Below are 41,480 nucleotides of genomic sequence, written 5' to 3'. Positions count from 1 at the left end.
TAGATGCTGCCGTTGTGACTTTGCAATGTAAGGAATTGAAGAATGAAAGTGATGAATGGGCTGTGCGATTGCGTTATGCATATGCCGATGCGCTAGCAGCGGCCGGAAGGTTGGATGAGGCCACCGAGTGGTTTGTAAAGTGTGCCGCGATTGATCATGAAGAATCTACTGATGCACAAGAGCGGGCCGAGAAATAATTATCCACACTCATTAGTAATCAGTACCCAATTGTTATAGCCCTCAACCATCATCGCGACCGCATGAGAATCAACTCACATGCACGACCGCGCATGAAGGGCTCACCATGTCACCAGTTTCTAAGAGTGTCAGTAAGAAGAAGTCGCGGAAAATTGCAGCTACCGAGGAGATGGAAATTGATTACTCGCTGAACGATCTCTTGCTTCGAGGCCGCGTTTCGGCGCCAGCCACCAGTAAGGAATTGCCGAGTGGCGATAAAGTTGTTGAATTCAGGCTCATCATTACTCGAACAGAGCGAGAGGGAGTAGATACTCTCGATATTGCCGCATGGAGTGCCAAGAGTCGAAAGATTGCCCTGACTCTGGAAGGCGACGAGTGGGTCGAAATCTCCGGCTCTATCCACCGACGGTTTTGGCAGAGTCCAACGGGAGTTGCTAGCCGTTGGCAGATTGAGGCCGATGAAATTCTTCGCCTTTAGCTTCACCGCGTCGCAGAGGTAAAATCGCTACGCTAAGCCCATGGGTAAAAACCAACCGTCGGAAATCTTTTCAACGCTAAAGAGTTACGCCCAGAAGCTCTCAGATGGTGAGCGCACACCTGCCGAGGTCGCGACTGCGCTAAATGACTGGGCCAAGGAGAGCGCCGATTCAGTCAAGGGGCGAATCCAGGACGAGGTTGAGGCTGCGGTTTCAAAGATGGGCTTTGTCAAGCGGGAAGAGTTCGATGCACTTGCCGCCGAAGTTAAACGTTTAAAGAAGGCTCACTCAAAAAAATCTGGCGGCAAGAAGACCACGACAAAGAAGAAGGAAAGCAAAAAATGAGGGAAGAAGAGTTGGATTTGGTGCAAAAGGTACGAGAAGAACTGGAAGAGATCGAAGTCAGTGACATCTCTGAGCACTCTGCTCGCTTTGAATCACTCCATGAAAAATTGCAAGAGTCACTTAAGTCAATCGATAATCTCTAGCGAGCTGCCATGAAAACCCGTTTGGATGCTGAACTAGTTCGCCGTGAATTAGCACGCTCGCGTGAGCATGCGGCAGATCTGATTGAATCTCGTTCGGTACTTGTTAGCGGTATTCCAGCGACGAAGCCAGCATCCCAGGTCGATGCCGAGACCTCGATAGTTCTGCAAGGTGACAGAGATGATTTTGTCTCACGTGGTGGCCACAAATTGGCAGGCGCCCTCGATGTCTTTACCGGGGTAGAGATAGCCGGACGTACATGTTTAGATGCAGGAGCCTCAACCGGTGGTTTCACCGATGTCCTATTACGCCGTGGAGCAAAGTTGGTCGTTGCTGTTGATGTTGGATACGGGCAGCTGGCGTGGGAGTTGCGACAAGACGCTCGAGTAAAGATTCTTGATCGAACAAATATCCGCCACTTAACTGGTGATCAAATCTCGGAAGATATTGATTTAGTCGTGGCAGATCTTTCCTTTATCTCGCTATCACTTGTCTTACCGGCGCTGGCGGCGGTTTCAAGGCCTGATGCTGATTTTGTCTTAATGGTCAAACCGCAATTTGAAGTTGGTCGTGAAAAATTAGGAGCCGGTGGCGTTGTCAGAGATCCTGCCTTGCGCAGAGCAGCCGTGCTAGATATTGCAGAGTCGGCCTACGATGTTGGACTCGGAACGCTAGGAATTGCCGCAAGTCCGCTACCTGGGCCGGCTGGCAATGTTGAATATTTCTTATGGTTACGACGTGGTGCCCCTGAAATTAATGAGCAAGCACTCGATGACGCGATTGCTGCAGGGCCAGAATAATGAGTATTCGCAGCGTCGCCTTTCTGGTTAACCCAACGCGCCCAGAAGCCATTAGCGCTGCAGCGCAGTTAGCGCCACTTCTCTTCTCAGCCGGATTCTCGCTCTACACAATTTCTGATATTGCTATCGAAGGAATCAAGAAAGTTGCCGCAGCGGATCTGCCAGAGATTGAGTTAGCAGTAGTACTTGGTGGTGACGGCACCATTCTTCGAGCGGCAGAGGTCACCCTGACCCGCAAGATTGCGCTACTAGGAATTAATTTAGGACATGTTGGTTTCCTTGCTGAAGTAGATCGGCCAACAATAAAAGCGATTGCGCAGAGCATTATTGAGAAGAGCTATGTAGTTGAGAACCGAATGGTGCTGCAATTTGAAATTGAGCGCGGCGGAAAAGTTGTCTCGACCGGTTGGGCATTGAATGAGGTCACTGTTGAACGCGATGCCACGACCATGGTTGAACTCTTTGTCGAAATTGATCGTCGCCCCTTATCGCACTGGGGTTGCGATGGAGTTATTTGCTCAACTCCAACTGGCTCAACTGCCTACGCATTTAGCGCTGGCGGTCCAGTTTTATGGCCCGAGATTGAGGCGTTAGTGCTCTTGCCGATTTCAGCGCACGCACTCTTCTCCAGACCAATGGTGGTTTCACCTAAATCAGAGATCATCATTACGGTGGAATCAGCTGCTGCATTGTTATCAGCCGATGCTCTTCGCAAGATTCCGTTGCAGCTAGGTGACAGAGTAATTATTACCCGCGATGAGCGCACCATTAAGTTAGCTCACGTCTCAGCTACTCTCTTTACCGATCGTCTTGTGGCTAAGTTCAAGCTTCCCATTGAAGGTTGGCGCGGTGAGTGAACGCTCCTTCCTAGAAGAGATATCAATCCGAAACCTCGGAGTCATTGAGCAATCAGAACTTGAGTTAGGTCCAGGGCTCAATGTTCTCACCGGTGAAACCGGCGCCGGCAAGACCATGATTCTTACCGCGCTCTCATTAGTCCTTGGTGGCAAGAGTGACAGCGCATTAGTTAGACATGGCGCAGATCGACTCAGCGCCTCGGCAACGTTCGCTATCGCCGCATCACAAGTTCAAGGGCTAGAAGAGTTAGGCGCACAACTCGATGCCAACTCACTAATTATTTCTCGTACTATTAACGCGGATGGAAAAAGTAAGGCGCTCTGCGGGGGAGTCACAGTTCCAGCAGCAACACTGGCTACCATTTCTCAGAATTTGATTGAGATTCATGGCCAATCCGCGAACGCACAGATTACTAAAACTTCAACGCAGCGAGAACTACTGGATCGCTTCGGGGGCGCTGCGATTGCTGCCGCTCTGACTGCCTATCAACTCAGCTACGGCAACTATCTAGAGCTCAAAGCGCGGTTAGCTGAGTTAAAGAGTTCGTCAAGTAAGCGCGATTCTGATATCGCACAGCTTCGAGAATTCATTACTGCCTGGGCATCATTAAAAGCTGTTCGCGATGAGTGCGCTGCAACAGATAATGAAATAAATCGACTCTCCAGTGTTGAAGACCTTCGCCTGGCAAGTCAGAGCGCCCAAGACGCTTTGGAGACCGAAGAAGCGGGAGCACTTACGCTTTTGCATACGGCAAGACGAGCGCTGGATTCGGTTAAATCCAAAGATTCGCGGCTGGAATCTATCGCCGACCGCGTTAGTGAAGCGGTATTTATTTTAGATGATGCCGCAACTGATCTCGCCTCCTACTCAACTGGGCTCGAGGCAGACCCACGAAGACTTGATGCGCTTAATGAACGCAAATCACAATTGAACGCTTTTATTAAGCAGTGGGGCGAGGGCGCCAGTGGCGATGAAGAACTTGTCTCACTCGCTGCAAAAGCCAAGAATGGTAAGGAAGTCATCGCTGACCTTGAAGGCGGAGATGATCGAATTGCTGAACTTGAATCCTCGCTGACACATGCAAAGAAAGACTTACTGAAGCAGGCGAAGACGCTGACGGAAGTGCGATCAAAGAGCGCTAGAACTCTCTCTGACTTGGTGACGATTGAGATACATGCACTTGCCATGCCACATACTCAATTTTTTGTGGAGGTGACTTCACCTGATTATTCATCGAACTTGAAGGAGTCAGATTTCACCCAGCTTGGATGTGACGAGATTTCGATGTTGATTCGCGCTCATCTTGATGGGCCAAAAGTAGCCTTAGGTAAAGGTGCCAGTGGTGGTGAAATGTCGCGCATCATGTTGGCTCTGGAAGTAGTTATTGCCCAAACACATCCGGTAGGAACATATATTTTCGACGAGGTAGACGCTGGTGTTGGCGGTAAAGCGGCAATTGAAGTGGGAAAACGGCTGCATCAACTTTCTAAGCAAGCCCAAGTAATTGTGGTAACTCACTTGCCGCAAGTTGCGGCCTGGGCTGATACCCATTTTGTGGTAAAGAAAAGTAGTGACGGCGCTGTTGTCGCAGCAGGTGTGGCTAAAGTCGAAGATGCTGATCGCGTGGAAGAGATTGCTCGAATGCTCGCCGGGCTAGAAGAGTCCACCAGCGCCCGTGAACACGCGAGTGAACTTTTGGCGCTGCGCGGATAGGGCTCAATTTAGTGATAGGTTGGTCTTCCATGAGCCAGCCGCATGTGACTAAACATATTTTCGTAACTGGCGGAGTCGTCTCAAGTCTCGGTAAAGGCCTCACCGCATCATCTTTAGGCCGCCTTCTAGTAGCTCGTGGCATCCGCGTAACTATGCAAAAGCTGGACCCGTATCTGAATGTGGACCCAGGCACCATGAATCCCTTCCAACACGGAGAGGTATTTGTCACCGATGATGGCGCCGAGACAGATTTAGATATTGGCCACTATGAACGCTTCCTGGATCGCGACCTGGAAGGTTCGGCAAATGTCACCACAGGTCAGATTTATTCACGAGTAATTGCACGCGAACGACGCGGTGAGTATCTAGGTGAAACCGTACAAGTGATTCCCCATATCACCAATGAAATTAAAGAGCGCATGCTGGCGAATGATTCAGCTGATGTCGATGTTGTTATTACCGAAATCGGCGGAACGGTCGGAGATATCGAATCTCAGCCATTTCTTGAAGCAGCCCGTCAACTTCGTCAAGATGTTGGTCGTGACAATGTTTTTTATCTACATATCTCGTTGGTTCCATATATTGGTCCAGCAGGTGAACTAAAGACGAAGCCAACGCAGCACAGCATCGCTGCCCTTCGTAGCATCGGTATTGCACCGGACGCTGTTGTCTTGCGTTGTGATCGCCCGATACCGGCAGGGATAAAGAAGAAGATTTCACTGATGTGCGACGTTGATGTCGAAGCTGTTGTTGCAGCAGTCGATGCTCCATCAATTTACGATATTCCAAAAGTGCTTTTCAGTGAAGGTCTTGATTCATACATAGTCCGGCGATTATCTCTTGGTGGCCACGAAGTTCAGTGGGGAGAGTGGGATGAGCTGTTGCAGAAAGTCCATCACCCGGCGCTTTCGGTCAGAGTCGCACTCGTTGGCAAGTATATTGATTTGCCAGATGCGTATTTATCGGTCTCGGAAGCACTTCGCGCTGGGGGATTTGCAAATGATGCAAAAGTTGAACTTGTGTGGATTCCTAGTGATGATTGTGAAAGCGAAGCGGGTGCAAAGAAAGCCCTTACTGGCATCGATGCAATCTGCGTTCCCGGTGGTTTCGGTATTCGTGGAATTGAGGGAAAACTCGGTGCGCTAAAGTTTGCGCGCGAGCAGAGGATTCCAACGCTGGGACTCTGTTTAGGTCTGCAGTGCATGGTCATTGAAGCAGCTCGAAACTTAGCGGGAATAGCCGATGCTAACTCAGCCGAGTTCACTCCTGAAAGTGGAACGCATGTGATTGCAACGATGGATGATCAAAAGAACATTGTCGCGGGCCAGGCTGATATGGGCGGTTCCATGAGACTAGGTCTATATAAGGCAGCCCTGGCACCAGGTTCCATCGTTGCGGGCGTCTATGCAAGTAATGAAATTTCGGAACGTCACCGCCACAGATATGAAGTTAATAATAAGTACCGTGATCAAATCGCATCAGCTGGCTTAGTCTTCTCCGGATTCTTTAAGGAGCGCGATTTAGTTGAGTTTGTTGAATTACCTCGCGCTGTTCATCCATACTATGTTGGAACGCAGGCGCATCCGGAGCTACGATCACGGCCAACAAGACCGCATCCACTCTTTGTCGGGCTTATTGCTGCAGCACTTGCGCAGAAGAAGTAGGTAAAGCGCGGGGGATGGATGAACTTTCAGACCGCCAGTACGAACTACCTCAATCATTTAAGGATCGAGCGTGCCTTAGCAACGAACACCATTGAGTCATACCAACGCGATTTGGGAAAGTTTGCAGATTTTCTCTCCGTGGAAGGTAGGAACTTTATCGAGTTACAACCATCGGATGTCACCGCCTTTGCAGTATTTCTAAAAGCATCCCAAATCAGCGCCTCCAGCACCAACCGATGTATCTCAGCGCTTAAAGGTTTCTACAAGTACTGCGCCCTTGAATACGAGATTTTCAATCCAACGACTGAATCAACGGCCCTCAAAACCCCACGACGTTTACCTAAGGCACTTTCTATCTCTGAGATAACCTCCCTCATTGAATCAGCGAAGCGGGAAGGTGATCCCGTCTCCCTTCGAGATTGCGCAATATTGGAGATTTTATACTCCACCGGCGCCCGGGTAAGTGAGGTAATCGGAATCAATTTTGCGGATATCTCTACTCAGGATTTGGAAGGCGAGAGAATTTCAGTTGTTAAATTACGAGGCAAAGGTTCTAAAGAACGAATAGTTCCGCTCGGTAGGTTTGCATATTTTGCGCTAGATGAATACTTAGTGCGCACCAGGCCACTTCTTGCAGCTAAGAATGCAAAGAGTGAGAGCGCGCTCTTTCTCAACTTTCGTGGCAAGCGGCTTTCGCGGCAGAGCGCATGGCAGATAGTGCTGGATGCCGCTCAAGCTACCGGCCTTGCTGGCAAAGTTTCGCCGCACGTTTTCCGGCATTCATACGCCACACATTTACTAGATGGTGGAGCAAATATCCGAGTTGTCCAGGAACTACTAGGACATTCTTCGGTGACAACAACCCAGATTTACACCCTGATTACAATCGATAAAGTGCGTGAAAGTTATAGCTCTGCCCACCCAAGAGCTAAGTAATTAGATTCCGCGAAGTCGACGAGCAAGAATGCTCTGATCACCTTTCGCTTCGAGATCAGCGATGATGACCGCGATTGATTCGCGAACGATGCGACCACGATCGACGGCAAGACCTAAATCTCCACGGAGCATCAGGCGTGCTTGGTCTAAATCAAAGAGTTCATCAGTGGATAAATAAACAGTGATCTTCTCTTCGTGAAGTTCGCGACCAGATGGAGATTTCTCGGCAGCAGTAACTCGTCTGCGTGAAATTGTTCGAACACCCTTTTTCGTTTTAGGTTGCGATGTTCCAACTGGCTTCGCGGCAGCAGGAGCTGCAGGTGCGCCTTCGACAACCTGTCGAACCGCACTTAGGGCTGGGGTATTTGCGCGGAATAATTCATCTGCTCCAGGCAAGCTTGCTCTGCGTGTCATCGGGCGCCTCCTCGGGCTATGAGTTCTCGGGCAAGGCGGCGGTAAGACTGGGCACCGCCGGAAGATGATGCGTATGCGGTGATTGGTTCTCCCGCAACGGTTGTTTCTGAGAAACGAATAGTTTTGGCAATGATTGTTTCAAAGACATCCTCAGGATACTTCTCAAGGATTGCCGTAAGCACTTCACGATTATGAACGGTCTTTCGGTCATACATAGTTGCCAGAATTCCAACGAGTTTCAGATCAGGATTGAGGAAACTTCTCACCTTATCGATATTTCCTTTGAGTTCAATAAATCCATGCAGTGCGAAGTACTCACATTGCAAGGGCACGATGACCTCATCGGAAGCTACGAGTGCGTTGATCGTGAGCTGACCCATCGTTGGTTGACAATCTATTAATATGACGTCATATTCAGAACTCAGGCGAGCCAGTGCGCGCTTAAGATATTGCTGTCCACCGATTTCAGCACCGAGTGTGGTTTCAGCTGTTCCTAGATCGCGGTTAGCTGGCAAGAAATCCAAATTGGCAACGGATGATTTAAGGACGATCTCATCAATATTTGCATCAGGTGTCATGAGTGCGTAGTAAACAGTGTTCTCAAGTGCAAGGCTGTGTGCGTTGACACCAAGACCAAGGGAGAGACCGCCTTGTGGGTCAAAGTCAACCAGCAGAACTCTGCGACCTAGCTCAGCTAGGGCTGCACCTAAGTTAATTGTTGAGGTAGTTTTTCCAACACCGCCCTTCTGATTAAAGATTGAAATGACCTTCGCATTCCCATGCTCGGTGAGGGGTGCGGGAATCTTAAAATTCTTGGGTTCACGTCCAAGTAGGCTGGCGGTAGTTGCCACATGATCGTCAAATGTCGACTTAGCGTTCAAGCGAGAAACCTCTTTTCATTTGTCACGACTCTACGCGTAATGCGCAGCGATATGCAAGTAACGAAGTACTGTTCGCACGTGGAAAATACCCTTATTTCGGCGCCTTCACCGGAGGCGGATTCGGCTGATACGGGCTTTAACGTCCACCTATCCAATTTCGATGGCCCATTTGACCTTCTCCTTCAACTCATTTCTCGCCATAAATTAGATATCACTGAGGTCTCACTCAGCCTGGTCACCGATGAATTCATCTCTTTTATTCGCAAATTGGAAGAATCGGGTGCGGGCTGGCGCCTAGATCAAGCGACAGAGTTTCTGGTGATCGCAGCAACCCTCTTAGATCTGAAGGCGGCGCGTCTGCTGCCCAGTGGTGAGATTGAGGACGAGGAAGACCTCGCCATTCTTGAGGCTAGAGACATCCTTTTTGCCAGATTGCTCCAGTACAGAGCCTTTAAGGAGATTGCGGCATCCTTCCAGGAAGCTATTTTGGCTGCCGACAAATCTTTTCCACGCGTGGTTGCGTTGGACCCAGCGCTTGCCGCACTTCTACCTGAAGTTTTGATTGGGGTAGGAGCCCAGCGCTTTGCCGCGATAGCTGAGCGAGTGCTTACGCCCAAGGCGCCCCCTGTAGTTGCGGTGGACCACCTATATAGCGCTCTCGTGAGTGTGGCCGAGGAGTCTCGCGCCGTTGTTGAATCCTTGCGAAAATCTCGAACCCTCTCCTTTAGAAATCTCATTCAAGGGGCGGACTCCACCCTCGTCGTGGTGGCGAGATTTCTGGCACTGCTAGACCTCTACCGCCAGGGCGCCTTGCGATTTGAGCAAGTTATGGCGCTAGGAGAGCTCCAGATAACCTGGGTAGGCTCCGATGAGGGAGAAGTTCTAGCGACTAATGAGTTCGATCTTCCGCCCGAGGCGCAAAATGAAACAGAAGAGGGTGAAAATGTCTAATCCCGAGCTTTATAGCCAAGAGCTGGCACGTTCCATTGAGGCGATTCTCATGGTCGTAGATGAGCCGGTAACTGAATTAACTCTTGCCACAGTCCTTGAGGTGCCGGTAGAGCAGGTCGTCGCCGCTTTGGGGGCCCTTGTTCCTAGTTATCTAGATCGAGGATTCTCCCTTAAGGCGATCAATGGGGGATGGCGCTTTTATAGCCACCCGGATTTTAGCCAGGCTGTAGAGAAGTTTGTGCTAGATGGCCAGCAGAACCGACTTACCCAAGCCGCACTTGAGACCCTGGCAGTCATCGCCTACCGCCAGCCAGTCTCGCGCGCTCGGGTCTCGGCCATCCGCGGGGTAAATGTGGAAGCGGTGATGAAGACCCTAATCACTCGAGGTCTAGTTGAGGAGTATGGGGTCGAGAATGAAACTGGTGCGATTCTCTATAAGACCACCAGCTACTTCTTAGAACGATTAGGCCTAAACTCCCTAACTGACTTGCCACCCCTGGCGCCTCATCTGCCGGATATCGATAGCTTGGATGAGATCCTCGATTCGCTTACTGACTAGTTAACGCTCTACACTTCTCGCTCCACCCCTTAGCCGGCGCCTCGATATTCGAGGGTCAAGCGGGGAGTTGACTGTCGAGAATGGATAGCCACATGGCCGAAATGCGCCTAAATAAGATTATTGCCGATGCCGGGATCACTAGCCGTCGAGGAGCCGATGAGCTCATTATGGATGGTCGAGTCACCGTTGATGGACACCAGGTAAGAGAGCTCGGGGCGAAGTTTGACCCAGATAAGGTAGAAGTAGCGGTAGATGGTGAGACAATTATACGTTCTTTGTCTAAGACTTATTTAGCACTTCATAAACCTACAGGTGTTTTGTCTACCATGTTCGACCCTGAAGGTCGCCCTTCACTATCTGACTTTATAAACCTTCGAACCGAGCGTCTTTTCCATGTGGGTCGCCTAGATAAGGATTCCGAAGGTTTGATCTTGCTCACAAATGACGGGGATTTGACCTTTAGGGCAACCCATCCCTCCTTTGGCCTTGAGAAGACCTACATCATTGAATTCGACGGAAAGCTGCCAGTTGGAGTCGAAAAGACCCTTCTGAAAGGGGTCGAGCTCGAAGATGGAATGGGAAGAGTCCTGAGCTTTAGCCACCTATCTCCGCAGTGGATTGAGGTGGTAATCCACGAGGGTCGTTATCACATCATTCGCCGACTTATGGAGGCAGTGGGTGTTGAAGTTCTGCGACTCATCCGAACCAAATTTGGACCAATCTCACTGGGGGAGACGCTCGAGGGGCGATGGCGAGATCTCAATAGCGGTGAATTGGTAAGCCTACAAACGGCCTTAAATATAAAACCTTAAATCTATATAGAATCTGTAAACCGCTAAATTAATAAATAGATTAATAAAAGTGGAAGCGAATTAATATTGGTTTATCGATAATCATAGACTTAAATAAGACCTTTTATTATCGATAAAGAGATAGTAGATGGATCTTACTTATCTAGATGATTTTCCTCGTGTGATTTTACAGCAATCGGATTGCACATAAATTGATAAAACCTTTAAATAGCAAAACCATTCGCAATCAATCTCTTAGAAAACGACTTACCGGTACACTTGTCCAATGTCAGTGCGCGCAATCAGGGGAGCAATCCAGGTGGAGGCCAATACGGCTGAAAGTATTTACTCCGGTGTGGTTGAGCTGCTCTCTGAGATTCTTAGCGCGAACGGGCTCACCCCACATGATGTCATCTCGGTTCTTTTTACCTCGAGTCCAGATCTCAATGCAGCCTTTCCCGCAGCCGGAGCTCGCGAGGTTGGTTTCGCATCCGTTCCGCTGATTTGCGCCGTGGAGATCGATGTTCCGGAAGCCCTGGAGCGGACTATTCGGGTTATGGCCCACGTCGAAAGCTCAGCCAGCGCTGAGGCGATCTCACATATCTACTTGCATGGAGCTAAATCCCTGCGCCGGGATATAGCGCAGTAGCTCATGAGCGCACCTCTTCCCTTCTCCCGCGTCTGCGTTATCGGTTCAGGTTTAATAGGCACCTCCATTGGTCTGGCTCTCTCCCATAAGGGAGTCTCGGTGACAATGCGCGACCTAGACTCGCGAAATCAGGGGATAGCACAGTCACTTATGGGCAATGAAGGGGGCGAGATCTCCGACGCTGAACTTGTTATCTCCGCGGTTCCGCTCTCAGCTTTCGCTATGGTCATTACAGAACTTGAGAAGATAAGCTTCAATGGGATATTTATAGATGTCTCGTCAATTAAGGGTAAACCTGCACTTGAGGTCCTTGAATCTGCCCTCTTAGCCTCACATTTCCTACCAACACACCCCATGGCAGGGCGTGAATTCACAGGGGCTGAATCAGCTCGAGCTGACCTTTTTGAAGGGCGTCCGTGGATGATTGACTCTGCCGGGGTCGATCAGAAGGCGATTCTCTGGGGAAAAGCTCTTATAGAGGCCTTGGGCGCCGCCGCGATAGATATGCCGGTAGCCGATCACGATCAAGCGGTAGCGCTAGTTTCCCATCTGCCGCAACTGCTCTCTTCACTATTGGCCAAGCAATTGGCTGGAAATCCCGCGAGTTGGCTGGAGCTATCGGGGGGAGGGCTGCGCGATATGACTCGAATCGCAGCATCTGATTCAACCCTATGGAGGGAGATCATTGCCGCCAATAGCGCAGCTATCGCACCGCTACTTAAATCTTTGGCGGCCGATCTTAACGCTCTTATTTCAAATATCGAAAGTGAAAGCTTCATTGCGGGTGTCATCAAAGATGGGCAAGTAGGTAGAGCGCTCATTCCTGGAAAACACGGTGGCAAAGCTCGTGAATACACCTATCTTCCTATTGTCATAGCCGATAAGCCTGGTCAACTAGCAGCAATTTTTGATGAATGCGCAAAAGTTTCGGTCAATATCGAAGATCTCTCCATTGAACACTCACCGGGTCAAGAGACAGGATTGATTACTTTGGCCATTTCACATTCCGATGCAATGACTTTAAGGGCGCATCTAGAGAGTGAAGGCTGGGACGTTCACGCTCCACGTTCGTAATTCTCCGTATTGGGCACCTGCGCCTTAGAATGTAATAACTTATAGATGGGCTGTGAAGATGATTGTTGTTGCACTAGATGGCCCTAGCGGCTCTGGTAAATCCAGCACATCTAAGAATATTGCCATCAGAGCTGGTTGGAGTTACCTAGATACTGGGGCTCTGTATCGTGCAATCACATTCATTGCTTTATCGATAAAGAGTGATAACGCAAATGACATTATCGCTGCCGTTATTGATTCACCTATCACCTTCAACTCTAATCCTCGTGACCCACAGGTTTTTGTCGGAACAACCAATGTTAGTGAAGAGATTCGAAGTCAAGAAGTGACGGCAAAGGTTTCAATTATTAGCGCCCTGCCACAGATACGCGCAGAGCTACTGACTTTGCAGAGATCAATCATTGCTAAGGCAGATAGTGGAATTGTGGTTGAAGGCCGCGACATCGGAACAGTGGTCTGCCCGGATGCAGCGCTAAAGATATATCTCACGGCAGAGATTTCAGCTCGAGCAGCTAGGCGTGATGCTGAACAAGATGGAGCGGCAGGAGGTGTTGATGCTGTTGCACAATCACTTTCAACGCGCGATGAGATTGATTCAAATCGAATGATTTCACCGTTATCTATGGCAACTGATGCGGTGCATATTGATTCAACAGAACTGACGCTCGATGAAACCGTAGAACGTATCTGGGAACTTTTATCTCAACGTTCGCTTCTGGGACTTCCGATTGTTGCAATTCTCGGACGTCCGAACGTCGGCAAATCAACACTGATTAATCGTTTTATTGGTCGCCGGGAAGCAATCGTTGAAGACACTCCCGGTGTCACCCGAGATCGCATTCAATACGAATGTGAATGGGGCGGTCGTCGCTTCATCATTATGGATACTGGCGGGTGGGAATCTAAGCCAGATGGCATTTCAGTTCAGGTCAGTGCCAGTGCCGAACTTGCCATGTATGAAGCAGATGTTCTCTGTTTCGTAGTGGATGCACAAGTTGGCGCACTAGATGAAGATGATATTTTGGTACAAGAGTTACGTAAGGCGAAGAAGCCAACAATTCTGGTTGCCAATAAAGTTGATGGTGATAACGATGAATCTGATGCGCATGCGCTCTGGAATATTGGTTTGGGTGAACCGCACTTTGTTTCGGCTCTGCACGGCCGTGGGAGTGGAGATCTTCTTGATTCCATTACTAAGTTGCTTCCTGAAGTAGGCGCGGCGCAAGTTCAAGATGGTTATCGAAGGATTGCCCTGATTGGTCGTCCGAATGTTGGTAAATCCAGTTTGCTAAATGCTTTAGCAGGGGAGAATCGTTCAATTGTTGACGACGTTGCGGGTACCACTCGAGATCCAGTTGATGAACTCATAGAATTTGGTGGCAGCATCTGGAGATTTGTAGATACCGCCGGTTTAAAAAAGCGGGCAAATCAGGCCAGTGGAACGGATTACTACGCGACTTTACGGACCCAAACGGCGTTGGAGCGTTGCGAGTGCGCAGTAGTTATTCTCGATGCTTCAGTTCCTATCTCCGAACAGGACCTGCGAGTTATCACGATGGTTGAAGAAGCTGGTAAGGCGATGGTGATCGTGATGAATAAGTGGGATTTGGTAGATGATGATCGACGTGCTCAACTTGATAAAGAGATTGAACGACATCTAGATCAGGTCGAATGGGCACAGATTGTTAATGTTGCGGCCAAGACCGGTTGGCACCGCGATCGCTTGGCCCCTGCGCTTCGGACCGCAATCGATTCTTGGGAACGCCGTGTTCCGACCTCCAAACTCAACTCATTCTTGGGCGCCCTCATTGGTGCGACCCCGCCACCGGTCCGAGGTGGAAAGCAGCCAAAGGTTTATTACGCAACGCAGGCCGGCATTGCGCCACCTAAATTCGTGGTCTTCTCATCTGGGTGGATTGAAGCTTCTTATCGTAGGTTTATCGAACGTCGCTTACGGGAAGAGTTCAAATTCCCGGGGACTCCAGTTCAGGTAGCTATTCGGGTAAAGGAACGAGAAAAGGAGGCGTAGAAATGTTGACGATTCCTAATGCGCTCACATTCCTGCGATTCCTAGGAATTCCACTCTTTATCTGGCTCGCTTTGGACCAGCGAGCAGATGGCTGGGCAATCCTGGTCTTGATGATCGGTGGAGCTACTGATTATTTTGATGGAAAGTTAGCTCGCGCTCTTAATCAAGAATCGCGTTTCGGAGAGATCGCCGACCCGACAATTGATCGACTTTATATAGCTGCCACCATAATAGTTTTATACATTAGGGGCGCCATTCCGCTTTGGGTCATTCTTGTCTTGGTAGTCCGTGATGTTGCTATGGCGATTCTCGCCCTGGTGATTCAGATGCGGGGACTTCCTACTCTGCAAGTGACATATTTGGGCAAGGCGGCGACATTTAATTTGCTCTATGCCTTCCCATTTCTACTTCTAGCTCTGAACTCAAATTGGTACGGAACCGTTGCCTTCATCTTTGGCTGGGCATTTACCGGTTGGGGAGTGGCGCTCTATTTAGCCACGGCCTTCGGGTATTTCCGGACCGGGATAAATGCCATTAGAGTGCGCCCACCCGTTATTTAGCAGATAGTAGAGGCAGAAGATGTCGTTGATTCCAGCAGAATTGCAGTACACAAAAGAACACGAGTGGGTAGCACCTACCGAAACTGCCCTTCGCTATCGCATGGGTATTACTGACTTTGCACAGGGCGCACTCGGTGACATCGTTTATGTTCAGATGCCCAAGATTGGCGAGAAAGTTGTTGCCGATGCCGTGTGTGGGGAGGTTGAATCTACGAAGAGCGTCTCCGAAATCTTTGCACCCATCTCAGGAACGGTTGTTGCAATTAATGAAACTCTTAGCGCCACACCAGAGCTGATCAACTCTGATCCGTACGGCTCTGGCTGGTTGGTAGAAATAGAAGTGGGTATAGCGCCGGAAGCACTGCTCTCGGCCGCCCAATATGGAGCGATTACCGCTTAAATCTCCGCTTGATTTCTCTGCCGCAACTCTCTAGTGTCACCCTTAAGTTGACATCGAAGGGGGTGAGTTCATGGCAGAGGCAGAGTCAAAGCCTGAGCTAACCAGCACTCTCCACTTAGGACTTCGTCCTGTGATTGGTGATTCCTCTTCAGAGCTCATTAAGGATTATCTGGCTACATCGAGTGCCGAAGAGCGAAGCGTTCTTGAATCCACTTTAGCCGGCGATGGTAGCTCTGCCATGGTTCTGATTCATCGTGGTCCCGGACGAGGTGCCAGGTTTCTGGTGACATCTGACGGAGCAACTATTGGTCGCTCACCTGAGAGTTCGATTTTTCTTGATGATGTGACAGTCTCTAGAAAGCATGCAGTGATTGAGAAATTTGAATCTGGGTTCATCTTTAAAGATACTGGAAGTCTCAATGGTTCATATATCAATAATGAGGCAATTACCGAGAAGCAGGTATCTGTTGGAGATGAGATTCAGATAGGTAAGTTCCACCTTCTATTTATAACAGCACATCAGTAGAAATCCAACGCAGTTAAAGATCTACTAGGGGAGAAGTCAGTTGAGCGTTCCAGCACGGGCCTACTTAAGTATTGGTGAAGTACTCACAAAATTGCGCGGAGACTTCGCCGACATCACGATCTCAAAGATTCGATTCTTAGAGTCTGAAGGTCTGATTGAGCCACAGCGAACACCCTCTGGCTACCGCAAGTTCACGACAGTAGACCTGGAGCGATTGCGTTACGTACTACTCGCCCAACGTGATCAGTACCTGCCACTTAAGGTAATCAAGGAAAATCTAGATGCCCTCGATCGTGGTCTGCAACCAGCACCAGCTGGGGGAGTCCCAGCGCCACGACCAACGCTTGGTCTTGCCACAGTTGATGGGGAGTTTTCGCCTGCGGCCTTTGCCGAGCAATCCGAGATGCGACTATCCCGGGAAGAGCTGCTCAAGGCATCAGCGCTAGATGATGCGCAGTTGGTAGAACTGGAGTCCTATGGACTCATTCAGATCCGTGGCCGCCACTATAACGGGGATGCACTCTCTGTTGCCCGCGCCGTTGCCGAGATGGCTGGCTTTGGAATCGAACCACGTCACCTTCGTTCATTTAAATCAGCTGCTGATCGCGAGATCGGATTAATCGAACAAGTGATTACTCCATTTACCAGACAGAAGAGCACGGAAGCGAAAGCTCGCGCGGAGGAAGTTCAGAAAGAGATCGCCTCCCTATCTGTTCGACTACATGCTGCCTTGGTACGTGGCGGCTTAAATCGTCCTCGTTAAGCGCTTGAGAATTCTCCATGTTCATTCCGGTTGAGGTCGTAGGTGTTCGGATTGAGATGCCCTCAAATCAACCTATCGTTTTACTCAAAGAGGTCGAAGGTTCAAGATTTCTCCCCATCTGGGTGGGAGCCGTTGAAGCAACGGCGATTGCCTTTGCCCAGCAAGGGCTCGAGGCGACTCGCCCTTTAACACATGACCTTATTCGTGATTTATTGGAGCGAGTAGACATCTCACTTGCCTCTGTCCACATCACAGCTATAGTCGAAGGCGTATTCTTCGCAGAGTTAAATTTGCGTAACGACCAAGGTGCGCTGCCGGCGCTCTCCGCCCGCCCATCAGATGCCATTGCAATCGCACTGCGTACCAAGTCCAACATCTTGGTTGATAATAATTTGCTAGATCAGATGGGAATCGACATTCCGGAGCAGGTGGCGTTGGACGTTACGGCTGCTGGGGATCAGGAGCTCGAGGCCTTTCGTGAGTTCCTCGATCAGATTAATCCGGAGGATTTTGCTGGATAGTCTCAAAGTCTCAACCTCAAGTTGAGGTCTTGTTCGTGTCGGTACTGCCTTTCTACCATCCTCGCGCGTACCCTTTAGCCAATCCCCTATAGGAAAGCGAGCCCCCTCTCGTGACAGAGCAAGAATTTGAAATCGGTTACCGCGGTGCTACGGCATGTTCGGCTGCTGGAATTTCATATCGCCAATTAGATTATTGGGCACGTACCGGTCTTGTTGAGCCCTCAATTCGCACCGCAACTGGTTCAGGTAGCGCTCGTCTCTATGGTTTTCGCGACATCTTGGTTCTAAAAATTGTGAAGCGCCTACTCGATGCTGGAGTTTCGTTGCAGAACATTCGTACCGCGGTTAATCATCTACGCGATCGTGGCGTGACAGAGCTAGAACGAATAACTCTGATGAGCGATGGTGCCTCTATTTATGAGTGCGCGAGTCCTGATGAAATTATCGATCTACTTGCTGGTGGGCAAGGAGTTTTTGGAATCGCCGTGGGCAAAGTCTGGTCTGAAGTTGAGGGGTCACTTGCCACCCTTGCGGGTGAAGTAAACGGTGAGACTATCGTCTCCGAAAATAGTGATGAACTTTCACTGCGTCGAAAGGCGAAAGGTGCCTAATACTCATATATTTCGGTCATCTATTTAAGGCGCTAGGGCTGTAGATGAGTTGATTGGGTGGTTTCAGGTGGGCGGTAGTGAAGGTTTTCAAGATCGACATATTGGTCCTTCTAGCGCACAAGAAGAAGAGATGCTCTCTGTCCTGGGCTATTCATCACTTAAAGATTTTATCGCTGATGTAGTTCCAAAAAACATCGTGATTGAGAAGAAACTCGCTGAGGTATTAGATACTGCTAAGAGTGAAGTTGAAGTAATTGATGAATTACGAGCTTTAGCGTCAGAGAATCAAATTTTCACATCTCTTATCGGCTCTGGTTATTATGGCACCATCACACCACCGGTTATCAAACGAAATGTTCTAGAAAATCCAGCTTGGTATACCGCCTACACACCTTATCAACCAGAAATTTCGCAAGGTCGACTAGAAGCGCTCTTCGCATTTCAAACCGTCATTACCGATATGACTGGCCTTGCTATCTCTAATGCATCGATGCTAGATGAATCAACGGCTGCAGCAGAGGCCATGACTCTTGCCAGGCGCACCTCCAAGGCCAGTGATGATGCGGTATTTCTTATTGATCGCCATGTACATTCTCAAACTAAAGCGGTGGTAAATACCCGAGCTAAACCACTTGGAATCAAGGTGTTAGAAGTTGATGCACTTGCCGTAGATACTTCTTTAGAATTTTTCGGAATCCTGGTGCAGTATCCGGATACCACCGGTGCTATCAATGATTTCAGTGACCTGGCAACACATGCACATGCGAAGGATGCGTTAGTGATCGCAGCTACAGATTTGCTCGCGCTGACTCTGATTACAGCGCCGGGGGAGTGGGGCGCAGATATTGCCGTGGGTTCAGCGCAACGTTTCGGAGTTCCGATGGGTTTTGGTGGCCCACACGCAGGTTTTATGGCGGTCCGCACCGGACTAGAGCGAGCACTGCCTGGTCGATTAATTGGCCAGAGTGTTGATGCTCATGGCAATCCAGCCTTTCGGTTAGCGCTACAAACTCGCGAGCAGCACATTAGACGCGATAAGGCGACCAGCAATATTTGTACCGCACAGGTTCTGCTTGCGAATATGAGTGCGTTCTACTCCATGTGGCACGGACCCAAAGGACTTATTGAAATTGCTGAACGCGTACATGGTTTCACCGCTGCCCTTTCAACTGTAGTGGAGAGTGTCAACAAAAGTTACTTTGATACCTTAACTATTAAAGTCGATGATGCAGCAGTGATTCATAAGGCAGCAGCCGGATTGCGAATTAATTTAGGAATCCTCGATCATCAACACGTTCGGATCTCCTTAGATGAAACTGTAACCACAAGTGGATTTGCTGAGATCGTAAGTATCTTTGGGGCAAAGGTCGTCTCAGCCCAGGGGAGTGGCATCTCACCAGCCATTAAGAGAACCTCTACCTTCTTACAACATCCTGTCTTTAACACCTATCACTCTGAAACTTCCATGATGCGCTACCTGCGCATGCTCTCAGATCGGGATTTAGCTCTCGATAGAACGATGATTCCTTTGGGTTCTTGCACCATGAAACTTAATTCCGCAACTGAGATGGAAGCTGTGACTTGGCCAGAGTTCGCATCGCTGCATCCATTCGCGCCAGCAGATCAGAGCATTGGCTCACGTAAACTAATTACCCAACTCTCTAAGTGGCTCGTTGAAATCACGGGCTACGACGCGGTCTCCCTGCAGCCGAACGCCGGCAGCCAAGGGGAGTTCGCTGGCTTGCTTGCCATTCGTAACTATCACGACTCTCGTTCTGAGCGAGAGCGCGATATCTGTCTCATTCCATCTAGTGCCCACGGTACAAATGCGGCAAGTGCGGTGATGGCTGGGATGAAAGTCGTGGTCATTTCTTGCGATGAAGCAGGAAATGTGAGCCTTGATGATCTGAAGTTGAAAATCGCTGAACATTCAGGAAAATTGGCGGCGCTGATGGTCACTTATCCGTCTACGCACGGCGTTTTTGAATCTGCTATCTCCGATATTTGCGCACTTGTTCACGAAGCTGGCGGTCAGGTATATGTTGATGGCGCAAACCTCAACGCGCTCGTTGGGCTAGCTCAGCCAGGAAAATTTGGTGCCGATGTTTCGCATTTAAATCTCCACAAGACATTCTGCATTCCACATGGTGGCGGGGGACCGGGTGTTGGTCCAGTCATTGCTCGTGCGCATTTAGCACCGTTCTTACCGAACCACCCACTTGATGCAACTGCGGGGCCAATAACAGGTCCTGGGCCTATCTCTGGTGCGCCATTTGGCTCCGCCAGTATTTTGCCTATCTCTTGGGCTTATATTCGCCTGATGGGGGGAGCTGGTCTTACCCATGCAACTGAGGTAGCGATTCTGAGCGCTAATTACATAGCAGCGCGCTTAAAGAGCTCCTATCCAATCTTGTATACCGGTGAGAAAGGCCTAATCGCGCACGAATGTATTCTTGATATTCGGGAGATAACAAAGGTAAGTGGCGTTAGCGTCGATGACATCGCGAAACGTCTGATGGACTTTGGTTTCCATGCACCGACCATGTCTTTTCCGGTTCCAGGAACGCTGATGATTGAGCCAACAGAGTCAGAAGATATTCTTGAGATGAATCGCTTTATTGATGCGATGGTCGCGATCAAATATGAAATAGATGAGATTATTGAAGGCAAGGTCGCGGTTGAAGACTCGGCGCTGCGCCATGCACCGCATACCGTGGGGGCAGTGGCATCAAATGAGTGGGATCACAGCTATAGCCGCGAACGCGGCGCTTTCCCGGCAACCTTTACCGGTCTTATTCCGGGTGAACTTATCGGCATGAAGGGTAAGTACTGGCCAACCACAGGACGCATAGATGGGGCATATGGGGATAGGAACCTGGTCTGTTCCTGCCCACCGATTGAGTCGTTCGCTTAGCCAAATCTTAATTACTTTACATAATATAACTTATCGGCGTTAGGTCTGAGTCTGCGAGATAGACCCCAGAGCGTGGTCTGCCATAGAGCTTCCACGACTATCGCCTTACTCATCTTGGAGACTCCATTGATTCGCTCAACGAAGGTAATTGGAACCTCAATCTTTATCGCTCCAGTTAAGTCACTGGCCATCGCCATTTCGATCTGAAAACAATATCCGGTTGCCGTCATATCTTTTAGGTTAAGTGAACTAAGTAGTGATGAACTGTAAATACGGAAACCGCCGGTGAGATCACGCAGAGGGATTCTAAGTATTGCCTGTGCATAGCGAGTACCTGCGCGCGAGAGAAATTGTCGACTCCGAGGCCAGTTCACAACTGATCCTCCGGGCATCCAGCGGGTACCTAAAACAATCAATTTCACTTCAGTTGCGACTGAATCTGAAGCAGCAAACATCAGCGGAAGATCTTGAACACGGTGTGAGCCATCTGCATCCATAGTAACTACATGGGTGTATTTATCATCCTTCAGTACTGCTTGAAATCCTGCGCGATATGCTGCCCCAAGACCAGCTCTGCCAGGCCGGCGGATAATTTCTACCCATGAATATCCAAGACCTTGTGCGATGTCGGCGGTTTTATCTGGTGAATTATCGTCCAGTACGACCACATCGAATTGATAACGACTCTGAATTAAGGCCAAAGAGTGAAGAAGTTCAACGATTGATATAGATTCATTGAAGGTTGGAACTAAGATCACAAAACAATTCATGAAAGTAACCGATTGATGAGGGTTCGATAATTATTGAGCTCCAAAATACCTGCCATAGACTCCTGAGTATTTTCCTCTGTTGCACTTAGCACTCGCCCATTATTATCTATAAATGCAGATATTCCGACAGTGGAAACACTCAAAATATACCTAGAATGTTCAACGGCTCTGATCCGGGTAATGGCTAATTGTTGCGCACTCTCGGCGGTTCCTGTAAAAGTTGCGCTGTTCGTCTGAACAATTAGCGCCTGGGAATTGGTAGCCATATCCCGCACTAGATCATCACGGATGATTTCATAACAGATGATAGGACCCAGTGAAATGCCCTTCACTGTGTGAGTTACTCGCGCCGTTCCTGGGATGAAGTCGTTCACATTTTTGGCAAGCGGACTGACCAATTGGGCCAATTTTCGTAATGGTATGTATTCACCGAATGGCGTGAGCCCACGCTTGATGTAGGTACTTTCTTGCGAACCCTTTTTTGAATAAAGAATCGAGGCATTTTGTGGGAATCCATTTTCTCGCAGTACTACTCCTGCAATCAGTGGAGTACTCAGTTCCTGTGTGAGGGTGGTGATATCCGCCGCGACTTCTGGGTACAAGCGTGGGTCTATATCAATTGCATTTTCCGGCCAGATGATTGCATCGTATGAACCCTTGGCGAACTCTTTCGTCGCATCTCGATGTAGGTTAAAGACCGCTTTCGCTCGTGAGTTAAATCCCAAGCCAACTTCTGGGGTGTTTCCTTGGATTGCTAGCAAGTTAAGGGAACCACTCCCCTGTGGATTTGATGGCAGAAGAAACGCAATCAGGAATAGAAATAATGTAGCGAGCGAATTCTTTAGTGAAAATTTGCTAAGCAGCGCGGCAACGAAGATCGTGAAAGCAGATAAGGCAAGGACTCCCCCGATAGCAACGATTGGTAGTGCTGGAGATTGAACCTGGCTAAATGCGATTCGAGTCCAACCAAAACCTCCAAATGGAAAACGAGCGCGTACTTCTTCCAAAATCAGAATAGCAAGGCAGGTATATAGAAGGTTATGAGTCTTGCGGTAGACGAAGCCCACAGGTAGATAAAAGAATGCTTGTAGTGTCGCTAAAAGCAACCAAGGCAGTACTCCGACATATTTCCCGCTCCAGATTAACACCACAGCATTAAGGAAAAAGCCAAAGACAAAACTGGAGAGAATTGGTCGTGAACTGCTCGTTAGCGTACGTAGAAAGAGGATATATCCAAATACAGCGAAGTACCAGATACCTATTGGTTCAAAAGCTGCGCTTACGAGCAAGCCTGCTATCAGTGATCTCACCATTGCAGAGCCGCAATAAGTCGATCAACACTAGCCCCCAGACCATATTCATCTTTAATGGCGTAGATTTCAGAAAGGTCTTGTGGTTTTGTTGGCATTGCAATCTCCATCTTTGGGATAGCAACATCGCGCGCACAGTTCACCAAGGTTGGTGCAATCCTTAAATAGTCAGAACCTTCGATAATCTTCTTTGCTAGTGATGCACTCAGTACTTCATGGCCAGCACTAGCGCCAGCCATTGCATCATCTACTGAGGCGAAGTTATTAGCAATCAGCGCTGCCCCTTTTTCACCTATCCCCCTTACTCCGGGCAAACCATCGGACGGATCTCCTCTGAACATGGCAAAGAGGGCGTACCGATCCCCTGGGATTCCATACTTATTTGCTACCCAGGGGATATCAACTAAATCATGTTGTGATATTCCTTTAGCGAGATAAACCACTTTTATATCTCGTTTATCATCGACGAGTTGAAAAAGGTCTCTATCCCCCGTGACAATACGAATAGGCCCTTTCTCATGTACGGCAAAAGTAGCCATGACATCATCGGCTTCATAATCATCAACGCCAACCATTGGAATACCGAAGGCATCTAGCAAATCTAGCAATACTGGAATCTGCGGAGTCAGAGTTTCTGGCTCTTCTTCCACATCATTATCGTCTCCAAGCCGATTAGCTTTATATGCTGGAAATAAATCAACTCGCCACGATGGACGCCAATCCCCTTCGATACAGGCGACTATGCGATTCGGAGAATACATACCAATTAACCGAGCAGTCATATCGAGATATCCACGAATTGCATTGACCGGCATTCCAGTTGGAGACAGGAGCGTGTCAGGCATTCCGTAGTAAGCGCGATACCAGAGCGATGCGCTATCTAAAAGCATCAAAGTCATAGTTCGCCCAACATGTATGAGACTACGCCTCTATCTAAAGCTTTCACGCCCGCTTTACACGCGGGGCGCAAGGATTCGGATGCACCACCTATTTGAGTGAGTAAATCAATTAACTGCTTAATGCAACGCACAAAGTCACCCACCGTCATATCAGTACCTTTAATGACGCTACTCAAAGAGTGACCATTGGCCCAGCGGTATGCGGCATAGCAGAAACCAAAATCGGGTTCGCGTTGGGTCTTCACATCGAACTCATTTTCAATATCTTCAAGTTCAATCCAGATCTTGGCGACAAGAGCAAGAGCGGTAGCAACATTTTGATGGGGCATCTTTGGGGCGTAGTTTTCAACACTACGACTTTCATAGATCATCGCTGAGGCAACAGATAGCAATTCGGTGGAAGAGAGATTATTGAAGACTCCCCGACGAATAGACTCTGTGAGAAGCAGATCTGATTCGGCATAGATCTTCGCCAGTATTTTCCCTTGCTCGAGTGGTTTTTCGCCTTCGATATAGCCTAAATGAGTAAGCACGTTACAGATGCGGTCAAATGTTTTGGCAATAACATGCGTTCTGTTTTCTACCCGGGAACGCAAACCTTCAGACTCACGGTTTAGCCGGTCGGCGCGCTCTGCAAATCGGGCGTGTGTTTCCCGGTCATTACATGAATGGCAGGCATGGGCCCGAAGCGCACGTCTCATTGAGTCGAGCTCGTTCTCCATCTTCACCCGTTGCCGTTGATCAAAGGTGCGACGACCGTCTCGTTTACTAAGCAACCGCTCTAACTCCTTGATGTCGATTCGAGTCCGCGCATATTCTGTGAAGTCTCCGAGATGGCATTTGGCAGATTCGTCTTGCTCCGCCGCTGCTGAGTCGTTCTTTCGTATCTGTCTAACCAGTCCCACAACTGCCCGGTCTGCTTGAAACTGAGCGAAAGATGATTCCAAACTTCCGCGTGCTCGCTCTCGACCAAATCGGGCAATAAGGTTGATGGACATGTTATAGCTCGGAGTAAATGAAGACCGAAGCGGATAGGTACGAGTAGAGGCGAGACCTGCTGCAGTCGCTGAATCAACAGTGGGTGACCATTGCACAACGGCGTTACCTTCGATATCAATTCCTCGTCGACCAGCGCGGCCAGTCAGCTGGGTGTACTCCCCTGGTGTTATGGAAACATGCGCCTCACCATTCCATTTGGTGAGTTTCTCCAATACAACTGTCCTTGCTGGCATGTTAATTCCAAGAGCTAAAGTTTCAGTCGCAAAGACAGCTTTGACTAGACCGCGCTTAAAGAGATCTTCTACGGCCCCTTTAAAACTAGGCAACAACCCGGCATGGTGGGCAGCTATCCCGCACTCGAGTGCGGTGAGCCAATCGCGATGTCCCAAAACTTCCAGATCTTCCTCAGCCAGGTTCTGCGTATAACGCTGGGCGGTAGCAACAATTTCTATTCGTTCTTCAGTGGTTGTTAATTTAACTCCCTCGTTCAAACACTGCTTTACCGCAGCATCACAGCCAACGCGGGAAAAGATAAAGGTTATTGCCGGCAGTAAGTTTTCGCGCTGTAACTTCTCGATAATTTCAGCCCGTGAGAGTCGACTCTCGTTGTCGTTAAATCTGTCACGCCGACCTCGTGGTGATTTCACGCGCCGGAGCGCCTCCCGTTCAAGGCCTAAGATCTCAGGATTAATTCTTCCTGGTTCGTTAAATAGATCGATCATTCGATCGCCAATGAGTACATGTTGATAGAGCGGGATGGGTCTGATTTCGCTGACTATTACCTCGGTGGCGCCACGTACCTCACCGAGCCATTCTCCAAATTCTTCCGCATTTGAGACAGTTGCAGATAGTGAGATGACCTGCACGCTCTCCATGAGATGGATAAGAACTTCCTCCCACACCGCACCACGGAACTTATCGGCCAAATAATGCACCTCATCCATTACCACAGAGCCAAGATTTGTGAGAGTAGATGAATTCGCATAGAGCATATTGCGCAAAACTTCAGTTGTCATCACCAAGATATCGGCTTCGGAGTTGATATTTGTATCTCCTGTGAGCAGTCCTACCCGATTCTCGCCAAAACGTTCTTGGAACTCGGCGAACTTCTGATTAGAAAGAGCCTTAATCGGTGTTGTGTAAAAACATTTCTTGCCGCGGGCAAGTGAACTAAAGGCGGCAAACTCTCCGACCACGGTCTTGCCAGCTCCCGTTGGCGCAGCCACAAGCACTCCCTTGCCATCTTCGACCGCCTGGCAGGCAATGATCTGAAATTCATCGAAACCAAAATCAAACTGTTCTATGAATTGCGCTGTAAGAGGGTGCTCTCCCCGCTTCTTGGCGGCTGCGTATTGTTGCGCCGGTGTGGTCATAGGGGCCATGTTAGTCCAGCACCAGCAATACATTCTGCCGACACTGGCGCTGGCCCTATCCGTTCACCATCGGCATATGCGATTGCATCAGCCACAAGAGTGATTTTCTTTGTGCGAAATATCTCAACCGCGGGATGCGTAATATGGGAACCCGAGAAAACCTTCGGGAAAACTTTTATGAATTCCAATTTACTTACGGGCTCCAGAATCATTACATCGAAAAGACCATCATCGAGTTTTGCGTGTGGACAAACGAGCATCCCTCCCCCGTAGGATCTTCCATTTGCAATCGCAATCAACATAGCTTTAGTGGTGAAGGTACGAGTGTCGGTAGTGATCTGATATTCAATCGGCGTAAAACGTGGAAGTTCGAGTGCGATCGCCAGGTTGTATCGCTGTTGCCCACGTGGCCAGCGCATGGAATTCGCCTTCTCATTAACAACTGAATCAAAGCCAGTGGAGAGAATTGCAGCGAACCATTCGGAATCCACATTGCCTAAATCAATTACTGACGCCTGGTTTGTGGTTATGTGATCTAGATACTTGGTGGAATCCTCCAGTGACCAACCTAAGGCTCGAGCGATGTCATTTCCAGTACCTGCTGGAATTAGTGCAAAAGGAATAGATCGTGGCACAACAATCTGAAGAACTAAGTGAGCTAAGCCATCGCCTCCCACGCAGATAACGCCCTCGCATTGTTGGGTATCGAGAAATGCCTCAAGCTCGCCTTTTAATTTCAGCGCTGAATACGATGAAAAAACTCGATAAGGAGACTCTTTACTATCGAAATACCGAATTACTTGCTCAGCTCTGACTGCACCCTTACCGTGTCCGGAAGTTGGGTTGATTGCTATCGCCCACATTAGGAATCATTAGCAATCAGTTTCTTATCCCGGCGACGATCATTGAGTAGTGCGATGACCCCAGCAAGGAGATAAAGGGCGATCAGTGGCAGGGTGAGCGCAATCATTGATAGGGGATCAGCACTCGGAGTGAAGCCAGCGACGAAGAGCGTGATCGCGAAGACCCAGATCCGCCAAGGTCTGAGAATCGCTTTGCCGGACAAGAAGCCAATGAGATTGAAAGTCACGAGAAAGACCGGTAGTTCGAATGCTATTCCAAATATAAGAATTGCCCGCATTACGAAATCCAAGTAATCATCAAAGCGCACTAAGTTGGAAAGGGCAGATGGTGTGAATCCAAAGAGGACGTCAACTGCAATAGGAAGGATTGTGTAACCGAGATACGTACCTGCGGCAAAGAAAGGAGTCGCCGCGATTATGAAGAGAATTGAATTTCGCTTCTCGCGCCGATGAAGCGCGGGTGCTATAAATGCCCACAATTGATAGAGCCAGAATGGTGCGGTGAGAATCACTCCACTTAAAAGAGCCACTTTTATCTGCAAATTTAGCGGACCTAGGACCCCGTTGATATAGAGGGCTCCGCAGGTGTCTGCTCCTGATTGTTGGGCAGCTTTTAGGTCGCACACTGGTGCGGCTAGAGTGGTAATTATTTCATTGTAAAAAAACCAACCAAGTGCCGAACCCAATGCAAGGACAATTGCTACTTTGACAACTCTGCCTCGTAATTCACGAAGGTGTTCGATAAGCGGCATACGACCGCCAGCGGTGGCCGACATGCGAATTACTTCTCGTCAGACTCTGGATCTGTCTTCTTGTCCGTGTCTTTGCCGTCTTCCTTCATCTCTCGCATCTCGCTCTTGAAAATGCGCATTGACTTACCTAAAGAACGCGCAGAGTCAGGAAGTTTCTTGGCCCCGAAAAGGATGACTACAACTATGAGCAGAAGCAGAATATGGCTTGGTTCACGTAAGAATGGCATGGGCCAACGTTATCGCAATCGCGAAAATTCAGCGATATTGAGCCGCCACAAGACCCGCTTGTCGCTCTATCTCGGCGCGAAGTGCCGCAGGTTTGACTACCTCGATAGCCCCGCCCGATGCCAATACTTCACGGATAAGCCATGACTGGTTATAGATATCTATCGAGTAGGTATCTCCACCACCTTGAGTCAGAGTCCCCAAAGTTTCTAGAACCCGCCTGACATCACCATGGATTTTGATTGTGACTGATTCCAGTGCGCCACTTTGATCTCGATTCGTTTGACTTGAGGCCACTTGGACAAGCTCCGACTTTTGAATTCGATCTAATCTAAAACTGCGAACAGCGTCGGCGCGCTCACAAAAGGCGATAAGGAGCTCAATCCCATTTTCAACTCGTCTTTCAATCGGATGAACTAGTCGCTCACTAGTGACGTCATCAGCGACAGAATGATATGTGATTTGCAGTTTCTGTCGATTTCTTAACGCTTCGTCAATAGCGGTGATCACCACTCCGGAAATCATCGGCTCACTGGTAACTAAACGTTGCAAAGACGTTCCAATAATTCCTTTGATAATCTCGATATCTAAAAGTAGATCTGCCCGCTCTTCGAAGATACTTTCTTTCAATAGGTCTAGGCCGAAAAGAATCGCAGTTACCTCTTGCACGGATAACGAGCGCACCACGTTGAGTGCGTCTGCATTGCGGATATAGACAAACCCTGACTCGAACTCAAGTTCAATCAGATCAAATCGAGTTTCACCGCACATCCAGAGTGAATTCAAATCCGCCAATAGTTCCTCAGTTTCTATCGAGAACTCCGCAGCTAAGTCAGAGACGGATATGCCCTGGTGGGTATAAATAAATGGAACAAGATCGAGCAGCCGAGCTGCCTTCTCAACCGGATTGGCTTTCCTATTCATGGCGCCCCTGAATTGAGCTAAGTGCTGCCAATAATGATTCTCTAACCTCGGTTGGTTCTATGACCTTCACATCGTCTCGATGCCAAAGTATTTCGCGAACGAGTTCTTTCACATCCGAGTAGTGGTATTGCAACTGATCCCACTCATCCTGGAAAGCATCGATTTGAGCGTGCTTGCGCAACTGATGTGCTTTTCCTTTTCGAACAAGTAACTGGGCAACGTGTTTGCGTGTGCGAGCTTGCAATTGCTCGTGCATCGAGAAATTTTCAGGGATCTCGTATGAGGACCCTCTCCCCTGTTCTTTAACCTCAGAAACCACCCGATCCAACCGAAAGAGGCGCACGGCTTTGCGCTCTAAATCATTTCCAGCGACATACCAAAAGCCATTCTTAGTTCCAACTCCGTAGGGATCCAATGCTCTGTTTTCATCATTGTTATCTGCGGCCCGGTAATCAAATGAGATGGTTTTATGCGAAGCCAAGGCATCAATTACCTTGACCAGATTTGTATCTGAATTCGTTACCTGGTGTGGATTTATCGGTATCCCATCCACATCTGATTCGATACCGAGCGCCTTTAATTTTGCTAGTCCGGCACTGGCCTTTGAATCAAGAATCGCTCCGCGCCAACTTTGGGTTGCCGAAGAGATGAGCGCTAACTGCTGCGGGGTTAACTCCGATATTTGAATACGGTAATTCTCCGGGCGAATCCGATAGCCAACCTCATCTTCAAAAAGTGGATCAAATGTTCCGACTTCGATATCTATACCGAGATTTCGGAGCTCCTCCTTATCGCGCTCAAACATCCGCTCTTTCGCATCTGGCTCACCCGAGTAACCTTCAATATTCTCGTAGATTTCAGATTTGGTAATCCAGCGACCAGTGGCAAGGAGTGCAATAGTTAAATTAACTAAACGCTCACTCTTCCGTGACACCGTAGGCACCTTTAGCTGGACGTCTACGGCGAGCCAGGACTTCTACACCTGGAGCCATTCGTCGACTTTGGATAAGGAAACCGGTGTGTCCAATCATCCGTTGTTGTGGTCTCACGGCAAGTCCCTCATGATGCCAACCTCGGACAATTGTTTCTGAACTCTCTGGCTCAGTGAAGTGTCCATCAGCTTTCAACGCCTCAGCCGTTGCTGATAACTGTGTAGTGGTTGCTACATAAGACAGGAATACGCCACCTGGGCGTAGAACATCAGCTGCCATCGAAATACATTCCCATGGAGCAAGCATGTCCAGAATCACACGATCATATTTCGCATCGAAGCTTTGCTCTTGCACCGAGCCAACATCTAACTTCCAGTTCTTAGGAGACCTTCCGAAGTAATCCTCGATATTTGCTCGTGCGTTATCGGCAAAGTCTTGCCGGCGCTCTACGGAATGAACAGAACCATTTTCACCAACTGCGCGTAGAAGAGAAATGGTCAGAGCGCCACTACCTACACCTGCTTCCAGGACACGGGCACCCGGATAGATATCCGCGACTCCCACGATCATCGCAGCATCTTTTGGATACACAATCGTTGCCCCGCGCGGCATCGCTAAAACATAATCTGCGAGCAAAGGAACAAAGGCAGTGAATTTAAGACCAGCTGTAGTGCTGACGACTGAACCCTCAGGTAAACCGATGAGATCATCATGAGTAATCCACCCTTTATGGGTATGCCACTCTTTTCCCGGAGTTAGTGTAAAGCTGTATAACTTTCCCTTGGGATCGGTAAGTTGAATACGATCTCCGGCTTTGAAGAACCCAGGTTCAGACACAGACGCATCTTAGGCGAGGATTGACTCCATGTGGTGGCGTTGGCTGTATCGTCCCCGCTCATGGAGCAGTTACGTCTTTCCCCAAGCAGAATGAATGATTTCACCAACTGCCCGCAACTCTATAAATATCGAGCGATAGACCTCTTACCCGAACCTCCCAGTGTCGATGCCGAACGGGGAAAGTTAATTCACTCAGTTCTCGAAGATATCTTTGAGCTACCGGCTTCCGATCGAACTTTTAAGAGTGCCGTTGACTTACTCCCCACATCCTGGAGTACGCAATTGGAGCGGACCCCCGAATTGCGGGCGCTGGTGCTTGATGAAAAAGAATGGATTGATCGCGCGCAAGCACTCTTAACTAATTACTTTAACCTTGAGAACCCGACCAAATTTGAGTCCACTTACAGAGAACTCCATTTAGAGCGCAACATTTCAGATGAAATATACCTACATGGTTATGTTGATCGCCTTGATATCGCGCCCACTGGTGAAGTACGAATTGTAGATTACAAAACCGGCAAGTCTCCCAAGCCAGGATGGGAGGAGAAAGCCTTATTCCAATTAAGAGTGTATGCACTTCTTTACTGGCAGAACCATGGAGTTCTTCCACGCCTGCTGAAATTGATTTACTTAGGTGATGTAAAGACGATCGAGAGTCAACCTACCGAAGCGCAACTGAACTCGACCGAGAAGAAATTAAATAATATTGGTTCCGAGATTCTTACCGCTATTGAAACTGGCCACTTCCCCACTCGTAAGTCAAAGTTATGTGATTGGTGCTTCTTTAAAGCAATCTGTCCGGCTCACGTAAAGTAGAGATAGGTATTAGTTAGCGTTGAAGTACTTTGCCTCAGGGTGATGGACAATAATTGCCGAAGTACTCTGCTCGGGGTGCAACTGGAACTCTTCTGAGAGTTCAACTCCGATGCGACCAGGTTCGAGTAGTTCGCAGAGTTGAGTCTGTTCTTCAATATCAGGACAAGCTGGGTAGCCAAATGAATAGCGAGATCCACGGTAGCCCTGATCTAAAATGCCTTGTAAATCAGGTGCATCTAGATTTCGCACCGACATCTCTTCCCGGATACGAGCGTGCCAATGTTCAGCAAGAGCTTCAGTGAGTTGGACCGAGAGACCGTGCAACTCGAGATATTCACGATATTTATCTGCTGCAAATAGCTCGTTTGCCGCCTTGCTGACGGTGTTTCCCATGGTGACTACGTGAAAAGCAACGACATCGGTCTTTCCTGAATCCTTACTCGCGAAGAAGTCTGCGAGACAGAGTCTGCGATCACGCGATTGGCGAGGAAATGAGAATCGAGTTCTCTCCTGACCAGCCAGCGGTCCTTCATGATGCAAAATAATTAGCTCGTTACCTTCAGAGACACATGGGAAATATCCGTATACAACGGCAGCTTCAAGCCATCCATTTGACTGCACTTCATTTAGTAATTGACGTAACCGTGGACGGCCTTCAGATTCGGCCATCACATCAAATTCACCACGCGCGCCTTTAAGGCCCCACTGTCCAACGAAGAGCGCGCGTTCATCTAGCATGCCAACATAGTCGGCTAGTGCAATACCTTTAACGATACGTGAACCCAGGAATGGCGTCTGCGGGATATCTATATCTAGGGCGACATCGCTTCGACTTGTGTCGATAACTTTAGGCTCATTTGATTTAGCAACTGCCATTACTTTTCTCTCACGAAGTGCGGGAAGAGCGGCCCCGGCATCACCGCGTTTGATAGCCATAATGGCATCCATTAGTCGCAAGCCCTCGAAGGCATCTCGGGCATATCTGACTTCACCTGGAAATATCGCCGCCAGATCTTGCTCGACGTAGGCACGGGTGAGAGCTGCTCCCCCAAGAACTATCGGCCATTTCTGATCAAGTCCTCGACTCGTGATCTCTTCCAGATTTTCACGCATAATCACAGTTGATTTAACTAGGAGCCCGGACATGCCCACCGCATCAACGTTATGTTCTATAGCCGCATCAATAATTTGATTAGCTGTCTGCTTGATCCCAATGTTTACAACTTGGTATCCGTTGTTAGAGAGAATGATGTCAACCAGGTTTTTTCCAATGTCGTGCACATCGCCCTTGACTGTGGCCAGCAGCATTCGTCCACGACCACCGTCACTAGATTTCTCCATGTGCGACTCTAGGTATGCCACGGCAGATTTCATAACTTCCGCGCTTTGTAAAACGAATGGAAGTTGCATCTCACCCTTTCCGAAGAGCTCGCCAACAACCTTCATGCCTTCCAGCAAGTGGTCGTTAATGATGGCTAGTGGGGCTATTCCATCGCTCATAGCTGCATCAAGATCTTCGGTGAGCCCTACTTTCTCGCCATCTATGATGCGTCGTTCAAGGCGCTGACGAAGTGGCAAAGCCGCCAACTCCGAGGCTCTGATGTTACGAGATGCAGCTAGCTCAACACCTTCGAAGAGCTGTAGGAACTCCTGCAGCGGGTCATATGTGCAATTCTCACCATCGAAAACTCTTCGATCATAAATGAGATCGAGTGCGACCTCTTTCTGTCGCGGTTCGATTCGGGCCGTAGGTGTGATTTTTGAAGGATGAACAATGGCTGAATCCAACCCTGCTTCCACGCACTCGGAAAGAAAGACGGAGTTGAGAACAACGCGTGCGGCTGGGTTGAGACCAAAGGAAACATTGCTCACACCTAGCGTCGTCTGAACGTCCGGGTATTCACTCTTTAAGGTGCGAATGGCACTGATTGTTTCCAAACCATCGCGCCTAGTTTCCTCTTGTCCAGTTGCAATCGGAAAGGTGAGTAGGTCAATCAGAATATCGCCCACATCCATCGACCAGTTCTCAGTCAAATCGGCAATTAATCGACGCGAGACCCGCATCTTCCATTCCGCAGTTCGAGCCTGTCCTTCCTCATCAATAGTCAGAGCCACGACTGAAGCACCGTGTTCTTTTACAAGTGGCATGATCTTGGCAAAGCGCGATGTGGGACCATCGCCATCTTCATAGTTAACCGAGTTGATAACACTTCGTCCGCCAAGTGACTCAAGCCCAGCTTTAAGTACTGCGGGCTCCGTCGAATCCAGCACGATAGGAAGGGTAGAAGAAGTTGCAAAGCGTGAAGCAATCTCTTTCATATCTCTCGCACCATCGCGTCCTACATAATCAACAGAGAGGTCGAGCATATGGGCGCCATCTCGAATCTGATCTCGCGCGATTTCCACACAAGTGGCCCAATCTTCAGCGACTAGCGCATCCCTAAAAGCTCTCGAACCATTTGCATTAGTGCGCTCACCGATTGCTAGATATGTCTTATCCTGTCTAAAAGGTACGTATTGATAGATAGAGGAGGCGCCCGGCTCTATCGTAATGGTGCGTGCATCAACGCGCTTGGAACCCAACTTTTTTACCACGGCTTGCATATGTGCCGGAGTTGTTCCACAACAGCCACCAATCAAGGTGATTCCATAATCATTGACGAAAGTTTCCAGGGCAACTGCCAGCTCTTCTGGGCCTAATGGATATTCAGCCCCATCCTTACCCAGAATTGGTAGACCGGCATTAGGCATTACTGACAATGCAACGCGTGAATTTTTCGAGAGATATCGCAGATGCTCTGACATCTCTGTCGGTCCAGTTGCGCAATTTAATCCAATTAGATCAATATCTAATGGTTCAAGTGCATTGAGTGCAGCTCCGATTTCAGAGCCCAAGAGCATCGTTCCAGTTGTTTCAACTGTAACTTGCGCGATGAGCATGACATCTCGCTTAGCCTCAGTAATTGCTTGTCGTGCTCCGTTGACTGCGGCTTTAGCCTGCAATAAATCTTGGGTGGTTTCGATTAGTAGCGCATCCGAGCCCGAGTCAACTAAACCTTTTGCGGCGGTGTAGTAGGCATCCTTTAACTTTTCATACGAAGTGTGGCCCAGGCTCGGTAGCTTTGTTCCCGGACCGAGTGAACCAAGAACGTAACGTGACTTATCTTCTGTGGAAAAGGCATCAGCGGCTTGCCGAGCAATTACACCACCGGCATAGGCCAATTCATAGATACGATCTTCGATGTCATATTCGGCCAAGTTGGCCCAGTTCGCTCCAAATGTATTTGTCTCAATTGCATCAACGCCAACCTCCAGATAGGCATCATGCACGGAGCGAACGAGATCTGGGCGTGTTACGTTAAGAATTTCATTACAACCCTCGAGGTTCTGGAAATCTTCGAGCGTTGGATCGGCAGCTTGGAGCATAGTTCCCATAGCTCCGTCTGCGATGACAGTCCCGTGAGCGAGGGCGCGACGAAGTGCCCCATCGACTATTTTTAGAGGTGTTTTCTGGCTCGTCACATTGCAAAGATTACCTTAAGGTGTCGCCGTGGATATTCATCAAATTCCTGTTTTGCGTTCCCCAGTGATGGTTATCGCCTTTTCTGGTTGGAACGATGCTGCCGAAGCAGCGACAGGTGCTCTTTCTCACCTCTTAGGTTCATGGACTGACCCTTCATTTGATGTAGTCCCAGAGTTGATTGCAGATGTTGACCCGGAAGAGTTTTATGACTTTCAAGTAAATAGACCAATGATTTCTGTCGATGAGTCAAGTATTCGCAATCTGACATGGCCAGGAACCCAAATCTACGGATTGCGCACTCCCACACTCGATCATGACTTCATCGTCGTGCGCGGGGTGGAGCCATCTATGAAATGGAAGACCTTTACTTCTGACCTGCTTGATCTAGCCGAGGATTTAGAAATTGATTTAGTTATCACGCTGGGCTCAATGCTTGCTGATACTCCGCACACACGCCCAATAACAGTAAGTGGAAGTGGCGCGCATCCAGACATAGCTCAGCGTCTTGGAGTTGAGATAAGTAGATATGAAGGACCGACTGGAATCTTGGGTGTTATTCAGGTGGCCTGTGTTGGCCGTGGAATTGATGCAGTCTCTTTGTGGGCTGCAGTACCGCACTACGCGTCCAACTCACCATCCCCAAAGGCATCACTTGCACTAGTAAATGCACTGGAGGATTTCCTTCAAATTTCCATCCCACAAGGAGCGCTGCCGGAAGAATCAAGTGCTTGGGAAGTGGAGGTAACAGAGATGGCTAAGGAAGATTCTGATGTTGCAGAGTACGTGAAAGCTTTGGAAGAAAGTAAGGATGCATCCGAGCTTCCCGATGTCACCGGTGAGACGATCGCGCGCGAACTAGAAAGATTCCTACGCCGTCAAAACGGAAGCTAAAGCGCGAGTCCGAGCAAGGTATCTAGCGCGCGAGATAGCTCACCTGCTTCTCCCCCGGTCTGTCCTGCACTCGTATCTCGCATCCAAGTGCGGATAAGCGCTTGTACTTTTTCGGTATTGAGATTATCGCTCAACGCCGTAATCACGGCTGCAATTACCGCATCTGTGGGGGCGACATCAACTCGAGATAATTGCAGTCGAAGCTCCTCTATTTCTGTTGTTGCTTTTACTAGAACTTCGCTCGTCCACATTAGATCTTTCGAGAATCGATGGCCCATCAGCGCCCATCTGATTGCCATGGGTTCCACGCCCTCTGCGATGAGCTTAGAGACGAAGAGTAAATTCCCGCGCGATTTGCTCATCTTTTCGCCATCAAGTCCAATCATCCCAGAATGAACATAAGTGCGGGCGTAACGTTGGTGACCAATGATGCGGCTTTGCGCCGCTGACATTTCATGATGAGGAAATATCAAATCGACGCCACCTCCCTGAATGTCTATCGCAAAGTCATCATGAATATCTGGCTGCAAATAATGTAGAGCGATTGCACAACATTCGATATGCCAACCAGGGCGTCCCATCCCAAACGGACTAGGCCATCCAGGTTCACCCTCACGTTGTGCTACCCAAAGCAGGGCATCGAAAGCATCCTCTTTCCCAGCACGCGCTGGGTCTCCCCCACGTTCGGCAAATATTGCGAGCATTTGTTCATCTGTGTACCGAGAACGGGTGCCGAACTCAGTATCCGAATGAATTCTAAAATATAGATCATTCTCAACGTTATATGTTGTCGCAGACTCCTGCAGTTTCATGATCGAATCGATCACTAATGGCATAGCTTCGACGACTCCAACATAGTATTGCGGTGGTAGCACATGAAGATCTGTCATATCGCCACGAAATAGCTCAATCTGTGAGTTCGCCAAAACTTGCCAATCAATTCCATCGCGTGCGGCGCGTTCTAAAAGTGGGTCATCAATATCAGTAATGTTCTGGACAAAGCGCACTTCTGAACCCGTTGCTCTGAGGTAGCGATGAATTAAATCGAAGGTCAGATAAGTGGCGGCATGACCTAGATGGGTTGCGTCATATGGCGTAATTCCACATACATACATGCGATAGCGGGGCTTAATTGGTAAAGCCTCGACGCGCTGGGTTGCCGTATTTAGAAGTGACAGTGGGGCAAGTGAGAATTTATTGGAGAGCTGCGGTATATATATCTCCGGCCAGGCGCGCATACCCGAACTTTAACTTAAAAAGGTGGCCATGGCACTGCTGGCCAATCCTCACTCGGAGTTGGAAACTTTTCGGACTCAATCAAACGATTAATTCTCGTGATCAGCGCAGCAAATTCAATCTCGGTGATTAATTGCAACAAAGCCTCTGATTCAGCCTTCAATTTGGTGACTAAATCACCGAGAGTCTGAATCTCCTCGTGAGTCAGTACCCGCTCTGCAAACTGCCAGATAACGGTACGCAACTTGTTCTCCTCGTGGAAAGTCACGCCATGATCACAGCCGAAAAGGCTGCCGTCACTTGTCGGCAACAGGTGGCCTATCTTGCGATCGGTATTATTAATGACTGCGTCAAAGAGCGCCATGCGTCGTAGATTTTCGTTATCTTCTCGATAGTACAGAGCCAAATCTATTGATTCATCAAGGTCAATCCATTGCTGAACCATCCCTAAACCGAAGGGGCCTTCGCGTAATACCGTGGGTGGGACTACATTCCAACCTGAAAACTCACTAATTAAGAACGCGGCATATTCGCGGTGAGCTAGATTTCCGTCCGGAAAATCCCAAAGTGGTCGCTCTCCTGCGATGGGTTTATATATCACTGCCATCTTTTCATCACCAAAAGTGCATTCGGCGTAGAGAGTGGCGTTAGAAGCAGCAACAAGTCGGCCGGTTACTTCAAGACTTCCGGCGAGTAGATGTTCGATGACGCTGGTCATCTTCGGTAGCCATTAGCTCGCGGACACAAATGTCCGCTGATATCTATCGGCCCACCGCAGAATGGACAGGGTTGGCGCCCTGCGCCCACAACGATGAGAGCCCTTCTGGAGAAACGATCAGCTTCGCTAGGAGTAATCAATACTCGCAAAATATCCTGGTCACCGGTTAAGTCATCAACATCAATAAATTCTGGATCTTGATCTCTTTTTTCATCAACGGCCTGCATATCTATTTGAATCAAACCTGTCCCGGCATCGAAGGCGAGGCCGATTACTCCTACGCGAAACTCTTCTTCAATCGGGGTACTAAGCGGCGCGTCATCCTTAGCCAGGCGAGAAAAGCCTATGGTGGGGTTGTTCTGCTTGATATCGCGAATCGTGTACTGCAGACGATCAACAAGAGCTTGAACCTGTGTTTTCTCTAAAGAGACTGAGATTAAACGAGAACCGCTTTGAGCCTGAATAAAGAATGTGCGTTCCCCCGGCTGACCCACTGTGCCAACTGTGAACCTTTCCGGTTGCTCAAAGCGAAGAATCTGCGAGCTCATTTTTTATTGCGCCCAACAACCCCAGCTCCACCACCGAGAAGCATTTTTTTCGAATGCACCTTCGATAGCGATCCCTCTAGCTGAGTCAGGTGATCATTGAAAAGAATGAGCCGTGCACTGTTCCCATCATATTCAAGTATCGTAATTGAGGCCGGATCGATTACCAAGGACTGAAAATTATCCAGTTTCATCTTTAGCAAACTTGCGACCATCGCCTTAATGACATCACCATGGCTGACGAACAAATGAGTTCCCTTGGGTTTTTCGTGAACTGCTTCTTCGATAGCTGCCACAGCACGCTTTTGCATGGATGTCATACGTTCACCCTGTGGGAACTCGACCTTACTCGGTCTCTCCTGAATCATTTTCCAGAGGGGTAGCTTGGATAGTGAGTTGAGCTTCTTGCCACTCCAATTGCCGTAATTCATCTCGATTAATTTCTCGTCCAGAATGAATTTTCTCAGCCCATTTGAATTCGATGATTCGAGCCACGGCGCGAGAGTCTCCTGACATCTCTGCATCGGACTCATGCGAATAGAATCAAATGAGACTTTTCCGATTCGATTAACTAACTCGACAGCCTGCTGGGCCCCTTTCTTACTCAGGGAGATTCCGGGTAATTGGCCAGCCAGTATTCCGGATTCGTTGGCGATTGAATGTGCATGTCTTAAAAGGATTATCCGCGCCACAACACGAAGGTTACCGTTAAATTTCTAATTGCGACTTTTACGCTGTCGCCTTGCTAAGGTCTGCGTTATGGAGATGAGACGGGCTGGGAGTAGTGGGCTCACTCTCTCTCGCTTGGGCCTAGGCACCATGACATGGGGTCGAGATACCGATACCCATGAGGCCGCCGATCAATGTCGTGCCTATATCGAAGCCGGCGGCAACTTCTTTGATACATCTCCTACATTTGGTGATGGAGATAGCGAGCGAGTCATTGGTGGACTCATAGGCGCTCTTTTTAAGCGTGAGGATGTTTCAATTGCAACGAAGGCTGGCGTCTCACATCCGAGTGGAGTCCGAACGATAAATAACTCTCGTACATCTCTGATTGCGGAATTAGATAAATCGCTAGCGCGGCTTGAAACCGACTATGTAGATATTTGGCAGATACAGATGTGGGATGAAAACACCCCGCTCGCGGACACGCTCTCCGCGCTTGATTATGCATACACATCTGGAAGAGCTCGTCACGTAGGAGTCTCAAACTTCTCAGGTTGGCAAGGAGCAAGAGCAATCACGATTCAAGAGGGTAATTCGGCCAAAGCTCCTATCGCGACAAACCAAATAGAATTCTCGCTGCTTAATCGCAGTGCTGAGCGAGAAATACTTCCCTGTGCCCGAGCTACCGGGACCGGAATCTTGGCTTGGGCACCACTTGGTCGTGGAGTATTGACTGGAAAATATCGCACCGGCATTCCAAGTGACTCGCGCGCCGCTGCTCCACACTTTGTCAAACATGTGGAGCCATATTTGCAGGCGAGATCAACTCGAATTGTGGAAGCAGTATCTGTGGCGGCACAAGGCCTTGGTTATGCACCACTAGAGGTTGCACTGGCATGGGTGCGAGATACCCCCGGAATTACGAGTGCAATCGTTGGGGCCCGGACTGGAGCGCAACTTCGTGGCATCTTAAAGTCTGAAGAAATTACACTCCCGGAGATTGTGCGCAGTGTGCTGGACGAAATATCAGCCTAAGCGTTCTCTAGAAATTCTTTAAGGACCTGAACCCCGAAGTGCAAACCTGTAATTGGTACACGCTCGTCTACCCCATGGAACAAGGACATGAAATCTAAATCTGCTGGAAGGCGAAGTGGACTAAATCCGTAACCGATGATTCCAAGTTCAGATAGCGCCTTGTTATCAGTTCCCCCGCTCATGAGATAGGGAACTGGAATGCCTTCGGGATCATGAGAAACAATGGCAGCACACATCGCCTCCACCAGGTCCCCTTCAAAATCAACCTCTAGCGCAATATCGCGAGTGATAGTTTCAATTTCAATATCTGGACCAATGATCGATTGAATCGTGGCATTGAGTTCATCTTCATGTCCGGGTAAGAATCGCCCGTCAATAACAGCTGATGCTGATGTTGGAATCACGTTCTCTTTGTATCCAGCCTCTAACATCGTTGGGTTAGCTGTGTTCTGCAACGTTGCTCCAACCATCCGAGCTGTCGGACCAATCTCTGCCAGTAGTGGCCTAAGGTCTGCGGGATCTAGTGGCTTACCTGTTGCTTGCGCTATTTTTTCAAAGAGGATCTTTACTGTCTTTGTATAACGTTGCGGCCATTGGTAGCGACCAATCTTCGCTACCGCCTCCGTTATTGCAGTGATTGCATTCTCATCATTCATCATCGAGCCGTGGCCGGCGCGACCGTGTGCGGTGATTTTCATCCAATGAATACCTTTTTGCGCGGCCTCGATAAAGTACAAACGTTTTCCGCCGGTGAGCGTGACTGAGAAACCACCCACTTCAGATACGGCCTCGGTGCATCCAGCAAATACTTCCGGGTGAGCGGAAGTCATAAAGCGTGAACCATATGAACTACCTGCTTCCTCATCAGCGAAGAAGGCTAAGACGATATCGCGCTGCGGTTGATATCCGGTGCGAGACCATTGGCGAACAACTGCCAAAATCATCGCATCCATATTCTTCATATCAACTGCGCCGCGACCCCAAATCATGCCGTCCCGAATTTCTGCTGCGAACGGGTCTACCGACCAATCTTTGGCATCAGCAGGAACAACATCGAGATGACCATGGACTACTAACCCACCGAGAGCACTATTTTTTCCAGGTATGCGTGCAATCACATTGCAGCGATTAGGAGCTGATTCGTAGATATCTGCTTTGATACCTACTTCAGCAAGAGAGGCAACTACATATTCTGCACACGCCTTTTCATCTCCCTTACCTTCGCCGTAATTAACTGAAGGGATGCGAATAAGATCCTGGCAGATAGAAATAACTTCGCTCTCAATGCTCATCGACTTCTCTGCGCTACTCATGGTCGTATTCTGCCCTTTCACAGCTCTTTTTTGCGCCGATGGCGCCAGGTTGATATCGTTACGCCGTTATTTCGAC

Annotated in this window: 42 protein-coding genes and 1 pseudogene; 25 read left to right on the top strand and 18 right to left on the bottom strand. The window is 48.9% G+C overall.

Features of this window, described 5'->3' with window-relative positions; all coding sequences use genetic code 11:
* From AC9UEP_RS02780 to AC9UEP_RS02740, 9 genes and pseudogenes are all read left to right on the top strand, one after another.
* Positions 1-197 (top strand): annotated as a pseudogene (locus tag AC9UEP_RS02780) (hypothetical protein); the annotation flags it as partial.
* 107 nt (positions 198-304) lie between these two features.
* Complete coding sequence (locus AC9UEP_RS02775) at positions 305-676, top strand: single-stranded DNA-binding protein (RefSeq protein ID WP_509543792.1); 372 nt, start codon at positions 305-307, stop codon at positions 674-676.
* A gap of 40 nt (positions 677-716) precedes the next feature.
* Positions 717-1,019, top strand: coding sequence for a hypothetical protein (locus AC9UEP_RS02770; RefSeq protein ID WP_509543790.1), 303 nt, complete (start codon positions 717-719; stop codon positions 1,017-1,019).
* Positions 1,016-1,162, top strand: a complete 147-nt coding sequence (locus AC9UEP_RS02765; RefSeq protein ID WP_509543789.1) for a hypothetical protein — start codon at positions 1,016-1,018, stop codon at positions 1,160-1,162. Before AC9UEP_RS02770 ends, AC9UEP_RS02765 begins: the two co-directional genes overlap by 4 nt.
* Before the next feature lie 9 nt (positions 1,163-1,171).
* Positions 1,172-1,960 (top strand): TlyA family RNA methyltransferase, encoded by a 789-nt coding sequence (locus tag AC9UEP_RS02760; protein ID WP_509543787.1) that lies wholly within the window; start codon positions 1,172-1,174, stop codon positions 1,958-1,960.
* On the top strand, positions 1,960-2,817 hold the full coding sequence (locus AC9UEP_RS02755; protein ID WP_509543785.1) for an NAD kinase: 858 nt from the start codon (positions 1,960-1,962) through the stop codon (positions 2,815-2,817). The genes AC9UEP_RS02760 and AC9UEP_RS02755 overlap by 1 nt, the downstream gene beginning before the upstream one ends.
* On the top strand, positions 2,810-4,531 hold the full coding sequence (recN, locus tag AC9UEP_RS02750) for a DNA repair protein RecN (RefSeq protein WP_509543783.1): 1,722 nt from the start codon (positions 2,810-2,812) through the stop codon (positions 4,529-4,531). The genes AC9UEP_RS02755 and recN overlap by 8 nt, the downstream gene beginning before the upstream one ends.
* Before the next feature lie 29 nt (positions 4,532-4,560).
* The gene (gene pyrG / locus AC9UEP_RS02745) at positions 4,561-6,195 is read left to right on the top strand and encodes a CTP synthase (protein WP_509543782.1); all 1,635 of its coding nucleotides are present in this window, start codon (positions 4,561-4,563) and stop codon (positions 6,193-6,195) included.
* Positions 6,196-6,213: 18 nt separating this feature from the next.
* Positions 6,214-7,131: a site-specific tyrosine recombinase gene (locus AC9UEP_RS02740; protein WP_509543780.1), complete on the top strand. Its 918-nt coding sequence runs from the start codon at positions 6,214-6,216 to the stop codon at positions 7,129-7,131.
* Here the strand turns inward: AC9UEP_RS02740 and AC9UEP_RS02735 are convergent, their stop codons facing one another.
* Together AC9UEP_RS02735 and AC9UEP_RS02730 are read right to left on the bottom strand one after the other, a co-directional pair.
* Positions 7,132-7,545: a hypothetical protein gene (locus AC9UEP_RS02735; protein ID WP_509543779.1), complete on the bottom strand. Its 414-nt coding sequence runs from the start codon at positions 7,543-7,545 to the stop codon at positions 7,132-7,134.
* Entirely contained in the window at positions 7,542-8,426 is an 885-nt protein-coding gene (locus tag AC9UEP_RS02730) for a ParA family protein (protein ID WP_509543777.1), read from the bottom strand. The genes AC9UEP_RS02735 and AC9UEP_RS02730 overlap by 4 nt, the downstream gene beginning before the upstream one ends.
* Before the next feature lie 39 nt (positions 8,427-8,465).
* Between AC9UEP_RS02730 and AC9UEP_RS02725 the strand changes: the two genes are divergently transcribed.
* From AC9UEP_RS02725 to gcvP, 13 genes are all read left to right on the top strand, one after another.
* Complete coding sequence (locus AC9UEP_RS02725; RefSeq protein ID WP_509543775.1) at positions 8,466-9,377, top strand: segregation and condensation protein A; 912 nt, start codon at positions 8,466-8,468, stop codon at positions 9,375-9,377.
* Positions 9,370-9,936, top strand: a complete 567-nt coding sequence (gene scpB, locus AC9UEP_RS02720; RefSeq protein WP_509543774.1) for an SMC-Scp complex subunit ScpB — start codon at positions 9,370-9,372, stop codon at positions 9,934-9,936. Before AC9UEP_RS02725 ends, scpB begins: the two co-directional genes overlap by 8 nt.
* A gap of 92 nt (positions 9,937-10,028) precedes the next feature.
* A complete protein-coding gene (locus AC9UEP_RS02715; RefSeq protein ID WP_509543772.1) occupies positions 10,029-10,748 on the top strand; it encodes a pseudouridine synthase in 720 nt (239 codons plus the stop codon).
* A 265-nt stretch (positions 10,749-11,013) separates the two neighbouring features.
* Positions 11,014-11,376: a chorismate mutase gene (aroH, locus tag AC9UEP_RS02710; protein WP_509543771.1), complete on the top strand. Its 363-nt coding sequence runs from the start codon at positions 11,014-11,016 to the stop codon at positions 11,374-11,376.
* A 3-nt stretch (positions 11,377-11,379) separates the two neighbouring features.
* Positions 11,380-12,450 (top strand): prephenate dehydrogenase/arogenate dehydrogenase family protein, encoded by a 1,071-nt coding sequence (locus AC9UEP_RS02705; protein WP_509543769.1) that lies wholly within the window; start codon positions 11,380-11,382, stop codon positions 12,448-12,450.
* Positions 12,451-12,508: 58 nt separating this feature from the next.
* Positions 12,509-14,479 (top strand): ribosome biogenesis GTPase Der, encoded by a 1,971-nt coding sequence (gene der, locus AC9UEP_RS02700; RefSeq protein ID WP_509543768.1) that lies wholly within the window; start codon positions 12,509-12,511, stop codon positions 14,477-14,479.
* A 2-nt stretch (positions 14,480-14,481) separates the two neighbouring features.
* Positions 14,482-15,039 (top strand): CDP-alcohol phosphatidyltransferase family protein, encoded by a 558-nt coding sequence (locus AC9UEP_RS02695; protein ID WP_509543767.1) that lies wholly within the window; start codon positions 14,482-14,484, stop codon positions 15,037-15,039.
* 19 nt (positions 15,040-15,058) lie between these two features.
* Positions 15,059-15,439: a glycine cleavage system protein GcvH gene (gene gcvH, locus AC9UEP_RS02690; RefSeq protein WP_509543766.1), complete on the top strand. Its 381-nt coding sequence runs from the start codon at positions 15,059-15,061 to the stop codon at positions 15,437-15,439.
* A gap of 70 nt (positions 15,440-15,509) precedes the next feature.
* A complete protein-coding gene (locus AC9UEP_RS02685) occupies positions 15,510-15,965 on the top strand; it encodes an FHA domain-containing protein (RefSeq protein WP_509543765.1) in 456 nt (151 codons plus the stop codon).
* A 40-nt stretch (positions 15,966-16,005) separates the two neighbouring features.
* Positions 16,006-16,728 carry a transcriptional regulator FtsR gene (ftsR, locus tag AC9UEP_RS02680; RefSeq protein ID WP_509543764.1) on the top strand — a complete coding sequence of 241 codons (723 nt, stop codon included), beginning with the start codon at positions 16,006-16,008 and terminating at the stop codon, positions 16,726-16,728.
* 17 nt (positions 16,729-16,745) lie between these two features.
* Complete coding sequence (locus tag AC9UEP_RS02675) at positions 16,746-17,249, top strand: bifunctional nuclease family protein (RefSeq protein ID WP_509543763.1); 504 nt, start codon at positions 16,746-16,748, stop codon at positions 17,247-17,249.
* A 110-nt stretch (positions 17,250-17,359) separates the two neighbouring features.
* A complete protein-coding gene (locus AC9UEP_RS02670; RefSeq protein ID WP_509543761.1) occupies positions 17,360-17,860 on the top strand; it encodes a MerR family transcriptional regulator in 501 nt (166 codons plus the stop codon).
* Positions 17,861-17,927: 67 nt separating this feature from the next.
* The gene (gene gcvP, locus AC9UEP_RS02665; protein WP_509543759.1) at positions 17,928-20,774 is read left to right on the top strand and encodes an aminomethyl-transferring glycine dehydrogenase; all 2,847 of its coding nucleotides are present in this window, start codon (positions 17,928-17,930) and stop codon (positions 20,772-20,774) included.
* An 11-nt stretch (positions 20,775-20,785) separates the two neighbouring features.
* On the opposite strand, the gene AC9UEP_RS02660 is transcribed toward gcvP, so the two are convergent.
* The 10 genes from AC9UEP_RS02660 to AC9UEP_RS02615 are packed head-to-tail and all read right to left on the bottom strand — an operon-like array spanning position 20,786 to position 30,658.
* Positions 20,786-21,544 (bottom strand): glycosyltransferase, encoded by a 759-nt coding sequence (locus tag AC9UEP_RS02660; protein ID WP_509543757.1) that lies wholly within the window; start codon positions 21,542-21,544, stop codon positions 20,786-20,788.
* The gene (lnt, locus tag AC9UEP_RS02655) at positions 21,541-22,854 is read right to left on the bottom strand and encodes an apolipoprotein N-acyltransferase (protein WP_509543756.1); all 1,314 of its coding nucleotides are present in this window, start codon (positions 22,852-22,854) and stop codon (positions 21,541-21,543) included. The genes AC9UEP_RS02660 and lnt overlap by 4 nt, the downstream gene beginning before the upstream one ends.
* Positions 22,851-23,753 carry a 5'-3' exonuclease gene (locus AC9UEP_RS02650; protein ID WP_509543754.1) on the bottom strand — a complete coding sequence of 301 codons (903 nt, stop codon included), beginning with the start codon at positions 23,751-23,753 and terminating at the stop codon, positions 22,851-22,853. The genes lnt and AC9UEP_RS02650 overlap by 4 nt, the downstream gene beginning before the upstream one ends.
* Positions 23,750-26,125, bottom strand: a complete 2,376-nt coding sequence (locus AC9UEP_RS02645) for a DEAD/DEAH box helicase (protein ID WP_509543752.1) — start codon at positions 26,123-26,125, stop codon at positions 23,750-23,752. The genes AC9UEP_RS02650 and AC9UEP_RS02645 overlap by 4 nt, the downstream gene beginning before the upstream one ends.
* Complete coding sequence (locus AC9UEP_RS02640) at positions 26,122-26,988, bottom strand: diacylglycerol/lipid kinase family protein (protein WP_509543750.1); 867 nt, start codon at positions 26,986-26,988, stop codon at positions 26,122-26,124. Before AC9UEP_RS02640 ends, AC9UEP_RS02645 begins: the two co-directional genes overlap by 4 nt.
* A complete protein-coding gene (gene tatC, locus AC9UEP_RS02635) occupies positions 26,988-27,764 on the bottom strand; it encodes a twin-arginine translocase subunit TatC (RefSeq protein ID WP_509543748.1) in 777 nt (258 codons plus the stop codon). The genes AC9UEP_RS02640 and tatC overlap by 1 nt, the downstream gene beginning before the upstream one ends.
* Before the next feature lie 5 nt (positions 27,765-27,769).
* A complete protein-coding gene (gene tatA / locus AC9UEP_RS02630) occupies positions 27,770-27,967 on the bottom strand; it encodes a Sec-independent protein translocase subunit TatA (RefSeq protein ID WP_509543746.1) in 198 nt (65 codons plus the stop codon).
* 28 nt (positions 27,968-27,995) lie between these two features.
* Positions 27,996-28,889: a helix-turn-helix transcriptional regulator gene (locus tag AC9UEP_RS02625; protein WP_509543744.1), complete on the bottom strand. Its 894-nt coding sequence runs from the start codon at positions 28,887-28,889 to the stop codon at positions 27,996-27,998.
* Complete coding sequence (locus tag AC9UEP_RS02620; protein WP_509543742.1) at positions 28,882-29,823, bottom strand: helix-turn-helix transcriptional regulator; 942 nt, start codon at positions 29,821-29,823, stop codon at positions 28,882-28,884. The genes AC9UEP_RS02625 and AC9UEP_RS02620 overlap by 8 nt, the downstream gene beginning before the upstream one ends.
* Positions 29,807-30,658 (bottom strand): tRNA (adenine-N1)-methyltransferase, encoded by an 852-nt coding sequence (locus AC9UEP_RS02615; protein ID WP_509543740.1) that lies wholly within the window; start codon positions 30,656-30,658, stop codon positions 29,807-29,809. Before AC9UEP_RS02615 ends, AC9UEP_RS02620 begins: the two co-directional genes overlap by 17 nt.
* Positions 30,659-30,718: 60 nt before the next feature.
* Here AC9UEP_RS02615 and AC9UEP_RS02610 point away from each other — a divergent pair, with 60 nt between their 5' ends.
* Entirely contained in the window at positions 30,719-31,474 is a 756-nt protein-coding gene (locus AC9UEP_RS02610; RefSeq protein WP_509543738.1) for a RecB family exonuclease, read from the top strand.
* Between the two features lie 9 nt (positions 31,475-31,483).
* Here AC9UEP_RS02610 and metH read toward each other — a convergent pair whose 3' ends face one another.
* Positions 31,484-34,996: a methionine synthase gene (metH, locus tag AC9UEP_RS02605; protein ID WP_509543736.1), complete on the bottom strand. Its 3,513-nt coding sequence runs from the start codon at positions 34,994-34,996 to the stop codon at positions 31,484-31,486.
* A 28-nt stretch (positions 34,997-35,024) separates the two neighbouring features.
* On the opposite strand from metH, the gene AC9UEP_RS02600 reads away from it, so the two are divergent.
* Positions 35,025-35,888, top strand: a complete 864-nt coding sequence (locus AC9UEP_RS02600) for a PAC2 family protein (protein ID WP_509543734.1) — start codon at positions 35,025-35,027, stop codon at positions 35,886-35,888.
* Here the strand turns inward: AC9UEP_RS02600 and mshC are convergent.
* Genes mshC through AC9UEP_RS02580 form a run of 4 tightly spaced genes read right to left on the bottom strand, consistent with a single transcriptional unit; the run spans position 35,885 to position 39,079 of the window.
* Complete coding sequence (mshC, locus tag AC9UEP_RS02595; RefSeq protein ID WP_509543732.1) at positions 35,885-37,126, bottom strand: cysteine--1-D-myo-inosityl 2-amino-2-deoxy-alpha-D-glucopyranoside ligase; 1,242 nt, start codon at positions 37,124-37,126, stop codon at positions 35,885-35,887. The genes AC9UEP_RS02600 and mshC overlap by 4 nt on opposite strands.
* A 14-nt stretch (positions 37,127-37,140) precedes the next feature.
* Positions 37,141-37,842, bottom strand: a complete 702-nt coding sequence (locus AC9UEP_RS02590) for an SCO1664 family protein (RefSeq protein WP_509543731.1) — start codon at positions 37,840-37,842, stop codon at positions 37,141-37,143.
* Complete coding sequence (locus AC9UEP_RS02585; protein ID WP_509543729.1) at positions 37,839-38,390, bottom strand: Rv2134c family protein; 552 nt, start codon at positions 38,388-38,390, stop codon at positions 37,839-37,841. The genes AC9UEP_RS02590 and AC9UEP_RS02585 overlap by 4 nt, the downstream gene beginning before the upstream one ends.
* A complete protein-coding gene (locus tag AC9UEP_RS02580) occupies positions 38,387-39,079 on the bottom strand; it encodes a histidine phosphatase family protein (RefSeq protein WP_509543727.1) in 693 nt (230 codons plus the stop codon). Before AC9UEP_RS02580 ends, AC9UEP_RS02585 begins: the two co-directional genes overlap by 4 nt.
* 67 nt (positions 39,080-39,146) lie before the next feature.
* Here AC9UEP_RS02580 and AC9UEP_RS02575 point away from each other — a divergent pair, with 67 nt between their 5' ends.
* On the top strand, positions 39,147-40,091 hold the full coding sequence (locus tag AC9UEP_RS02575) for an aldo/keto reductase (RefSeq protein ID WP_509543725.1): 945 nt from the start codon (positions 39,147-39,149) through the stop codon (positions 40,089-40,091).
* Here the strand turns inward: AC9UEP_RS02575 and AC9UEP_RS02570 are convergent.
* On the bottom strand, positions 40,088-41,404 hold the full coding sequence (locus AC9UEP_RS02570) for a M20/M25/M40 family metallo-hydrolase (protein ID WP_509543723.1): 1,317 nt from the start codon (positions 41,402-41,404) through the stop codon (positions 40,088-40,090). The genes AC9UEP_RS02575 and AC9UEP_RS02570 overlap by 4 nt on opposite strands.
* Positions 41,405-41,480 lie beyond the last annotated feature (76 nt).

The sequence above is a fragment of the Candidatus Planktophila sp. genome, from assembly GCF_040402315.1.
In the GTDB taxonomy this organism is placed as follows: domain Bacteria; phylum Actinomycetota; class Actinomycetes; order Nanopelagicales; family Nanopelagicaceae; genus Planktophila.
This window is presented reverse-complemented; position numbering and strand designations above follow the sequence as displayed.

Bases quoted from the DNA above. Each gene is read 5' to 3' on its own strand.
- AC9UEP_RS02585 (WP_509543729.1), bottom strand. From the start codon at position 38,390: ATGAGCTCGCAGATTCTTCGCTTTGAGCAACCGGAAAGGTTCACAGTT.
- AC9UEP_RS02685 (WP_509543765.1), top strand. From the start codon at position 15,510: ATGGCAGAGGCAGAGTCAAAGCCTGAGCTAACCAGCACTCTCCACTTA.
- AC9UEP_RS02735 (WP_509543779.1), bottom strand. From the start codon at position 7,545: ATGACACGCAGAGCAAGCTTGCCTGGAGCAGATGAATTATTCCGCGCA.
- AC9UEP_RS02770 (WP_509543790.1), top strand. From the start codon at position 717: ATGGGTAAAAACCAACCGTCGGAAATCTTTTCAACGCTAAAGAGTTAC.
- gcvH (WP_509543766.1), top strand. From the start codon at position 15,059: ATGTCGTTGATTCCAGCAGAATTGCAGTACACAAAAGAACACGAGTGG.
- pyrG (WP_509543782.1), top strand. From the start codon at position 4,561: ATGAGCCAGCCGCATGTGACTAAACATATTTTCGTAACTGGCGGAGTC.
- mshC (WP_509543732.1), bottom strand. From the start codon at position 37,126: ATGCGCGCCTGGCCGGAGATATATATACCGCAGCTCTCCAATAAATTC.
- der (WP_509543768.1), top strand. From the start codon at position 12,509: ATGATTGTTGTTGCACTAGATGGCCCTAGCGGCTCTGGTAAATCCAGC.
- scpB (WP_509543774.1), top strand. From the start codon at position 9,370: ATGTCTAATCCCGAGCTTTATAGCCAAGAGCTGGCACGTTCCATTGAG.
- tatC (WP_509543748.1), bottom strand. From the start codon at position 27,764: ATGTCGGCCACCGCTGGCGGTCGTATGCCGCTTATCGAACACCTTCGT.
- AC9UEP_RS02725 (WP_509543775.1), top strand. From the start codon at position 8,466: ATGCGCAGCGATATGCAAGTAACGAAGTACTGTTCGCACGTGGAAAAT.
- tatA (WP_509543746.1), bottom strand. From the start codon at position 27,967: ATGCCATTCTTACGTGAACCAAGCCATATTCTGCTTCTGCTCATAGTT.
- AC9UEP_RS02740 (WP_509543780.1), top strand. From the start codon at position 6,214: ATGAACTTTCAGACCGCCAGTACGAACTACCTCAATCATTTAAGGATC.
- AC9UEP_RS02650 (WP_509543754.1), bottom strand. From the start codon at position 23,753: ATGACTTTGATGCTTTTAGATAGCGCATCGCTCTGGTATCGCGCTTAC.
- AC9UEP_RS02590 (WP_509543731.1), bottom strand. From the start codon at position 37,842: ATGACCAGCGTCATCGAACATCTACTCGCCGGAAGTCTTGAAGTAACC.
- AC9UEP_RS02715 (WP_509543772.1), top strand. From the start codon at position 10,029: ATGGCCGAAATGCGCCTAAATAAGATTATTGCCGATGCCGGGATCACT.
- AC9UEP_RS02570 (WP_509543723.1), bottom strand. From the start codon at position 41,404: ATGAGTAGCGCAGAGAAGTCGATGAGCATTGAGAGCGAAGTTATTTCT.
- AC9UEP_RS02575 (WP_509543725.1), top strand. From the start codon at position 39,147: ATGGAGATGAGACGGGCTGGGAGTAGTGGGCTCACTCTCTCTCGCTTG.
- AC9UEP_RS02675 (WP_509543763.1), top strand. From the start codon at position 16,746: ATGTTCATTCCGGTTGAGGTCGTAGGTGTTCGGATTGAGATGCCCTCA.
- AC9UEP_RS02610 (WP_509543738.1), top strand. From the start codon at position 30,719: ATGGAGCAGTTACGTCTTTCCCCAAGCAGAATGAATGATTTCACCAAC.
- AC9UEP_RS02640 (WP_509543750.1), bottom strand. From the start codon at position 26,988: ATGTGGGCGATAGCAATCAACCCAACTTCCGGACACGGTAAGGGTGCA.
- AC9UEP_RS02695 (WP_509543767.1), top strand. From the start codon at position 14,482: ATGTTGACGATTCCTAATGCGCTCACATTCCTGCGATTCCTAGGAATT.
- AC9UEP_RS02625 (WP_509543744.1), bottom strand. From the start codon at position 28,889: ATGAATAGGAAAGCCAATCCGGTTGAGAAGGCAGCTCGGCTGCTCGAT.
- AC9UEP_RS02660 (WP_509543757.1), bottom strand. From the start codon at position 21,544: ATGAATTGTTTTGTGATCTTAGTTCCAACCTTCAATGAATCTATATCA.
- AC9UEP_RS02760 (WP_509543787.1), top strand. From the start codon at position 1,172: ATGAAAACCCGTTTGGATGCTGAACTAGTTCGCCGTGAATTAGCACGC.
- AC9UEP_RS02755 (WP_509543785.1), top strand. From the start codon at position 1,960: ATGAGTATTCGCAGCGTCGCCTTTCTGGTTAACCCAACGCGCCCAGAA.
- AC9UEP_RS02765 (WP_509543789.1), top strand. From the start codon at position 1,016: ATGAGGGAAGAAGAGTTGGATTTGGTGCAAAAGGTACGAGAAGAACTG.
- AC9UEP_RS02775 (WP_509543792.1), top strand. From the start codon at position 305: ATGTCACCAGTTTCTAAGAGTGTCAGTAAGAAGAAGTCGCGGAAAATT.
- AC9UEP_RS02705 (WP_509543769.1), top strand. From the start codon at position 11,380: ATGAGCGCACCTCTTCCCTTCTCCCGCGTCTGCGTTATCGGTTCAGGT.
- aroH (WP_509543771.1), top strand. From the start codon at position 11,014: ATGTCAGTGCGCGCAATCAGGGGAGCAATCCAGGTGGAGGCCAATACG.
- AC9UEP_RS02645 (WP_509543752.1), bottom strand. From the start codon at position 26,125: ATGACCACACCGGCGCAACAATACGCAGCCGCCAAGAAGCGGGGAGAG.